Below are 41,665 nucleotides of genomic sequence, written 5' to 3' on the forward strand. Positions count from 1 at the left end.
TGACGGCGCAGCAGCAGGTGGAACAGCTCGGCAAACCGGTCAACAAGGCGATTGTCGACACCGCACAGTTTCTGAAAGAGCAGGGCAAAGTACCGGATGCCGCCAGTGACTACAGCAGCTTTGTCACCACGCGCTTTGTTGCCCCCTTAGCCAAATAACGGAGGCCTTATGCTCAGCATCACCCATCTCAACGCACGTTACGCCGGGCAACCGGCGCTGCAGGATATCAATCTGCAGCTGGCCAGCCGCGAATTACTGGTGGTGCTGGGGCCGTCCGGCTGTGGCAAAACCACGCTGCTGAACTTGATCGCCGGCTTTCTGCCGCTGGAGTCCGGCAGTATCACGCTGGATGGCAAGCCGGTACGCGGACCGGGCGCAGAGCGCGGCGTGGTCTTTCAGAACGAAGGGCTACTGCCGTGGCGTAACGTCATCGATAACGTGGCGTTTGGCCTGCAGCTGGCGGGCATGGCAAAAGCTGAACGGCACGCGATCGCCCGCCGTCTGATCCGTAAGGTCGGGCTCGAGGGCGCAGAAAAGCGTTTTATCTGGCAGCTCTCTGGGGGTCAGCGTCAGCGCGTGGGGATTGCCCGTGCGCTGGCCGCTGATCCGCAGCTGCTGCTGTTAGATGAGCCGTTCGGTGCGCTGGATGCCTTCACGCGCGAGCAGATGCAGACGCTGCTGCTGACGTTATGGCGCGATACCGGCAAGCAGATTCTGCTGATCACCCATGACATCGAAGAAGCCGTCTTTCTCGCCAGCGAACTGGTGCTGCTGTCGCCGGGTCCGGGTCGCGTAGTGGAACGCCTGAAGCTCGACTTTGGCCAGCGCTTCGCCGCAGGCGAGCCGTGCCGCAGCATCAAATCCGATCCGGCATTTATCGAACGACGTGAGTATGTCCTGAACCAGGTGTTCGCGCAGCGGGAGGCGTTTGTATGAGTGCCGTTATTGATGACAAGCGCCGGACGTCCCGCGTTCGTCGCCTGCGCTGGCCCTTTTCCCGCCAGCTGTCGCTGAGCCTGCTGAGCGTGGCCGTGCTGCTGCTGCTGTGGTGGGGCGTGACCGCGCTGGGGCTGATTGCGCCCTTGTTTCTGCCGCCGCCGCAGCAGGTGCTGCATAAGCTGCTGGTTATTGCTGGTCCGCAGGGCTTTATGGATGCCACGCTATGGCAGCACCTTGGTGCCAGCCTGACGCGCATGCTGGTGGCGCTGTTCTTTGCCGCACTGATCGGCATTCCGGTGGGCATTGCCATGGGGCTTAGCCCGGCGGTGCGCGGGCTGCTCGATCCGCTGATTGAACTCTATCGACCAGTGCCGCCGCTGGCCTATTTACCGCTGATGGTGATTTGGTTTGGCATTGGCGAAACCTCAAAGATCTTACTGATTTATCTGGCAATTTTCGCGCCGGTGACTTTATCCACCCTGGCCGGCGTGAAGAATACGCAGCAGGTGCGGATCCGTGCCGCTCAGGCGTTGGGGGCGACGCGCGGGCAGCTGCTGCGTTTTGTCATTCTGCCCGGAGCATTGCCGGAGATTCTCACCGGCCTGCGCATCGGTCTTGGTGTGGGCTGGTCCACGCTGGTGGCGGCCGAACTGATTGCCGCGACGCGCGGACTGGGCTTTATGGTGCAGTCGGCTGGGGAGTTTCTCGCCACCGATGTGGTGCTGGCGGGCATCGCGGTGATCGCCCTGATTGCCTTTAGTTTAGAACTGGGTTTACGTGCGCTACAGCGCCGACTGACGCCCTGGAATGGAGAACAGCAATGAACGAACGAGTGAATTTTACCGCGCTGGGTCCGTATATCGGGGCGCAGGTCAGCGATGTTGATCTCAGCCGTCCGCTGAGTGACGCGCAGTTTGAGCAGCTTTACCATGGTCTGTTGCGTCACCAGGTGCTGTTTCTGCGCGATCAGCGCATTACGCCGGAGCAGCAGCGCGCGCTGGCGATCCGCTTCGGCGATCTGCACATTCATCCGGTTTATCCGCATGCCGAAGGCGTGGATGAGATTATCGTGCTGGATACGCATCAGGATAACCCGCCGGACAACGATAACTGGCATACCGACGTCACCTTTATTCAGACGCCGCCGGCGATCGCCATTCTGGCCTCAAAGCTGCTGCCGGAGAGCGGCGGCGATACGCTGTGGAGCAGCGGGATTGCCGCTTACGAGGCGCTGTCAGAGCCGTTCAAACAGCTGCTGAGTGGCCTGCAGGCGGAGCACGACTTTAAGAAATCGTTCCAGGAGTATAAGTACCGTAAGACGGAAGAGGAGCATCAGCGCTGGCAGCAGGCCGTGGCGAAGCATCCGCCGGTGCAGCATCCGGTGATCCGCACCCATCCGGTGAGCGGACGCAAAGCGCTGTTTGTTAATGAAGGTTTTACCACCAGGCTGCTGGGCGTAAGCGAGAAGGAGAGCGAGGCGCTGCTGGGCTATCTGTTTGCGCACGCCACCAAACCGGAGTTTCAGGTGCGCTGGCGCTGGCAGCCGAATGATGTGGCAATCTGGGATAATCGCGTGACGCAGCATTATGCCAACGCGGATTATTATCCGGCGCGGCGCGTGATGCATCGCGCGACGGTGTTAGGGGATGTGCCGGTGTGATTTCGGAGCGTTGATTGCCCTCACCCCACCCCTCTCCCGCCAGCGGGAGAGGGGGCCGACCGTGCGTAGCAGGTAAGGCGGATTAAAGTTTGTTCCCTCTCCTGTGGGAGGAGGCTGTTCCAGCGCGGGAGTAAGGTTTATTCCCTCTCCCTATGGGAGAGGGTCAGGGTGAGGGCATCATCGCGCACCTTACCCCGCGAGCATCTGCTCCAGCTGCTCCTGCGCCTCCAGCCACGCCATTTCGACCTCTTCCAGCGCCGATTTGCTCTCCGCCTGGCGCTGCAGGGCGGCGGTTAAATCGGCCTTACGGCTCTGCTCGTAAATGGCGCTGTCGGCCAGCTGTGCTTCGGCTTCGCTGAGCTGTGTCTGCCATTTGGCCATCTGCTTCTCCAGCTTTTCGATCTCTTTGCGCAGCGGCTGCGTCTGCGCGCGCAGCTCGGCGTCGCGGCGCTTCTGATCTTTGCGGGACTGCGCGCTGTTGGCGTTGTCCTGCTTCGGCGCGGCATCCTGCTGCGTTTCCTGCTTCTGCAGGTCGCTCAGCCACTGCTGATAATCGTCCAGATCGCCCTCGAACACATCCACTTTGCGGTCGTGCACCAGGTAAAGATCGTCGGTGGTTGAACGCAGAAGGTGACGATCGTGTGACACCACCACCAGTGCGCCTTCAAAGTCGATCAGCGCTTCGGTCAGCGCCTGGCGCATATCCAAATCGAGGTGGTTGGTCGGTTCGTCGAGCAGCAGCAGATTTGGCCGCTGCCAGACGATCAGCGCCAGCACCAACCGCGCTTTCTCGCCGCCGGAGAAACGCTCGGTGGCTTCGCTGACTTTGTCGCCCTGAAAACCAAAGCCGCCCAGGTAGTCACGCAGCTGCTGCTCCAGCGTTTTCGGGGCGATGCGCGCCAGATGCTGCAGCGGCGACTCATCGGCGCGCAGATACTCAAGCTGATGCTGCGCGAAGTAACCCAGCTTGATCCCTTTCGCCAGCCCCACTTTGCCCGCCAGCGGCTCCAGCTCGCCCGCCAGCAGTTTGATCAGCGTGGATTTACCGGCACCGTTACGCCCCAGCAGGCCGATGCGTGAACCCGGCACCAGGTTGAGTTTGATGGCATCCAGAATCACCCGCTCACCGTACCCCGCCGAAACCTGCTCCATTTTCAGGATCGGGTTAGGCAGGCTTTCTGGCGCGCGGAAGCTGAAGCTGAACGGGTTATCGACGTGCGCCGGGGCAATCAGCTCCATACGCTCCAGCATCTTGATGCGGCTCTGCGCCTGTTTGGCTTTGGTGGCCTGCGCGCGGAAGCGATCGATGTACTTTTGCAGGTGGGTGACTTTTTCCTGCTGGCTCTGGTACAGCGCCTGCTGCTGCGCCAGTTTGGCTACGCGCTGACGCTCGAACGAGCTGTAGTTGCCGGTGTATTCGAACATCGTCTGCTGTTCGATATGGATGATTTTGTCCACCACCGGGTCGAGGAAGTCGCGGTCGTGCGAGATCAGGATTAGCGTGCCGGTATAACTCTTCAGCCAGCGCTCCAGCCAGATCACCGCGTCGAGATCGAGGTGGTTAGTCGGTTCATCGAGCAGCAGCAGGTCGGAACGGCATACCAGCGCCTGAGCAAGGTTGAGACGCATACGCCAGCCACCGGAGAAATCGCTCACCGGCCGCATTAATTGTTCCTGGCTGAAGCCCAATCCGTGCAGCAGACTGGCGGCGCGTGCATGTATGCTCCACGCCTGAATAGCGTCCAGCTTGCCGTGCAGCAGCGCGATGGCATTGCCATCGTCGCGCGCATTGGCTGCCGCTAATTCGGATTCGAGCTGACGATATTCGCGGTCGCCGTCGATAACATATTCCAGCGCGGCTTTACTCAGCGCCGGGGTTTCCTGATTCACCCACGCCAGCGCCCAGTTGCCGGGAAAGGTGACGTTGCCGGCATCGCTGCTGATTTCACCCTTCAGCAGTGACAGCAGCGTGGATTTACCGCAGCCGTTTTTACCCACCAGGCCGACTTTTTGCCCCGGGTTAATGGTGGCCGTTGCGTTATCCAGCAGCACATTAGTGCCGCGACGGATTTGTAATGCGGAAAAGACAATCATAAGCGCCGTATCGTCAGAATATGTTAATTTATCGGCAACATAATTCGATAATGTTTGTTGCGTCGAGCATGGTAGCGGAATTCCGCCGCGGTGACGACGCTTTGGAGGGGAACGATGTCGCAGCCGCCCAAAATATTGCTGCTTTACGCCCATCCGGAATCACAGGATTCGATTGCTAATCGGGTTTTGCTGCAGTCGGCTATGGAACTGGACCACGTCACGGTGCACGATTTATACGCCCACTATCCGGATTTCTTTATTGATATTCATTACGAGCAGCAACTGCTGCGCGACCATCAAATCGTGGTGTTTCAGCATCCACTTTATACCTATAGCTGTCCGGCACTGCTGAAAGAGTGGCTGGATCGCGTGCTGTCGCGCGGCTTTGCCAGTGGGCAGGACGGTAATGCGCTGGAAGGCAAATACTGGCGCAGCGTGGTGACCACCGGTGAGCCGGCGACGGCGTATCACCACAGCGGCCTCAATCGCTACCCGATGAGCGACATTATGCGACCGTTTGAGCTGACGGCGCAGATGTGTCGCATGCACTGGCTGACGCCGATGGTGATTTACTGGGCGCGTCGTCAGACACCCGAGGTGCTGCGCAATTTTGCGCGCGCCTATGGCGACTGGCTGGCGTCACCGCTGCCGAACGGAGGAGTGTGATGCAAGGCGAAACGTTACTCACCGCCGGCGTGATTTATCTGGTGGCGGCGGTGCTGGTGGTGCCGATTGCCGCCCGGCTCGGCATTGGTGCGGTGCTGGGCTATCTGCTGGCCGGTATCGCCATCGGCCCGTGGGGGCTGGGCTTCATCAGCGATGTGGACGAGATTCTGCACTTCTCGGAGCTTGGCGTGGTGTTTCTGATGTTTATCATCGGGCTGGAGCTGAACCCGGCCAAGCTGTGGGCGCTGCGGCGCTCTATTTTTGGCGTCGGTGCCGCGCAGGTGCTGGTTTCGGCAGCGATTCTCGGCGTGCTGCTGTGGCTGACCGACTTCAGCTGGCAGGCCGCGGTGATTGGCGGTATTGGCCTGGCGATGTCCTCGACCGCCATGGCGCTGCAGCTGATGCGCGACAAAGGCATGAACCGTAGCGAAGCGGGGCAGCTGGGCTTCTCAGTGCTGCTGTTCCAGGACCTGGCGGTGATTCCGGCGCTGGCGCTGGTGCCGCTGCTGGCCGGCAGCGACAGTGGCCACGTTGACTGGCTCAAGGTGGGCATGAAGGTGCTGGCATTCGCCGGTATGCTGGTGGGCGGCCGCTATTTGCTGCGGCCGATTTTCCGTTTCATCGCCGCGTCCGGCGTGCGGGAAGTGTTTACCGCCGCCTCGCTGCTGCTGGTGCTCGGTTCGGCGCTGTTTATGGATGCGCTGGGCCTGTCGATGGCGCTGGGGACGTTCATCGCCGGTATTCTGCTGGCAGAGAGTGAGTATCGCCACGAACTGGAAGTTGCCATTGAGCCGTTTAAAGGGCTGCTGCTCGGGCTGTTCTTTATTTCGGTGGGCATGGCGCTCAACCTCGGCGTGCTTTATACCCACATCCTCGAAATTCTGATCGGCGTGGTGCTGCTGGTGGCGGTGAAAACGCTGGTGCTCTATGTGCTGGCGCGCATTTATGGCCTGCGCAGTTCGGAGCGTCTGCAGTTTGCCGGCGTGCTGAGTCAGGGCGGTGAATTCGCCTTCGTGCTGTTTTCGGCGGCGTCGTCGGCAAAACTGTTCAGCGGCGATCAGCTGCCGCTGCTGCTGGTCACGGTGACGCTGTCGATGATGACCACGCCGCTGCTGATGCAGGGCGTGGATAAGATTCTGGCGCGCCGCTTTAACGAACCGGAAGAGGACGGCGAAAAGCCGTTTGTCGAGGACGATCAGCCTCAGGTGATTGTGGTGGGCTTTGGCCGTTTTGGTCAGGTGGTCGGGCGTTTGCTGATGGCCAACAACAAGCGCATCACCGTGCTGGAGCGCGATATCTCGGCGGTCAGCCTGATGCGCAAATATGGCTACAAGGTTTACTATGGCGATGCCACTGAGCTCGAGCTACTGCGTGCCGCCGGGGCGGAGAATGCGCAGTCGATTGTCATCACCTGTAACGATCCGGAAGATTCGATGACCATCGTGCACTTGTGCCAGCAGCACTTCCCGCAACTGGAGATCCTGGCGCGGGCGCGCGGTCGTGTCGAGGCGCATGAGCTGCTGCAGGCGGGCGTCACGCTGTTCTCGCGTGAAACCTTCTCCAGTGCGCTGGAGTTAGGCCGCAAAGCGCTGATATCACTGGGCATGCATCCGCATCAGGCGCAGCGCGCGCAGCAGCACTTCCGCCGGCTGGATATGCGCATGCTGCGTGAACTGGTGCCGAGCCACGACGACAGCGTGCAGGTTTCACGCGTGCGTGAGGCGCGACGCGAGCTGGAGGACATTTTCCAGCGTGAAATGCAGCATGAAAAACGGCAGTTTGACGGCTGGGATGATGAGTAGGGCTACACTTAACGTATCCGTTCTGATAACGGGCAGGAAAGACTATGCGTAAACGTTTTATTGCCGGTGCGGTTTGTCCGCACTGTCAGGAGAAAGACACGCTGGCGATGTGGCGTGAAAACAATGTCGATGTGGTGGAGTGCGTGAAGTGCGGCCACCAGATGCGTGAGGCGGACAAGCAGGCGCGCGATCAGGTTCGCAGCACTGAGCAAGTGATTGGCATTTTTCATCCGGAGTAGCGCGATGGCGCAGCTTTTTTTAAGCTTAGCCTTACAGCGGTATTGAATTCCGCTACAATCGGCGCCATTAACGCTGAGCAGTATGGTCCAACAGCACTGTTGGCATCCTCAGTACTGAACCTTTCTGGTTGGTTATTGCACGCGAGAATAGACCAATGAGACGGGATTCTTTGTTCTCAACGGTTAGGAGATATCATGAAAGTAGCAAAAGACCTGGTGGTGAGCCTGGCGTATCAGGTTCGTACCGAAGACGGTGTGTTGGTTGACGAGTCACCGGTGAGTGCGCCGTTGGATTATCTGCACGGTCATGGTTCCCTGATTTCTGGTCTGGAAAAAGCGCTGGAAAATCACGCGGTCGGCGACAAGTTTGACGTGCATATCCCGGCAAACGACGCGTACGGCCAGTACGATGACAACCTGGTGCAGCGTGTACCGAAAGACGTGTTCATGGGCGTTGACGAGCTGCAGGTTGGCATGCGCTTCCTGGCAGAAACCGACCAGGGCCCGGTGCCGGTCGAGATCACCGAAGTGGAAGATGAGCACGTGGTGGTTGACGGTAACCACATGCTGGCGGGTCAGAACCTGAACTTCAATGTGGAAGTGGTTGCTATCCGTGAAGCCACGGAAGAAGAGATCGCTCACGGCCACGTTCATGGCGCTGACGGCCATCATCATGACCACGACCACGACCATGGTCACGATCATGAGCACGGTCACGGCGGCTGCGGCGGCCACGGTGGTTGCGGCTGCAACCACTAAGCGTAAAAAGGCCACCTGCGGGTGGCCTTTTTATTGGGCAGCAAAGCACGCGATATTAATAGTGCGGCGGCGGGGTCTCTTCCGCTTGCGAAGCGACCATGGACGGGGCGGCGGCCTTCACTTTATCCACCAGCAGACGCACCTGCTCACGCAGTTTACTCATTTCCAGCTCGTGCTGAACCACCGTCTGATTGAGCTGCTCAATGGTATGTTCCTGGAAAGCCAGCTTGCTCTCCAGCGCCTCAAGGCGTTGATCCCATTCTGGTTGTTGCATCATCACTCCTCCTGTCACGGTGCTGCGCGTTGATCTTGTCGGGCGTGATTCTACGGTCTTTCGTGTCAGAATCACCTGATATTTCACCTTCGGTCTGGCGTATGCATTGAATTCCCGCGTTGCGCCTATATCTCTGATGAAACTTCCTGAAGCAAAAAAGGTCGGAGGTTGACCGGGTAATTACACTGTGGGAGTGTTCGCCACTGCCACGTAAAGTTATAGTGTGGGCCACTGTCCGCAATGATTCCCGAGGTTTTGAAGCTTCGGTTTTGGAGAAAGGATGAAATCACTGTTTAAAGTCACATTGTTAGCTACCACCATGGCCGTCGCGCTGAATGCACCGCTGGCAATGGCAGCAGAAACCACTGCGGCACCGGCTGACGCAGCGCAGGCTGCGCCACAGGCGCCGAAAAATGCTGCCTTCAAAAACGAAGACCAGCAGTCAGCCTATGCGCTGGGCGCCTCCCTGGGTCGCTACATGGACAACTCTCTGAAGGAGCAGGAGAAACTGGGTATCAAACTGGACAAAGACCAGCTGATTGCCGGTGTTCAGGATGCGTTTGGCGGCAAGAGCAAGCTGTCTGACGAAGAGATTGAGCAGACGCTGCAGGCGTTTGAAGGCCGCGTGAAAGGGGCCGCTCAGGCGAAGATGGAAAAAGACGCGAAAGAGAATGCCGACAAAGGCACCGCTTACGCGGACAAGTTCGCCAAAGAGAAGGGCGTGAAGAAAACCGAATCTGGCCTGCTGTATCAGGTAGAGAAAGAGGGCAGCGGTGAAACCCCGAAAGACAGCGATACCGTGGTGGTTAACTACAAAGGTACGCTGATTGACGGCACTGAGTTCGACAACTCTTACACGCGCGGCGAGCCGCTGTCGTTCCGTCTGGACGGCGTAATCCCGGGCTGGACCGAAGGTCTGAAGCACGTGAAGAAAGGCGGTAAGATCAAGCTGGTGATCCCACCGAACCTGGCTTACGGCAAAAACGGCGTACCGGGTATTCCGGCCAACTCAACGCTGGTGTTCGATGTTGAGCTGCTCGACATCAAGCCGGCGCCGAAAGCCGATGAGAAAGCGCAGGCTCCGGCCGCCGCTGACAAGAAAGCGCAGTAAGCTGACTTGCACCGCCGCCTTCGGGCGGCGGTTTTGTTTTCGCTCATCCTGAATTTGCGGCGCGATGAGTAAAGCTCTGGCTAAAAACGGCGACATTTGCCAGACTAGCGCCTGCACAATGATCATAAGATGAGTCTGCCCCAATGCTGTCGAGACAGGCTCCAGCCATTTAGGGTAATGTCTTCGATGTCTAATCCATTCAATCCCGGCGAACTGACTGACTTCGATTTACTGGAGCAGCGTCCGTTCGAACAAGCAGACTACGATATTCTTAAATCCTACGAAGCGGTGGTCGACGGTCTGGCGATGCTGATTGGCTCGCACTGCGAAATCGTGCTGCACTCTCTGGAAGATCTTAAATGCTCCGCCGTGCGTATCGCCAACGGCGAACATACCGGCCGCAAAGTGGGTTCCCCGATTACCGATCTGGCGCTGCGCATGCTGCATGATATGCACGGCGCGGAGAGCAATGTGTCCCGCGCCTACTTCACGCGGGCCAAAAGTGGCGTGCTGATGAAGTCGGTAACCATTGCGATTCGTAACCGGCAGCAGCGGGTGATTGGCCTGCTGTGCATCAATATGAACCTGGACGTACCGTTTTCGCAGATTATGTCGACTTTCATGCCGCCGGAAACGCAGCAGGTGGATTCCAACGTCAACTTTGCCAGCTCGGTAGAGGATCTGGTCACCCAGACGCTGGAGTTCACTATTGAAGAAGTGAGCGCCGATCGCAACGTGTCGAATAACGCCAAGAATCGCCAAATCGTCCTCAATCTGTACGAGAAGGGCATTTTCGATATTAAGGACGCCATTAACCAGGTGGCCGATCGCCTCAATATTTCTAAGCACACCGTGTATCTGTATATTCGCCAGTTTAAGAGTGGCGATCTGCAGGGGCAGGATCGCTAATGCGCTACACGCTGCTGGTGACCGGGCCGGCTTACGGCACACAGCACGCCAGTAGCGCGCTGCTGTTTGCCCGTGCGCTGCTGGCGCAGGGACATCAGCTGGAAAGCGTGTTCTTTTACCGCGAAGGCGTGCTGAATGCTAACCAGCTCAGCGCGCCGGCCAGCGATGAAGTGGACATGGTGCGCGCCTGGCAGCAGCTGCGCGACGACAGTGGCGCGGCACTGAATATCTGTGTGGCAGCCGCGTTGCGGCGCGGCGTGACCGATGCGCAGGAGGCAGCGCGCCTGCAGCTGGCGGGCAGCAATCTGCAGCCCGGATTTACCCTTAGCGGCCTGGGCGCACTGGCGGAAGCCGCCCTGAGCTGCGATCGCCTGGTGCAGTTCTGATGAACCGCGTGGCGTTTCTGTTTACGCAGGCTCCGCACGGCAGCAGTGCTGGCCGGGAAGGGCTGGATGCCGTGCTGGCGACCGGCGCGCTGAGTGAGGATATCGGCCTGTTCTTTATTGGCGACGGCGTGCTGCAGCTCAACCGCGATCAGCAGCCGGCGCAGATTCTGGCGCGTGACTATATTGCGACCTTTGGCGTGCTGGCGCTATACGACATCGATCGCTGCTATATCTGTCAGGCGTCACTGCTGGCACGTGGCCAGAGCCTCACGGCAGCGCGCGTGCTGGATGCGCAGCTGCTGGAACCTGCCGCGCTGCGCCAGACGCTGGCAACTTATGACCGTATCCTCCGTTTCTGAGAACTGACCATGCTCTACACCCTGCTGCACTCTCCCTGGCAATGCGATTTCGATAGCCTGCTGCTGCTGTTACAGGAGGGCGATGACGTGCTGCTGTTACAGGATGGTGTGACGGCCGCGCTGGCAGGCAGTCAGAAGCTGCAGCAGCTGCTGGCGTCGCCTGCCACGCTGTGGGTATTAGAAGAAGACGTGATGGCGCGCGGGCTGACTGCGCAAATTTCGACCAATGTGTCGCGTCTGAACTATACTGGTTTCGTTACGCTGACGACGAAGCATCCACAACAAGTGGCCTGGTGAAGGGTAAAACCTGGTTATTTCTTGACACCCTATGGGCACAGCCCTAAAATTCTGCCTCCTCGTAGTAATACGAGGCGATTTATTACGTGTTTACGAAGCAAAAGCTAAATCCAGGAGCTATTTAATGGCAACAGTTAACCAGCTGGTTCGCAAACCACGCGTTCGTCAGGTTGCTAAAAGCAACGTGCCGGCGCTGGAAGCTTGCCCGCAAAAACGTGGTGTTTGTACTCGTGTTTACACCACTACCCCGAAAAAACCAAACTCCGCACTGCGTAAAGTCTGCCGTGTGCGTTTGACTAACGGTTTTGAAGTCACCTCCTACATCGGCGGTGAAGGTCATAACCTGCAGGAGCACTCCGTGATCCTGATCCGTGGCGGTCGTGTAAAAGACCTGCCAGGTGTGCGTTACCACACCGTTCGTGGCGCGCTGGACTGCTCAGGTGTTAAAGACCGTAAGCAGGCTCGCTCCAAGTACGGCGTGAAGAAGCCAAAGGCTTAATGGTTCTCCGTTAAGTAAGGCCAAACGTTTTAACTTTAATGTCAAAATAAACTCGTAGAGTTTTGGACAATCCTGAATTAACAACGGAGTATTTCCATGCCACGTCGTCGCGTCATTGGTCAGCGTAAAATTCTGCCGGATCCTAAGTTCGGATCAGAGCTGCTGGCTAAATTTGTAAATATCCTGATGGTAGATGGTAAAAAATCTACTGCTGAATCAATCGTCTATACCGCACTTGATACCCTGGCTCAACGTGCTGGTAAAGATGGTCTGGAAGCTTTCGAAGTTGCACTCGAAAACGTACGTCCGACTGTCGAAGTTAAGTCACGTCGCGTTGGTGGTTCAACCTACCAGGTTCCAGTTGAAGTCCGTCCGGTTCGTCGTAATGCCCTGGCAATGCGTTGGATCGTAGAAGCTGCTCGTAAACGCGGTGATAAATCGATGGCTCTCCGCCTGGCGAACGAACTTTCTGACGCTGCAGAAAACAAAGGTACTGCAGTGAAGAAACGTGAAGACGTTCACCGTATGGCTGAAGCCAACAAGGCGTTCGCACACTACCGCTGGTAATCGCCACGTAGTTGTTGTTAAACCAGCGGGCGCTCATTCAGCCAACCCGCTGGGGTCGACTTACATTGAACGTCCGAGAATCAGAGGAATCAAATGGCTCGTACAACACCCATTGCGCGCTACCGTAACATCGGTATCAGCGCACACATTGACGCCGGTAAAACCACTACCACCGAGCGTATCCTGTTCTACACCGGTGTTAACCACAAAATCGGTGAAGTGCACGATGGCGCTGCAACCATGGACTGGATGGCGCAGGAGCAGGAGCGTGGTATTACCATCACCTCTGCAGCGACCACTGCGTTCTGGTCAGGTATGGCGAAGCAGTTTGAGCCGCACCGCATCAACATCATCGACACCCCGGGACACGTTGACTTCACCATCGAAGTAGAACGTTCTATGCGTGTGCTCGACGGCGCAGTAATGGTTTACTGTGCAGTAGGTGGCGTGCAGCCGCAGTCTGAAACCGTATGGCGTCAGGCAAACAAATATAAAGTTCCACGTATCGCGTTCGTTAACAAAATGGACCGTATGGGTGCGAACTTCCTGAAAGTTGTTGGTCAGATCGAATCACGTCTGGGCGCGACTCCGGTTCCACTGCAGCTGGCTATCGGCGCAGAAGAGAACTTCACCGGTGTTGTTGACCTGATCAAGATGAAAGAGATCAACTGGAACGACGCCGATCAGGGTACTACCTTCGTTTACGAAGATATCCGTGCTGAGTTGCAGGAACTGGCTGAAGAGTGGCGTGGCAAGCTGATTGAAGCAGCTGCTGAAGCTTCTGAAGAGCTGATGGAGAAATTCTTTAGCGGTGAAGAACTGTCTGAAGAAGAGATCAAATCTGCTCTGCGTAAGCGCGTACTGAACAACGAGATCATCCTCGTGACCTGTGGTTCTGCATTTAAGAACAAAGGTGTTCAGGCGATGCTGGATGCAGTGGTTGAATATCTGCCAGCACCAACTGACGTTCCGGCGATCAACGGTATCCTGGACGACGGTAAAGATACCCCGGCTGAGCGTCACGCAACTGACGACGAGCCGTTCTCTGCACTGGCGTTCAAAATTGCCAACGACCCGTTCGTAGGTAACCTGACCTTCTTCCGCGTTTACTCGGGTGTGGTTAACTCGGGCGATACCGTACTGAACTCCGTGAAATCTGCACGTGAGCGTTTCGGTCGTATCGTTCAGATGCACGCCAACAAACGTGAAGAGATCAGCGAAGTTCGCGCAGGCGACATCGCTGCAGCAATCGGTCTGAAAGACGTGATCACCGGTGATACCCTGTGTGATCCATCTAACCCGATCATTCTGGAGCGTATGGAATTCCCTGAGCCGGTAATTTCTATCGCCGTTGAGCCGAAAACCAAAGCTGACCAGGAAAAAATGGGTCTGGCTCTGGGTCGTCTGGCGAAAGAAGACCCGTCATTCCGCGTATGGACTGACGAAGAGTCTAACCAGACCATCATCGCTGGTATGGGTGAGCTGCACCTCGACATCATCGTTGACCGCATGAAGCGTGAATTCAACGTTGAAGCGAACGTCGGTAAACCTCAGGTTGCTTACCGCGAAGCGATTCGCTCTAAAGTTACCGATATCGAAGGTAAACACGCCAAGCAGTCTGGTGGTCGTGGTCAGTACGGTCATGTTGTTATCGACATGTACCCACTGGAGCCGGGTTCGAATCCGAAAGGCTACGAATTTGTCAACGATATCAAAGGTGGTGTGATTCCTGGTGAATACATCCCTGCGGTTGATAAAGGTATCCAGGAGCAGCTGAAGTCTGGTCCACTGGCCGGTTACCCGGTAGTTGACCTGGGCGTGCGTCTGCACTTCGGTTCTTACCATGACGTTGACTCCTCTGAGCTGGCGTTTAAACTGGCCGCTTCTATCGCCTTCAAAGATGGCTTTAAGAAAGCACAGCCGGTTCTGCTTGAGCCAATCATGAAGGTTGAAGTAGAAACCCCAGAAGAGAACACCGGTGACGTTATCGGTGACCTGAGCCGCCGTCGTGGTATGCTGAAAGGTCAGGAATCTAACGCGACTGGCGTTCAGATTCACGCTGAAGTTCCGCTGTCTGAAATGTTCGGATACGCGACTCAGTTGCGTTCTCTGACCAAAGGCCGTGCTTCTTACTCCATGGAGTTCCTGAAGTACGATGATGCGCCGAACAACGTCGCTCAGGCCGTTATTGAAGCTCGTAGCAAATAAGGCTACGGTTTAAAAATTGTGAACTGATGCCTTCATCACTGATGAAGGCATAACGTAAGGATTATCGCCATGGCGAAAGAGCAATTTCAACGTAACAAACTGCACGTAAACGTGGGCACCATCGGTCACGTTGACCACGGTAAAACCACCCTGACTGCAGCCATCACCACCGTTCTGGCTAAAACCTACGGCGGCCAGGCTCGTGCATTCGATCAGATCGATAACGCACCAGAAGAGAAGGCTCGTGGTATCACCATCAACACCTCTCACGTTGAATATGAAACCCCGTCCCGTCACTACGCACACGTTGACTGCCCAGGCCACGCCGACTATGTGAAAAACATGATCACCGGTGCTGCGCAGATGGACGGCGCGATCCTGGTTGTTGCTGCGACTGATGGCCCAATGCCTCAGACCCGTGAGCACATCCTGCTGGGCCGTCAGGTTGGCGTTCCTTACATCATCGTGTTCCTGAACAAGTGCGACATGGTTGATGACGAAGAGCTGCTGGAACTGGTTGAGATGGAAGTTCGCGATCTGCTGTCTCAGTACGACTTCCCAGGCGACGATACCCCAATCGTACGCGGTTCTGCGCTGAAAGCGCTGGAAGGCGACGCTGAGTGGGAAGCGAAAGTCGTTGAGCTGGCTGGTCACCTGGATACTTACATTCCAGATCCAGTACGTGCTATCGATCTGCCGTTCCTGCTGCCAATCGAAGACGTATTCTCAATCTCTGGCCGTGGTACCGTTGTTACCGGTCGTGTTGAGCGCGGCATCGTGAAAGTGGGCGACGAAGTAGAAATCGTTGGTATCAAAGCGACTGCCAAGTCTACCTGTACCGGTGTTGAAATGTTCCGCAAACTGCTGGACCAGGGTCAGGCAGGCGAGAACTGTGGTGTTCTGCTGCGCGGTATCAAGCGTGAAGAGATCCAGCGTGGTCAGGTTCTGGCTAAGCCAGGCACCATCAAGCCACACACCAAGTTCGTATCAGAAGTGTACGTACTGTCTAAAGACGAAGGCGGCCGTCATACTCCGTTCTTCAAAGGCTACCGTCCACAGTTCTACTTCCGTACTACTGATGTGACCGGCAACATCGAACTGCCAGAAGGCGTTGAGATGGTAATGCCAGGCGACAACATCAAAATGACCGTTGAGCTGATCCACCCAATCGCGATGGACCAGGGTCTGCGTTTCGCAATCCGCGAAGGCGGCCGTACCGTTGGCGCGGGCGTTGTTGCTGAAGTTCTCGCTTAATTGCGTTAATAACGGTGGTAACTCCGGTTGCCACCGCAGCATGAAAAAGAGCACTTCGGTGCTCTTTTTTTTTGCTTTGCATTGACCGGCACCACTAATCCCACACAAAAGCTACGTTGAAATAAAAACCATTCTCATTTAAACTTTGATCAGAAATTGTACTGGAGTGGGCTGTAAATGTACGTCTGTCTGTGTAATGCCGTAAGCGACCGAACCCTGCGTGAAGTTGTCCGCCGTTATCAACCCAAATCGATTCAGCAACTACGCCAGCTGGTGCCTGTCGGCAAGCAGTGCGGCAAGTGTATTCGTGTGGCGCGCGAGATTATGGATGATGAAATGAAAAACGTGCCGCTTTACAAAGAGATAGCGTAACTGCACATCCGCTTCGCCTGAATAACCCCAAAAACTGTCGCGTTTTTTTGACTTCTTTTTATCCGCATCTACGCTCTATTTATCTGCAAGCGGAGGAAGCAAAATGAAGGGCGACGGCAAAATCATTACTCACCTCAATAAATTGCTGGGAAATGAACTGGTTGCAATCAACCAGTACTTTCTACATGCGCGCATGTTCAAAAACTGGGGCCTGATACGCCTCAACGATGTCGAATACCATGAATCCATTGATGAAATGAAACATGCGGACAAGTACATCGAACGCATTTTGTTTCTCGAAGGCATTCCTAATCTGCAGGATCTCGGCCGGCTGCGCATTGGTGAAGACGTACCGGAAATGCTGCAATCGGATTTGACGCTCGAACTGGAAGGGGCGAAAGACTTACGCGAAGCGATTGCTTACGCCGATAAAGTTCATGATTACGTCAGCCGCGACATGATGATCGAGATTCTGGCGGATGAAGAGCACCATATCGACTGGCTGGAAACTGAGCTCGACCTGATTCAGAAATTGGGTCTGCAAAACTATCTGCAGGCCCAGCTGAAAGAAGAGGGCGATAAGTAGCGTTTGCCGTGCCGTTCCACCTGTTGATTGCAGCCCGCCCCGTGCGGGCTTTTTTACCGGCGCGTGCTTTTGCGGTTAAAAACGCAGCATGGGTTGCTTCCTGAACAGATTTGCGTATAATGCGCGGGCCTGCCGATATTGGTGTGGCGCGATTCGAGCAGAATCGCAGGCGATAGCGATTAGTGTATCGCCTGACAATACTCCCGATTGGGGAGTTATATGCTGAACGATTACACTCCCCCATCAATCGTAATGGGTGCGGGTAGTAATTTTTTTCGTTTATAAAATGTTTGGAGCCTTGGTCTCATGTCGAACCAAAGAATCCGTATCCGTCTTAAAGCGTTTGATCATCGCCTGATCGATCAATCAACCGCGGAAATCGTCGAGACTGCCAAGCGCACTGGTGCGCAGGTACGTGGTCCGATCCCGCTGCCGACTCGCAAAGAGCGCTTCACCGTTCTGATCTCTCCGCACGTTAACAAAGATGCGCGTGATCAGTACGAAATCCGCACTCACAAGCGTCTGGTAGACATCGTTGAGCCAACTGAAAAAACCGTTGATGCTCTGATGCGTCTGGATCTGGCTGCCGGTGTTGACGTGCAGATCAGCCTGGGTTAATCAGGTCATCGAGCGATTGAGAGGTTGATACAATGATTGGTTTAGTCGGTAAAAAAGTGGGCATGACGCGCATCTTCACTGAAGAAGGCGTTTCAATCCCAGTAACCGTAATCGAAGTTGAAGCAAACCGCGTTACCCAGGTCAAAGGTCTGGAAAACGATGGTTACCAGGCGATCCAGGTTACCACCGGTGCAAAAAAAGCAAACCGTGTTGGTAAGCCGGAAGCAGGTCATTTTGCTAAAGCTGGCGTTGAAGCTGGCCGTGGTCTGTGGGAATTCCGCACCGAAGGTGAAGAATACTCTGTTGGCCAGAGCATCAGTGTTGAAATTTTCGCTGACGTTAAAAAAGTAGACGTTACCGGTACCTCTAAAGGTAAAGGTTTCGCAGGTACCGTTAAGCGCTGGAACTTCCGTACCCAGGACGCTACACACGGTAACTCCTTGTCTCACCGCGTTCCGGGTTCTATCGGTCAGAACCAGACTCCGGGCAAAGTGTTCAAAGGCAAGAAAATGGCTGGTCAGCTGGGTAATGAGCGCGTAACCGTTCAGAGCCTGGAAGTAGTACGTGTTGACGCTGAGCGCAACCTGCTGCTGGTCAAAGGTGCTGTCCCGGGTGCAACCGGCAGCGACCTGATTGTTAAACCAGCTGTGAAGGCGTAAGGGGATAGCAATGGAATTAGTACTGAAAGACGCGCAGAGCGCGCTGACTGTTTCCGAAACTACCTTCGGTCGTGATTTCAACGAAGCGCTGGTTCACCAGGTTGTTGTTGCTTACGCTGCAGGTGCTCGTCAGGGTACTCGCGCGCAGAAAACTCGTGCTGAAGTAACTGGTTCAGGCAAAAAGCCATGGCGTCAGAAAGGCACCGGCCGTGCGCGTTCAGGTTCTATCAAGAGCCCGATCTGGCGTTCAGGTGGCGTGACCTTCGCTGCGCGTCCACAGGACCACAGTCAAAAAGTTAACAAAAAGATGTACCGCGGCGCGCTGAAAAGCATCCTGTCCGAGCTGGTACGTCAGGACCGTCTGATCGTTGTCGAGTCGTTCTCTGTTGAAGCGCCTAAAACTAAGCTGCTGGTACAGAAACTGAAAGACATGGCGCTGGAAGACGTGCTGATCATCACCGGTGAACTGGATGAGAATCTGTTCCTGGCTGCGCGTAACCTGTACAAGGTTGACGTGCGTGATGCAGCGGGTATCGACCCAGTTAGCCTGATCGCCTTCGACAAAGTCGTTATGACTGCAGAAGCAGTTAAGCAAGTTGAGGAGATGCTGGCATGATCCGTGAAGAACGTCTGCTGAAAGTACTGCGCGCGCCGCACGTATCTGAAAAAGCATCAACCGCGATGGAAAAAACCAATACCATCGTTCTCAAAGTTGCCAAAGACGCGACCAAAGCAGAGATCGTTGCTGCTGTTGAGAAACTGTTCGAAGTAGAAGTGAAAGACGTAAACACCCTGGTTGTTAAGGGTAAAGTTAAGCGTCACGGACAGCGTATCGGTCGTCGTAGCGACTGGAAAAAAGCTTACGTCACCCTGAAAGAAGGCCAGAACCTGGACTTCGTCGGCGGCGCTGAGTAAGTCGGAGGAGAAAGACAATGGCAGTTGTTAAATGTAAACCGACATCTCCGGGTCGTCGTCACGTTGTTAAAGTGGTGAACCCTGAGCTGCACAAAGGCAAGCCTTTTGCCGCGCTGGTTGAAAAAAACAGCAAATCCGGTGGTCGTAACAACAATGGTCGTATCACTACCCGTCATATCGGTGGTGGTCACAAGCAGGCTTACCGTATTGTTGACTTCAAACGCAACAAAGATGGTATCCCGGCAGTTGTTGAGCGTCTTGAGTACGATCCGAACCGTTCTGCGAACATCGCACTGGTTCTGTACAAAGATGGCGAGCGCCGTTACATCCTGGCCCCTAAAGGCCTGAAAGCTGGCGACCAGATTCAGTCTGGCGTTGATGCTGCGATCAAAGCAGGTAACACCCTGCCGATGCGTAACATCCCGGTTGGTTCAACCGTGCATAACGTAGAAATGAAACCAGGTAAAGGCGGTCAGATTGCCCGTTCTGCTGGTGCTTACGTGCAGATCGTTGCGCGTGAAGGTTCCTACGTTACCCTGCGTCTGCGTTCAGGCGAAATGCGTAAAGTCGAAGCTGACTGCCGCGCAACCTTGGGCGAAGTCGGTAACGCTGAGCACATGCTGCGCGTTCTGGGTAAAGCCGGTGCAACCCGTTGGCGTGGTGTTCGTCCTACCGTTCGCGGTACTGCGATGAACCCAGTCGATCACCCGCACGGTGGTGGTGAAGGTCGTAACTTTGGTAAGCACCCGGTAACTCCGTGGGGCGTTCAGACCAAAGGTAAGAAGACCCGTAGCAACAAGCGTACTGATAAATTTATCGTACGTCGCCGTAGCAAATAATTTTAGAGGATAAGCCATGCCACGTTCTCTCAAGAAAGGTCCTTTTATTGACCTGCACTTGCTGAAGAAGGTAGAGAAAGCGGTGGAAAGCGGTGACAAGAAGCCCCTGCGCACTTGGTCCCGTCGTTCAACGATCTTCCCTAACATGATCGGTTTGACCATCGCTGTCCATAATGGTCGTCAGCACGTTCCTGTCTTTGTTTCCGACGAAATGGTCGGCCACAAGCTGGGTGAATTTGCACCGACACGTACTTATCGCGGCCACGCTGCTGATAAGAAAGCCAAGAAGAAATAAGTAGGAGGAAGAGATGGAAACTATTGCTCAACATCGCCATGCTCGTTCTTCTGCTCAGAAGGTTCGCCTTGTTGCTGACCTGATTCGCGGTAAGAAAGTGTCGCAGGCTCTGGATATTCTGACTTACACCAACAAGAAAGCGGCTGTACTGGTTAAGAAAGTCCTGGAATCTGCCATTGCTAACGCCGAACACAACGATGGCGCTGATATCGACGATCTGAAAGTTGCGAAAATTTTCGTAGATGAAGGCCCTAGCATGAAGCGCATTATGCCGCGTGCTAAAGGTCGTGCAGATCGCATCCTGAAGCGCACCAGCCACATTACTGTGGTTGTGTCCGATCGCTGAGACTCTGGAGACTAGCAATGGGTCAGAAAGTACATCCTAATGGTATTCGCCTGGGTATTGTAAAACCATGGAACTCTACCTGGTTTGCGAACACCAAAGAATTCGCTGACAACCTGGACAGCGACTTTAAAGTACGTCAGTTCCTGAACAAAGAACTGGCAAAAGCGTCTGTATCTCGCATCGTTATCGAGCGTCCGGCTAAGAGCATCCGTGTGACCATTCACACCGCTCGCCCGGGTATCGTTATCGGTAAAAAAGGTGAAGACGTTGAAAAACTGCGCACGGTCGTAGCGAACATCGCTGGCGTTCCTGCACAGATCAATATCGCCGAAGTCCGTAAACCGGAACTGGACGCAAAACTGGTTGCTGACAGCATCACTTCACAGCTGGAGCGTCGTGTGATGTTCCGTCGTGCGATGAAGCGTGCTGTACAGAACGCAATGCGTCTGGGCGCTAAAGGTATCAAAGTTGAAGTTAGCGGCCGTCTGGGCGGTGCTGAGATCGCACGTACCGAATGGTACCGTGAAGGTCGTGTACCGCTGCACACTCTGCGTGCTGACATTGACTACAACACCTCTGAAGCGCACACCACTTATGGTGTAATCGGCGTTAAGGTATGGATCTTCAAAGGTGAGATCCTGGGTGGTATGGCTGCTGTTGAACAACCGGAACCGGCTGCTCAACCTAAAAAGCAGCAGCGTAAAGGCCGTAAGTAAGGAGAGTCGCTGATGTTACAACCAAAGCGTACGAAATTCCGTAAAGTGCACAAAGGCCGTAACCGCGGTCTGGCGCAGGGTACGGATGTTAGCTTCGGTACTTTCGGTCTGAAAGCTGTTGGCCGTGGTCGTCTGACTGCTCGTCAGATCGAAGCAGCACGTCGTGCTATGACCCGTGCAGTTAAGCGTCAAGGTAAGATTTGGATCCGTGTATTCCCGGACAAACCAATCACCGAGAAGCCGCTGGAAGTGCGTATGGGTAAAGGTAAGGGTAACGTGGAGTATTGGGTTGCCCTGATCCAGCCTGGTAAAGTCCTGTATGAAATGGACGGTGTACCGGAAGAGCTGGCCCGTGAAGCATTCAAGCTGGCAGCAGCAAAACTGCCTATCAAAACCACCTTTGTAACTAAGACGGTGATGTAATGAAAGCAACTGAGCTGCGTGAAAAAAGCGTTGAAGAGCTGAACACTGAGCTGCTTAACCTCCTGCGCGAGCAGTTTAACCTGCGCATGCAGGCAGCATCTGGCCAGCTGCAGCAGACCCATCTGCTGAAGCAAGTTCGCCGTGATGTTGCACGCGTTAAGACTTTACTGACTGAGAAGGCGGCGTAATGACCGATAAAATCCGTACTCTGCAGGGTCGTGTTGTTAGTGACAAAATGCAGAAATCTGCTGTTGTTGCTATCGAGCGTTTCGTGAAGCACCCGATCTACGGTAAATTCATTAAGCGTACGACTAAGCTGCACATCCATGACGAGAACAACGAGTGTGGTATTGGTGACGTGGTTGAAATCCGCGAAACCCGTCCACTGTCCAAGACTAAGTCCTGGACTCTGGTTCGCGTTGTAGAGAAAGCGATTCTGTAATAGAATCCGCTTCCTCTAAAAACAAAATGAACGGCTCTATGGAGCCGTTCATTTTTTCTACCCATCTGCGAGAACCGGTGTTATAATGCCGCGCCCTCAATTATGGGGCTTTTTAACGACCTGAGGTTTGGGTCCCGAAGTAGTAGTTGACATTAGCGGAGCACTAAAATGATCCAAGAACAGACTATGCTGAACGTCGCCGACAACTCCGGTGCACGTCGCGTAATGTGTATCAAGGTTCTGGGTGGCTCGCACCGTCGCTACGCAGGCGTCGGCGATATCATCAAAGTGACCATCAAGGAAGCAATTCCGCGTGGCAAGGTGAAAAAAGGTGATGTCCTGAAAGCGGTAGTGGTGCGCACCAGGAAGGGTGTTCGTCGCCCGGACGGTTCTGTCATTCGCTTCGATGGTAATGCATGCGTTATTCTGAACAATAACAGCGAGCAGCCTATCGGAACGCGTATTTTTGGGCCGGTAACTCGTGAACTTCGTACTGAAAAGTTCATGAAAATTATCTCTCTGGCACCAGAAGTACTCTAAGGAGCGAACAATGGCAGCGAAAATCCGTCGTAACGACGAAGTTATCGTGCTTACCGGTAAAGACAAAGGTAAACGCGGTAAAGTAAAGAATGTCCTGACTTCTGGTAAGGTCATCGTTGAAGGTATCAACCTGGTTAAGAAACACCAGAAGCCGGTTCCGGCTCTGAACCAACCAGGCGGCATCGTTGAAAAAGAAGCTGCTATTCAGGTTTCTAACGTTGCAATCTTCAATGCGGCAACCGGCAAGGCTGACCGTGTAGGCTTTAGATTCGAAGACGGTAAAAAAGTCCGTTTCTTCAAGTCTAACAGCGAAACTATCAAGTAATTTGGAGTAGTACGATGGCGAAACTGCATGATTACTACAAAGACGAAGTAGTCCAGAAACTCATGACAGAGTTTGGCTACAATTCTGTCATGCAAGTCCCTCGGGTCGAGAAGATCACCCTGAACATGGGTGTTGGTGAAGCGATCGCTGACAAGAAACTGCTGGATAACGCAGCAGCTGACCTGGCAGCAATCTCCGGTCAAAAACCGCTGATCACCAAAGCACGCAAATCAGTTGCAGGCTTCAAAATCCGTCAGGGCTATCCGATCGGCTGTAAAGTAACTCTGCGTGGCGAGCGCATGTGGGAGTTCTTTGAGCGTCTGATCACTATTGCTGTACCGCGTATCCGTGACTTCCGTGGTCTGTCCGCGAAGTCTTTCGACGGTCGTGGTAACTACAGCATGGGCGTTCGTGAGCAGATCATCTTCCCAGAAATCGACTACGACAAAGTCGATCGCGTTCGTGGTTTGGATATCACCATTACCACTACTGCGAAATCTGATGATGAAGGCCGTGCTCTGCTGGCTGCCTTTGACTTCCCGTTCCGCAAGTAAGGTAGGGTTACTTAATGGCTAAGCAATCTATGAAAGCACGCGAAGTTAAGCGTGTGAAATTAGCAGACAAGTTCTTCGCAAAACGCGCTGAACTGAAAGCGATCATTTCTGATGTGAACGCATCCGACGAAGACCGTTGGAACGCCGTTCTCAAGCTGCAGAGTCTGCCGCGTGATTCCAGCCCTTCACGTCAGCGTAACCGCTGCCGTCAGACAGGTCGTCCGCACGGTTTCCTGCGGAAGTTTGGGTTGAGCCGTATCAAGGTCCGTGAAGCCGCAATGCGCGGTGAAATCCCGGGTCTGAAAAAGGCTAGCTGGTAATTGTCACCATTTGAATCACGGGAGTAACACAGATGAGCATGCAAGATCCGATCGCGGATATGCTGACCCGTATCCGTAACGGTCAGGCCGCGAACAAAGTTGCGGTCTCTATGCCTTCCTCCAAGCTGAAAGTGGCAATTGCCAACGTGCTGAAGGAAGAAGGCTATATTCAAGATTTTAAAATCGAAGGCGACATCAAGCCGGAACTGGAACTGACTCTTAAGTACTTCCAGGGTAAAGCTGTTGTAGAAAGCATTCAGCGTGTTAGCCGTCCAGGTCTGCGCATCTATAAGAAAAAAGATGAGCTGCCAAAAGTTATGGCCGGTCTGGGCATTGCTGTAATTTCTACCTCTAAAGGTGTCATGACTGATCGTGCAGCGCGCCAGGCTGGTCTTGGTGGCGAAATTATCTGCTACGTAGCGTAATCGGAGGATAAAATGTCTCGTGTTGCAAAAGCACCTGTCGTTGTTCCTGCCGGCGTAGAGGTAAAACTCAACGGTCAGGAAGTTTCGATCAAAGGCAAAAACGGCGAGCTGACTCGTACTATCAACAGTGCTGTAGAAGTTAAGCATGCAGACAACGCCCTGACTTTCGCTCCACGCGAAGGTTATGCGGATGGTTGGGCACAGGCAGGTACTGCCCGTGCGCTGCTGAACGGCATGGTTATCGGTGTTACCGAAGGCTTCACCAAGAAGCTGCAACTGGTTGGTGTTGGTTATCGTGCAGCTGTTAAAGGCAACTCTGTGAGTCTGGCCCTGGGCTTCTCTCACCCGGTTGACCATGCACTGCCGGCCGGCATCACTGCTGAATGTCCAACTCAGACTGAGATCGTGCTGAAAGGCGCTGATAAACAGCTGATTGGTCAGGTTGCAGCTGATCTGCGCGCCTACCGTCGTCCTGAGCCTTACAAAGGCAAGGGTGTTCGTTACGCCGACGAAGTCGTGCGTACCAAAGAGGCTAAGAAGAAGTAAGGTAACACTATGGATAAGAAATCTGCTCGTATCCGTCGTGCGACCCGTGCACGTCGCAAGCTCAAAGAGCTGGGTGCTACTCGCCTGGTGGTACATCGTACCCCGCGTCACATTTACGCACAGGTAATCGCCCCGAACGGTTCCGAAGTTCTGGTTGCTGCTTCTACTGTAGAAAAAGCTATCGCTGAACAACTGAAGTATACCGGTAACAAAGACGCCGCTGCAGCTGTAGGTAAAGCTCTGGCTGAGCGCGCTATCGAAAAAGGCATCAAAGATGTTTCTTTCGACCGTTCCGGTTTCCAATATCATGGTCGCGTCCAGGCACTTGCAGATGCTGCTCGTGAAGCTGGCCTTCAGTTCTAAGGTAGAGGTCTAAGATGGCACACATCGAGAAACAAGCTGGCGACCTGCAGGAAAAACTGATCGCGGTAAACCGTGTCTCTAAAACTGTGAAAGGTGGTCGTATTTTCTCCTTCACCGCTCTGACTGTAGTGGGTGATGGTAACGGCCGCGTTGGTTTTGGTTACGGTAAAGCGCGTGAAGTTCCAGCAGCGATCCAGAAAGCGATGGAAAAAGCTCGTCGCAATATGGTTAATGTCGCGCTGACTCACGGCACCCTGCAGCACCCGGTTAAAGGTGCGCACACGGGTTCTCGTGTGTTCATGCAGCCGGCTTCTGAAGGTACCGGTATCATCGCCGGTGGTGCAATGCGCGCCGTTCTGGAAGTCGCTGGAGTTCATAACGTTCTGGCTAAAGCCTATGGTTCCACCAACCCGATCAACGTGGTTCGTGCAACTATCGACGGCCTGGGCAATATGAAGTCTCCGGATATGGTTGCTGCCAAGCGTGGTAAATCCGTTGAAGAAATTCTGGGGTAATCACGATGGCTAAGACAATCAAAATTACACAAACCCGTAGCTCAATCGGCCGCCTGCCTAAGCACAAAGCCACTCTGGTTGGTCTGGGTCTGCGTCGTATTGGTCACACCGTTGAGCGTGAAGACACGCCAGCTGTACGCGGTATGATCAACGCGATTTCTTACATGCTGAAAGTGGAGGAGTAAGAGATGCGTTTAAACACTCTGTCTCCGGCCGAAGGGTCTAAACACGCTTCCAAGCGTCTGGGCCGTGGTATCGGTTCTGGCCTCGGTAAAACCGGCGGTCGTGGTCACAAAGGTCAGAAGTCTCGTTCTGGCGGTGGCGTACGTCGTGGTTTCGAGGGTGGTCAGATGCCTCTGTACCGTCGTCTGCCGAAGTTCGGCTTCACCTCGCGCAAATCATTCGTGACTGCAGAAGTGCGTCTGTCTGATCTGGCGAAAGTGGAAGGCGGTATCGTCGACCTGAACACGCTGAAAGCAGCTAACATCATCGGTGTACAGATTGAGTTCGCGAAAGTGATCCTGTCTGGTGAAGTATCTGCACCTGTTACGATTCGTGGTCTGCGTGTCACCAAAGGTGCTCGTGCTGCAATCGAAGCTGCTGGCGGTAAAATCGAGGAATAAGTAGCAGATGGCAAAGCAACCGGGATTAGATTTTCAAAGTGCCAAAGGTGGCTTTGGTGAACTGAAGCGCAGACTGTTGTTTGTAATCGGTGCACTGATTGTCTTCCGTATTGGCTCTTTTATTCCAATCCCCGGTATCGATGCCACTGTACTTGCCAAACTGCTTGAGCAACAGCGTGGCACCATCATTGAAATGTTTAACATGTTCTCTGGTGGTGCTCTCAGTCGTGCCTCAATCTTCGCGCTGGGTATTATGCCGTATATTTCGGCCTCTATTATTATCCAGCTGCTGACGGTGGTTCATCCCGCGTTGGCCGAGATTAAGAAAGAGGGTGAAGCTGGTCGTCGTAAGATCAGCCAGTACACTCGCTACGGCACACTGGTTCTGGCTATATTCCAGTCGATCGGTATTGCTACCGGTCTGCCGAATATGCCTGGAATGCAGGGCCTGGTATTAAATCCAGGCTTTGCTTTCTACTTTACCGCTGTTGTAAGTCTGGTTACCGGAACCATGTTCCTGATGTGGCTGGGCGAACAGATTACTGAACGAGGTATCGGTAACGGTATTTCGATCATTATCTTCGCGGGTATTGTTGCGGGTTTACCGCCGGCCATTGGCCATACCATCGAGCAAGCGCGGCAAGGCGACCTGCACTTCCTTCTGTTGCTGTTGGTTGCAGTTCTTGTATTTGCAGTGACGTTCTTTGTTATTTTCGTTGAGCGTGGCCAGCGCCGCATTGTGGTCAACTACGCTAAACGTCAGCAAGGTCGTCGTGTATATGCTGCACAGAGCACACATTTACCGTTGAAAGTGAACATGGCGGGCGTAATCCCAGCTATCTTTGCTTCCAGCATTATCCTGTTCCCGGCGACGATAGCATCCTGGTTCGGGGGCGGTACCGGTTGGAACTGGCTGACAACAATTTCGCTGTATTTGCAGCCAGGACAGCCGCTTTATGTGCTACTCTATGCGACTGCAATCATCTTCTTCTGTTTCTTCTACACGGCGTTGGTTTTCAACCCGCGTGAAACAGCAGATAACCTGAAGAAGTCTGGTGCATTCGTACCGGGAATTCGTCCGGGAGAGCAAACGGCGAAGTACATCGATAAAGTAATGACACGTCTGACCTTAATCGGCGCACTGTATATTACTTTTATCTGCCTGATCCCGGAGTTCATGCGTGATGCCATGAAGGTTCCCTTCTACTTTGGCGGCACCTCGCTGCTGATTGTAGTGGTTGTCATCATGGACTTTATGGCTCAAGTGCAAACTCTGATGATGTCCAGTCAGTACGAGTCTGCATTGAAGAAAGCTAACCTGAAAGGCTATGGCCGTTAATTCAGTAGCTTGAGAAGTTACGGAGAGTAAAAATGAAAGTTCGTGCTTCCGTCAAGAAATTATGTCGTAACTGCAAAATCATTCGTCGCGACGGTGTCGTACGTGTGATCTGCAGCTCCGAGCCTAAGCATAAACAGCGCCAGGGCTGATTAAGTCACATATTTTTCTTGCAAAGTCGGGTTGAGCTGGCTAGATTAGCCAGCCAATCTTTTGTATGTCGATGCGTTTCCATTTGAGTATCCTGAAAACGGGCTTTTCAGCATGGTACGCATTTATTTAATTATAGGAGTGCATAGTGGCCCGTATAGCAGGCATTAACATTCCTGATCAAAAACATACCGTTATCGCATTAACTTCGATCTTCGGTATCGGCAAAACCCGTTCTAAAGCCATCTGTGCTGAAACGGGCATCGCTGAAAATGTTAAGATCAGTGAGCTGTCTGAAGAACAAATTGATCAGCTGCGTGAAGCAGTTGGTAAATTCGTTGTTGAAGGTGATCTGCGCCGTGAAATCACCCTGAGCATCAAGCGTCTGATGGACCTTGGTTGCTACCGTGGTTTACGCCATCGTCGTGGTCTGCCGGTGCGCGGTCAGCGTACTAAGACCAACGCACGTACCCGTAAGGGTCCGCGTAAACCGATCAAGAAATAATCGGGGTGAGTAAATAATGGCAAAGGCACCAGTTCGTGCACGTAAGCGTGTAAGAAAACAAGTCTCAGATGGCGTGGCTCATGTCCATGCGTCTTTTAACAACACCATCGTTACTATTACTGATCGTCAGGGTAACGCACTGGGTTGGGCAACCGCCGGTGGTTCCGGTTTCCGCGGTTCACGTAAATCTACTCCGTTTGCTGCTCAGGTCGCTGCAGAGCGCTGTGCAGAAGCCGTGAAAGATTACGGTATTAAGAACCTGGAAGTTATGGTTAAGGGTCCGGGTCCAGGCCGCGAATCTACTATTCGTGCTCTGAACGCCGCTGGTTTCCGCATCACTAATATTACTGATGTGACTCCGATCCCTCACAACGGTTGTCGTCCGCCGAAAAAACGTCGCGTTTAACGTTCCGTTTTTTAGGTTAGTTGGAGAAAGAAAATGGCAAGATATTTGGGTCCTAAGCTCAAGCTGAGCCGTCGTGAGGGCACTGACTTATTCCTTAAGTCTGGCGTTCGCGCGATTGATTCCAAGTGCAAAATTGAACAAGCCCCTGGTCAGCATGGTGCGCGTAAACCGCGTCTTTCTGATTACGGCGGCCAGTTACGTGAAAAGCAAAAAGTTCGTCGTATCTACGGCGTGCTGGAGCGTCAGTTCCGTAACTACTATAAAGAAGCAGCGCGTCTGAAAGGCAACACCGGTGAAAACCTGTTAGCTCTGCTGGAAGGTCGTCTGGATAACGTAGTTTACCGTATGGGCTTTGGTGCCACTCGTGCAGAAGCACGTCAGCTGGTTAGCCACAAATCTGTAATGGTAAACGGTCGCGTTGTTAACATCGCTTCTTATCAGGTATCTCCGAATGATGTCGTAAGCATCCGTGAGAAAGCCAAAAAGCAATCTCGCGTGAAGGCCGCTCTGGAGCTGGCTGAGCAGCGTGAAAAGCCAACCTGGCTGGAAGTTGATGCGACTAAGATGGAAGGTGTGTTCAAGCGTATTCCTGAGCGTACCGATCTGTCTGCGGACATTAACGAACACCTGATCGTCGAGCTTTACTCCAAGTAAAGCTTAGTACCAAAGAGAGGACACAATGCAGGGTTCTGTGACAGAGTTTCTAAAACCGCGCCTGGTAGATATCGAGCAAGTGAGTTCGACGCACGCCAAGGTGACCCTTGAGCCGTTAGAGCGTGGCTTTGGCCATACTCTTGGTAACGCACTGCGCCGTATTCTGCTTTCTTCCATGCCGGGTTGCGCGGTGACCGAGGTTGAGATTGATGGCGTGCTGCACGAGTACTCCACCAAAGAGGGCGTACAGGAAGATATCCTGGAAATCCTGCTCAATCTGAAAGGGCTGGCGGTAAGAGTTCAGGGTAAAGATGAAGTCATCCTCACTCTGAATAAATCTGGCATTGGCCCTGTGACTGCAGCCGACATTACCCACGACGGTGATGTCGAAATCGTCAAGCCGCAGCATGTGATCTGCCATCTGACCGATGAAAACGCATCTATTAGCATGCGTATCAAAGTTCAGCGTGGTCGTGGTTATGTGCCGGCTTCTGCCCGAATTCATTCGGAAGAAGATGAGCGCCCAATCGGCCGTCTGTTGGTTGACGCTTGCTACAGCCCTGTAGACCGTATCGCCTACAATGTTGAAGCAGCGCGTGTAGAACAGCGCACCGACCTGGACAAGCTGGTCATCGAAATGGAAACCAACGGCACAATCGATCCTGAAGAGGCGATTCGTCGTGCGGCAACCATCCTGGCAGAACAACTGGAAGCTTTCGTTGACTTACGTGATGTACGTCAGCCGGAAGTCAAAGAAGAGAAACCAGAATTCGATCCGATCCTGCTGCGCCCTGTTGACGATCTGGAATTGACTGTCCGCTCTGCTAACTGCCTCAAGGCAGAAGCTATCCACTACATCGGTGATCTGGTACAGCGTACCGAGGTTGAGCTGCTTAAAACGCCTAACCTGGGTAAAAAATCTCTTACCGAGATTAAAGACGTGCTCGCATCACGTGGTCTGTCTCTGGGCATGCGCCTGGAAAACTGGCCACCGGCAAGCATTGCTGATGAATAACCGGATCGCAGGTTAAGGTTTCACTGAGAAGGATAAGGTCATGCGCCATCGTAAGAGTGGTCGTCAACTGAACCGCAACAGCAGCCATCGTCAGGCTATGTTCCGCAACATGGCTGGTTCTCTGGTTCGTCATGAGATCATTAAGACGACTCTGCCGAAAGCCAAAGAGCTGCGTCGCGTAGTTGAGCCGCTGATTACTCTTGCCAAGACCGACAGCGTAGCTAATCGTCGTCTGGCATTCGCCCGTACTCGTGATAACGAGATCGTGGCAAAACTGTTTAACGAGCTGGGCCCGCGTTTCGCGAGCCGTGCCGGTGGTTACACTCGCATTCTGAAGTGTGGCTTCCGTGCTGGTGACAACGCTCCGATGGCATACATCGAGCTGGTTGATCGTCCAGAAGCTCAAGCAGAAGCTGCTGCAGAGTAATTTGCAGTAACGTAAAAAACCCGCTTCGGCGGGTTTTTTATTGCCTGTCATTTCTTCCCATTTCCCCTCCATTCGCTATGCTGTTGGCAGACATGCCTGCAGGAGGTTTCTATGTGGCTTATCGATCAGCTGGCTGAACAACATATCCGCGCCGCTCAGGAAAAGGGCGAGCTGAGCAATCTGCCTGGTGAAGGTGCGCCGTTCACGCTGGACGATGACAGTGGTGTGCCGGCAGAATTGCGCAGTGCCTGGCGACTGCTGAAAAACTCCGGCTATCTCCCTCCGGAACTGGAGATGCGCCGCGACGCGCTGGCACTGAGCGATTTGCTTCGCGAACTCGATCCTGATGACAGCGAGGCGCGTGAACTGGCCAAACGCCTGACGCTGCTGGAGATGAAGCTGCAGCAGGCTGGCATGAGCACCGATTTTCTGCGTGGCGAATACCGCCCGGCGATCGGTCAGCGGCTACAGCAGGAGAAATAGTATGTATCGCATTGGCCAGCTGGCAAAACTGGCGGACGTGACGCCGGACACCATCCGCTTTTATGAAAAGCAGCAGATGATGGATCATGAGGTACGCACCGAGGGCGGCTTCCGCCTGTACAGCGATAACGATCTGCAGCGCCTGCGTTTTATCCGTTACGGCCGGCAGCTTGGTTTCAGCCTGGAATCGATCCGCGACCTGCTGTCGATCCGCATCGATCCAGAGCATCACACCTGTGAAGAGTCAAAAGCGATCGTGGCGAAACGGCTGAATGAGGTGAACAGTATGATTGGCGAACTGCAAACCATGCAGCGCTCACTGCAACGGCTGGCGGAAACCTGCTGTGGTGACCGCCACAGTAGCGCCTGCTGTTCGATCCTCGAGGCACTGGAAACCGGCGAAGATCCGCATCCTGAAATTTGTTGTAGCAAGGATTGAATTCTGGCGCGCAGGGACTATAGTTGCGCCATCACTAACCGGAGGACGATATGAGTCACTATCAGCATCGAAAAGGCAAAATTAACGATAACGCCCTGGAAGCCCTGTTACACGATCCGCTGTATCGCCAGCGTGTTGAGCGTAATCAGAAGGGGAAAGGCAGCTACCGGCGTAAAGATAAACACGCGAAGGGAGCGAATCAGGAGGCCAGCGGTAAGCAACAGTGTTTACCTCTGGCCTTCTGCTTTAGTGACAAAAAAGCCGCCTGAACAGGCGGCTTTTATTCATCACACTTTATTATTTTGTTGCTTAAGCAGGTCGCGAATCTCGGTCAGCAGCACTTCTTCATTAGTCGGTTTAGGCGCTGGTTTTTCCACTTCTTTCTTTTTATACAGTTTATTCATTACTTTGATGGCAATGAAGATAGCAAACGCCACGATAATGAAATCAAATACCGTCTGAATAAAGTTACCGTATTCCATCACCACCGCTGGGATATCGCCTTCTGCTGGCTTGAGTACCCATTTAAACTGCTTAAAGTCGACGCCGCCAATCAGTAAACCGAGCGGTGGCATAATGATGTTTGCAACCAGTGACGATACGATCTTACCGAACGCAGCACCGATGATCACACCAACCGCCAGGTCCACCACGTTACCGCGCATCGCAAAATCACGAAACTCTTTGAATAAACTCATTGTTATCTCCTTGCCTTGGCCAATGGCTAAAGTCTAACAAACCTTCGTGTAATTGCCATTATAACAATGGATTAAACACCACTCTCACTTCAGCCCAATCACAACGCGTTACAGGAAGAACGGGCTCGGCTGGAACAGACGCTCAACGTCCGGCACAAACTTTTTGTCGGTGAGGAACATGATCACGTGGTCGCCTTGCTCAATACGCACATTATCATTGGCGATGATCACGTCATCACCACGCACCACCGCGCCGATAATTGTGCCCGGCGGCAGTTTAATATCTTCAATCAGGCGGCCGACCACGCGCGAAGTGGTTTCATCACCGTGGGCGATGGCCTCGATGGCTTCCGCAATACCGCGGCGCAGTGAAGAGACGCCGACAATATCGGCTTTGCGCACGTGGCCAAGCAGCGCAGAAATTGTGGCCTGCTGCGGTGAGATCGCAATGTCGATCACGCTGCCCTGCACCAGATCGACATAGGCGCGACGCTGGATCAGTACCATCACTTTTTTCGCGCCCATCTTTTTGGCCAGCATCGCTGACATGATATTGGCTTCATCGTCGTTAGTGACGGCGATAAACAGATCGACCTGATCGACATGCTCTTCTGCCAGCAGTTCCTGATCCGAGGCATCGCCATAGAACACGATGGTATCCTGCAGATGTTCAGCCAGTTCAGCCGCGCGCTGCTGATTACGTTCTATCAGCTTAACGCTGTACTGCTTCTCCAGCCGCTGCGCCAGGCCAAAGCCGATATTGCCACCGCCGACCAGCATAATGCGTTTATAGGGCTTTTCGAGCCGCTGCATCTCGCTCATCACCGCACGAATATGCTGACTGGCGGCAATAAAAAACACTTCATCGCCAGCTTCGACAATCGTCGATCCCTGCGGGCGGATCGGGCGATCCTGACGGAAAATGGCGGCTACGCGGGTATCGATATGCGGCATATGTTCACGCAGGATCGACAGCGGATTGCCCACCAGCGGTCCGCCGTAATAGGCTTTGACCACTGCCAGGCTGACTTTGCCCTCGGCAAAATTCACCACCTGCAGCGCGCCAGGGTACTGAATCAGCCGATAGATGTTGTCGATCACCAGCTGTTCGGGCGAGATCAAATGGTCGATGGGTACCGCTTCCGGCACGAACAGCTTTTCCGCATCGCGCAGATAATCGGCGGCGCGGATACGGGCAATGCGGTTTGGCGTGTTAAACAGCGAGTAAGCAATCTGACAGGCAATCATGTTGGTTTCGTCAGAGCTGGTCACCGCCACCAGCATATCCGCATCTTCGGCGCCGGCTTCACGCAACACGCGCGGGTGCGAACCATGGCCCTGCACCACGCGCAGGTCAAACTTATCCTGCAGCACGCGTAAGCGTGAGGGATCGCTATCAACCACGGTGATGTCATTGTTTTCGCCCACCAGGTTTTCAGCGAGCGTGCCGCCCACCTGGCCGGCGCCGAGGATAATAATTTTCATGGATACGTTGCTCTTGTCACTGTGCGCTGCACTATTTTTTCATCAGCTTAGCGTAGAAGAAACCGTCGCCGCCATCGATGGCAGGGAAAACCTGCCAGCCGTTAAGTTGCCCCTGTGGCAATGCCTGCGGCACCGCATCGTCATGCGTCGCGAGGAAAGCCTCGATCTGCTGCTGGTTCTCCTGCGGCAGCACTGAGCAGGTGGCATAAAGCAGCGTACCGCCCGATTTCAGGCGCGGCCAGATGGCCGCCAGAATCTCACGCTGTAGCGCGGCGAGTTCGTCAATATCGCGATCGCGGCGTAGCCATTTGATATCCGGATGGCGTCGAATAACGCCGGTGGCCGAGCAGGGCGCATCCAGCAGGATGCGGTCGAATTGCTGCTCGTCGCACCAGGCCGCTGGCGTGCGGCCATCGCCCTGACGCACGTCAGCCTGCATCCCCAGACGCTGCAGGTTTTCCGTCACGCGCGACAGGCGCTGCGCATCGATATCCACCGCCATCACGCGGGCCTGTGGCGCAATTTCGAGAATATGGGTGGTTTTGCCGCCGGGCGCAGCGCACAGGTCGAGAATGGTTTCGCCGTTTTCCGGCGCCAGCAGCAGGGCACAACGCTGAGCAGAGAGATCCTGCACCGTCACCCAGCCCTGCTCAAAGCCTGGCAGCTGACTGACCGGAGCCGGTGCTTCAAGACGCAGCGCATCCGGCGCGTCAGCACTAAACGCATTTTGATTCTGCTGGGTTAATAACGCCAGCCAGGCGTCACGGCTGTGATGCTGACGATTCACGCGCAGCCACATTGGCGGTCGCTGATTGTTTGCTTCCACAATTTGCTGCCACTGCTCTGGCCACGCGGTCTGCAGCCGTTTCAGCAGCCAGCCCGGATGCCAGTAGCGCTGCGGGCCCTGATTTACCTCCGCCAGCAGTGCATCCTGCTGACGCTGGAACTGACGCAGCACGCCGTTAAGCAAGCCTTTCAGATTTGCCCGCTTCAGTGCTTCAGCCCCGGCTACGGTTTCGGCCAGCGCGGCGTGCGGCGGAACGCGGGTATACAGCAGCTGATACAGGCCCACCATGATCAGATAGTGCAGCACGCGCTGTTTGCCGGTTAACGGCCGCGCCATCAGCTTATTAATCAACGCTTCCAGCTGCGGCAGCGTGCGCGTCACGCCAAAACACAACTCCTGCAGCAGCGCGCCATCGTTGTTTGCCAGCGTTTTTTGCGCAGCGGGCAGAATCGCGCTCAGCGATTCCCCTTTATCCACCACGCGTTCAATCAGTTGCGCGGCAAGGCTGCGCAGGTTGGTCGCTTTTTTCATATTCATTCATCAAACAAAAAGCCCGGCGGAGACCGGGCTGGAGAATCAGGCCAGAACGGTGCCGGGTGTAAACCATTCACGACGCGAATTGAGCAGATCCTGCGCCGCCATGGCTTTTTTGCCGGCAGGCTGCAATGAGAGCAGATTCAGCACGCCGTCAGCGGTCGCGATCTGGATGCCGTGTTTGTCAGCCTGCAGAATTTCTCCCGGCTGGGCGCTGCGGTGCGGTAACACGCTGGCCTGCCAGACTTTGACCGGCTGATCGTCGATAAGGAAATAACTTACCGGCCACGGATTGAAGGCGCGAATGCACCGTTCCAGCTGAACAGCAGAGAGCGACCAGTCAAGACGTGCCTCTTCTTTGCTGAGCTTTTCCGCGTAAGTTACCAGGGTCTCATCCTGCACTTCGGGCTGCGCGCTGCCGGCGGCCAGCAGACTGAGCGTGGTCAGCATCCCCTGCGGGCCCAGCTGCGCCAGCTTGTCGTACAGCGATGCGCTGGTATCGTCGGCATTAATCGGGCAGGTTATTTTGTGCAGCATATCGCCGGTATCCAGACCCACGTCCATCTGCATGATGGTCACACCGGTTTCGTTATCGCCGGCCCACAGTGAGCGCTGAATCGGTGCCGCACCGCGCCAGCGCGGCAGCAGCGAGCCGTGTACGTTGATGCAGCCAAGGCGCGGCATCGTCAGCACCGCCTGAGGCAGGATCAGACCATAAGCGACGACCACCATCACATCGGCCTGTAGCCCGGCAACCAGCTGCTGATTCTCTTCCGGCTTCAGGGACTTTGGCTGAAACACGGGGATATCATGCGCCTGAGCCAGCACTTTTACCGGGCCCGGCGTGAGTTTATTGCCACGTCCGGCAGGGCGGTCGGGCTGAGTAAAGACGCCAACCACCTGATGCTCAGAAGCAAGCAGCGCGTCGAGATGACGCGCTGCGAAGTCAGGAGTACCGGCAAAGATGATTTTTAACGGTGCAGACACAGTTCAACCTTCTGTTCGCTCTCAGGATGCGCGCGCATTCTGGCGGGCCAGTTTTTCCAGTTTCTGTTTAATACGCTGACGCTTCAGCGGCGACAGATAATCGATAAACAGTTTACCGTCGAGATGGTCGATCTCATGCTGAATGCAGATCGCCAGCAGACCATCGGTTTCCAGCTCGAAGCTGTTACCGTCGCGATCCAGCGCGCGCACTTTGACCCGCTCGGCACGCGGCACAAACGCCCGCTGTTCCGGGATCGACAGGCAACCCTCTTCGATACCGGTTTCGCCGCTTTTTTCCAGCAGCTCCGGGTTAATCAGCACCAGGCGCTCTTCGCGGCTTTCAGAAACATCAATCACGATGATGCGCTGGTGAATATCCACCTGCGTCGCCGCCAGACCAATGCCTTCTTCGGCGTACATGGTCTCAAACATATCGTCAACAATACGCTGAACGTCAGCATTCACAGCCGCAACGGGTGCAGCAATTTTGCGAAGGCGATCGTCAGGGAAATGTAATACCTGCAAAACTGACATAAATATCCAGATCTGTATGCGTTAAAGAAAAGATTACTGCCTCATATTGTAGACTTTTTGGGGCCTGATTGACAGCATTGTGCCGCATCAGAGCACGGCTGACAGGGAGCGCAGCATGGAACGCAGTGAAAGGATTATCAGGCTGACTTACGTCTGGGGTTTAAGCGGTGAGCGCGCCCGTCAGTTCATCATGGCGCTTTTGGCCGCCAGCCACGTTGACGACGCGTGGCTGCAGCAGCACGGGCTGGACGACACGCAGCGGCAGCAGTTTCTCGCCCTCTTTCCACGCCAGCTGGAAAAAACGCAGCGCTGGCTGCAACAGGCGCAACATCATCTGATTGCCTGCACCGATGCACATTATCCCGCCCGGCTGCGGGAAATCAGCCGCTATCCGGCTGCCCTTTATATAGCGGGTGACCTCTCTGCACTCGCGACACCGCAGCTGGCGGTGGTCGGCAGTCGTCACTGTTCGCCGTATGGCAGAGAGTGGGGCAGCTGGTTTACCCAGCAGCTGGCGCTAAGCGGTTTGACCATCACCAGCGGGCTGGCGCGCGGTATTGATGGCGTGGCGCATCGTGCCGCGCTGGAAGTGCAGGGCAAAACCCTGGCCGTGCTGGGCAGCGGGCTGAATCATCTCTATCCGAAAAACCATCAGCCGCTGGCACAGGAGATCATCGCCAGCGGCGGCGCGCTGGTTTCAGAACTGCCGCTGTCGATGGTGCCCTATGCGGTAAATTTTCCGCGGCGTAATCGTATTATCAGCGGCCTGAGCCATGGCGTGCTGGTGGTTGAAGCGTCACTGAAGAGTGGCTCGCTGGTAACGGCGCGCTATGCGCTGGAACAAAACCGTAACGTGTATGCGCTGCCTGGCGCACTGGGTAATCCTGGCTGTGAAGGCACGCACTGGCTGATTCAGCAGGGGGCGCTGCTGGTGGCGCATCCCAACAATATCCTTGAGGATTTGCATTCTGCCCTGCAATGGTTGCCGGCCAGCATCTCAGAAACAATATATTCACAACTCAGTGATGATGTGCCATTGCCATTTCCCAGCGTGTTGGCTAACGTAGGTGATGAGGTTACACCTGTTGACGTCGTCGCTGAACGTGCCGGCCAACCTGTGCCAGTTATCGCAGCGCAATTGCTGGAGCTGGAGTTAGCAGGATGGATCGCAGCTGTACCCGGCGGCTATGTCCGATTGAGGAGGGCATGCCATGTTCGACGTACTTATGTACTTGTTTGAGACGTATATCCACAACGAGGCTGAAATGCGCGTTGACCAGGATAAATTGACCGATGACTTAACCGATGCCGGTTTTCATCGCGAAGATATCTACAATGCGTTGAATTGGCTTGAGCGGTTAGCGGATTATCAGGATGGCCTGGTCGCGCCAGTATTGCTGGCTAACGATCCGCTCTCCATGCGAATCTACACGGAAGAAGAGAGCCAGCGTTTAGATGCCGAGTGTCGTGGTTTTATTCTGTTCCTGGAGCAAATCCAGGTGCTGAATATGGAAACGCGCGAAATGGTCATCGAACGGGTTATGGCGCTTGATACGCTGGAATTCGATCTGGAAGATCTCAAATGGGTGGTGCTGATGGTGCTGTTTAACATCCCCGGGTGTGAAAATGCCTATCAGCAGATGGAAGAACTGTTATTCGACGTCAATGAAGGTATGCTGCATTAATTTGCGATTAATGCATTCGGTAATATGAGTAAACCAGCACTATTTACCGTGCGTAAACACGATCCCTGCCCCGCCTGCGGGGCAGAATTAGTGATACGTGCCGGCAAACACGGGCCTTTTCTCGGCTGTGTTAATTATCCAACCTGCGACTATATTCGCCCGCTGAAAAGTCAGGGTGATGGCCATATTGTCAAAGTGCTGGAAGGTCATGCCTGCCCGCAGTGTGGTGCGGACAAAGTGCTGCGCCAGGGGCGATTCGGCATGTTTGTCGGCTGTAGCCACTATCCGGAGTGTGATTACACGGAAACCATCGATAAGCCGGACGAAACCGCAATTGCCTGCCCGCAGTGCGCCAGCGGCAAGCTGGTGCAGCGCCGTTCACGCTATGGCAAAACCTTCCACGCCTGCGATCGTTATCCCGACTGCCAGTTCGCGATCAACGCCACGCCGCTGGAAGGTGTCTGCCCCCATTGCCAGTTCCCGTTATTAATTGAAAAGAAAACCGCACAGGGCATGAAGCGCTTCTGCGCCAGCAAACGCTGCGGTAAGCCCATCGCCCAGGATGAAGAGTGATCATGAACCAGAGCCAGCATGCACCCGGAAGCCTCGACTTCTGCATCGAACAACTTCAGCAACAGCAAGTGATTGCTTACCCTACCGAAGCCGTATTCGGCCTTGGCTGCGATCCGGACAGCGAAAGCGCGGTGATGGCCCTGCTGGCACTGAAACAGCGCCCGGTAGAAAAGGGTCTGATTCTGATCGCCGCTGATTATACGCAGCTTGAGCCTTATATTGCCGATCGCGAACTCACCGTGCTGCAGCGCGAACGTATGTTTGCCAGCTGGCCGGGTCCGGTCACCTATGTGGTGCCTGCTTCGCCGCATACGCCGCGCTGGTTAACCGGCCGCTTTGATTCGCTGGCGATTCGCGTCAGCGATCATCCGCAGGTCCAGGCGCTGTGTCGCGGATTTGGCAAGCCGCTGGTCTCAACCAGCGCGAATTTAACCGGTCAGCCGCCGTGCCGCAGCGCCGCCGAAGTGGCAGAGCAGTTTGGCTCGCAGTTCCCGGTGTTGCAGGCGGCCACCGGCGGTCGCCTGAATCCTTCTGAAATCCGCGATGCTATTAGCGGTGAACTCATTCGTCAGGGCTGATTATGGAAAAGTTTGCCGTTTTTGGTCATCCCATCGCCCACAGCAAATCTCCGTTTATTCACGCCGCTTTTGCTGAGCAGACCGGTATTGAACATCCTTACGGACGCATCTGCGCACCGCTGGAAGGGTTCCCGCAGGCGATAGAGGCGTTTTTTGCGGCCGGTGGCAAAGGCGCCAATGTTACGCTGCCGTTTAAACAGCAGGCATGGGAATTCGCGGATGAGCTCAGCGAACGCGCGGCATTATCCGGCGCGGTAAATACCTTAAAGAAGAGAGCCGATGGTTCGATTCTGGGTGATAACACGGACGGCATCGGCCTGCTGAGCGATCTGCAACGGCTGCAGCTAATCCGGCCGGGCGATCGCATTCTGCTGGTGGGTGCGGGCGGCGCGGCGCGTGGGGTGATCCTGCCGCTGCTCTCGACGGGCTGCGCGCTGGTGGTGGTTAACCGCACGGCAGAACGCGCGCAACAGCTGGCTGAGCTTTTCCAGCACAGTGGGGCGATCCAGGCGATGAGTTTTGATCAACTGGCCGGCGATCGTTTTGATCTGATCATCAATGCCACCTCCAGCGGCGTAGCGGGCGACGTGCCGCCGCTGCCGGTTACGCTGATTGATGCGCAGGTGCGCTGTTACGACATGTTTTATCAGCAGGGGCTGACGCCATTTCTGGCGTGGTGCCAGCAGCACGGCACACAGCAGCTGGCGGATGGACTCGGCATGCTGGTGGGTCAGGCGGCGCATGCGTTTCAGCTGTGGCATGGCGTTATGCCGGAGATCGCGCCGGTCATCGATCAACTTAAACAGGCGATGCAGGCATGAATCAGGCTATCCAGTTTCCCGATCGGGAAAGCTGGGACGCAGTCAGGCAGGCGGTGCTGTTCCCGGTCTTAGTGAATGGTATGGGACTGACCTGCGCAATATCGCTGCCGGCGCTGCAGCAACGTTTTGGTGCCGGAGAGGCGATGGCGCTGTTTAGCGCGCATCGCTGGGATCTGGAGGAAGAGGCCGAGCAGCTGCTCCGGGCGGAGCAGGCCGACGATCAGGGCTGGCTGTGGCTGCCCTGAGTCAGATATTCATCTTTCCAGCCGACATAATTGTTAGCGGAGTAAAGCAGTCCGGCTATTTCCGCTTCGGTTAGTGGCCGGATCTGCTTCACCGGGCTGCCTAAATAGAGATAGCCGCTTTGCAGGCGTTTACCGGGTGGCACCAGGCTGCCGGCGCCAATCATCACCTCATCTTCGACGATCGCGCCATCCAGCAGGATCGAGCCCATACCCACCAGCACGCGGTTGCCAATGGTGCAGCCGTGCAGCATTGCTTTATGGCCCACCGTCACGTCTTCACCGATGATCAATGGAAAGCCATCGGGATTACTGCTGGATTTATGCGTAACGTGCAGCACGCTGCCATCCTGGATATTGCTGCGTTTACCAATCACCACTTTATTCACGTCACCGCGGATTGCTACCAGTGGCCAGATGCTGACATCATCAGCCAGCTCGACTTCGCCAACGACCACGCTGCTGCTATCCACCATCACACGTTCGCCGGTGTGGGGAATATGTTGCTTATAAGGGCGCAGGGCTACAGACATTCTATTTCTCCTTTTCTGATGTTTCCCGCTAGCCTGCGGCTTCCGGTGCGGGTAAACAAGCTGATTTTTGCGCGGATCGCTCGCGATCGCAGCGAAAAGAGTGAAAACTCGCCAGTCGATAAAAAAGATCGAAAAAAGGGGTTGTGCAAAAAATCCGGATCCCTATAATGCGCCACCACTGAGACGGCAAAGCGGCAACGCAGGCGGCTCAGCAGGGCATGAAGCGATTCACCCCGCCGGAGAAAAACGCTGAAAAAAGTGTTTGACTCTGAAGGAGGAAAGCGTAATATACGCCACCTCGCGACAGCAGGCCGAACGCCGCGTCGCACCGCTCTTTAACAATTTATC

At 54.7% G+C, this 41,665-nt stretch carries 63 protein-coding genes and 1 pseudogene; 56 read left to right on the plus strand and 8 right to left on the minus strand.

The features are described from left to right. From tauA to tauD, 4 genes and pseudogenes are all read left to right on the plus strand, one after another. Nucleotides 1-158 (plus strand): annotated as a pseudogene (gene tauA, locus ERD80_RS22735) (taurine ABC transporter substrate-binding protein); the annotation flags it as partial. A 10-nt stretch (nucleotides 159-168) separates the two neighbouring features. Further along, the gene (gene tauB, locus ERD80_RS01170; protein ID WP_021507447.1) at nucleotides 169-936 is read left to right on the plus strand and encodes a taurine ABC transporter ATP-binding subunit; all 768 of its coding nucleotides are present in this window, start codon (nucleotides 169-171) and stop codon (nucleotides 934-936) included. Further along, a complete protein-coding gene (gene tauC / locus ERD80_RS01175; RefSeq protein WP_021507448.1) occupies nucleotides 933-1,763 on the plus strand; it encodes a taurine ABC transporter permease TauC in 831 nt (276 codons plus the stop codon). Before tauB ends, tauC begins: the two co-directional genes overlap by 4 nt. Then, the gene (gene tauD / locus ERD80_RS01180; RefSeq protein ID WP_136545554.1) at nucleotides 1,760-2,599 is read left to right on the plus strand and encodes a taurine dioxygenase; all 840 of its coding nucleotides are present in this window, start codon (nucleotides 1,760-1,762) and stop codon (nucleotides 2,597-2,599) included. Before tauC ends, tauD begins: the two co-directional genes overlap by 4 nt. 189 nt (nucleotides 2,600-2,788) lie before the next feature. Here tauD and ERD80_RS01185 read toward each other — a convergent pair whose 3' ends face one another. Next, nucleotides 2,789-4,693 (minus strand): ABC transporter ATP-binding protein, encoded by a 1,905-nt coding sequence (locus ERD80_RS01185; protein ID WP_104189617.1) that lies wholly within the window; start codon nucleotides 4,691-4,693, stop codon nucleotides 2,789-2,791. Nucleotides 4,694-4,807: 114 nt separating this feature from the next. Here ERD80_RS01185 and kefG point away from each other — a divergent pair, with 114 nt between their 5' ends. The 4 genes from kefG (at nucleotide 4,808) to slyD (ending at nucleotide 8,159) form a co-directional block, all read left to right on the plus strand. Beyond that, nucleotides 4,808-5,359, plus strand: a complete 552-nt coding sequence (gene kefG, locus ERD80_RS01190) for a glutathione-regulated potassium-efflux system ancillary protein KefG (protein ID WP_136545555.1) — start codon at nucleotides 4,808-4,810, stop codon at nucleotides 5,357-5,359. After that, nucleotides 5,359-7,161 carry a glutathione-regulated potassium-efflux system protein KefB gene (kefB, locus tag ERD80_RS01195; RefSeq protein ID WP_021507452.1) on the plus strand — a complete coding sequence of 601 codons (1,803 nt, stop codon included), beginning with the start codon at nucleotides 5,359-5,361 and terminating at the stop codon, nucleotides 7,159-7,161. The genes kefG and kefB overlap by 1 nt, the downstream gene beginning before the upstream one ends. A gap of 44 nt (nucleotides 7,162-7,205) precedes the next feature. Further along, nucleotides 7,206-7,400: a YheV family putative zinc ribbon protein gene (locus ERD80_RS01200; protein WP_021507453.1), complete on the plus strand. Its 195-nt coding sequence runs from the start codon at nucleotides 7,206-7,208 to the stop codon at nucleotides 7,398-7,400. Nucleotides 7,401-7,595: 195 nt separating this feature from the next. After that, the gene (gene slyD, locus ERD80_RS01205) at nucleotides 7,596-8,159 is read left to right on the plus strand and encodes a peptidylprolyl isomerase (RefSeq protein WP_021507454.1); all 564 of its coding nucleotides are present in this window, start codon (nucleotides 7,596-7,598) and stop codon (nucleotides 8,157-8,159) included. A 55-nt stretch (nucleotides 8,160-8,214) separates the two neighbouring features. Here slyD and ERD80_RS01210 read toward each other — a convergent pair whose 3' ends face one another. After that, entirely contained in the window at nucleotides 8,215-8,433 is a 219-nt protein-coding gene (locus tag ERD80_RS01210; protein ID WP_010616434.1) for a SlyX family protein, read from the minus strand. Between the two features lie 280 nt (nucleotides 8,434-8,713). Between ERD80_RS01210 and fkpA the strand changes: the two genes are divergently transcribed. The 42 genes from fkpA (at nucleotide 8,714) to ERD80_RS01420 (ending at nucleotide 32,129) form a co-directional block, all read left to right on the plus strand. Beyond that, the gene (gene fkpA / locus ERD80_RS01215; RefSeq protein WP_021507456.1) at nucleotides 8,714-9,544 is read left to right on the plus strand and encodes an FKBP-type peptidyl-prolyl cis-trans isomerase; all 831 of its coding nucleotides are present in this window, start codon (nucleotides 8,714-8,716) and stop codon (nucleotides 9,542-9,544) included. A gap of 186 nt (nucleotides 9,545-9,730) precedes the next feature. Then, on the plus strand, nucleotides 9,731-10,453 hold the full coding sequence (locus tag ERD80_RS01220; protein WP_021507457.1) for a transcriptional regulator: 723 nt from the start codon (nucleotides 9,731-9,733) through the stop codon (nucleotides 10,451-10,453). Further along, nucleotides 10,453-10,839 (plus strand): sulfurtransferase complex subunit TusD, encoded by a 387-nt coding sequence (gene tusD / locus ERD80_RS01225; protein ID WP_021507458.1) that lies wholly within the window; start codon nucleotides 10,453-10,455, stop codon nucleotides 10,837-10,839. The genes ERD80_RS01220 and tusD overlap by 1 nt, the downstream gene beginning before the upstream one ends. Beyond that, nucleotides 10,839-11,198 carry a sulfurtransferase complex subunit TusC gene (gene tusC / locus ERD80_RS01230; protein WP_021507459.1) on the plus strand — a complete coding sequence of 120 codons (360 nt, stop codon included), beginning with the start codon at nucleotides 10,839-10,841 and terminating at the stop codon, nucleotides 11,196-11,198. The genes tusD and tusC overlap by 1 nt, the downstream gene beginning before the upstream one ends. 9 nt (nucleotides 11,199-11,207) lie before the next feature. Next, the gene (tusB, locus tag ERD80_RS01235; RefSeq protein ID WP_021507460.1) at nucleotides 11,208-11,495 is read left to right on the plus strand and encodes a sulfurtransferase complex subunit TusB; all 288 of its coding nucleotides are present in this window, start codon (nucleotides 11,208-11,210) and stop codon (nucleotides 11,493-11,495) included. A 124-nt stretch (nucleotides 11,496-11,619) separates the two neighbouring features. After that, nucleotides 11,620-11,994, plus strand: a complete 375-nt coding sequence (rpsL, locus tag ERD80_RS01240; RefSeq protein ID WP_010616440.1) for a 30S ribosomal protein S12 — start codon at nucleotides 11,620-11,622, stop codon at nucleotides 11,992-11,994. Between the two features lie 96 nt (nucleotides 11,995-12,090). Then, entirely contained in the window at nucleotides 12,091-12,561 is a 471-nt protein-coding gene (gene rpsG, locus ERD80_RS01245) for a 30S ribosomal protein S7 (RefSeq protein ID WP_007886246.1), read from the plus strand. A 93-nt stretch (nucleotides 12,562-12,654) separates the two neighbouring features. Further along, nucleotides 12,655-14,769, plus strand: a complete 2,115-nt coding sequence (fusA, locus tag ERD80_RS01250) for an elongation factor G (RefSeq protein ID WP_021507461.1) — start codon at nucleotides 12,655-12,657, stop codon at nucleotides 14,767-14,769. A gap of 69 nt (nucleotides 14,770-14,838) precedes the next feature. After that, entirely contained in the window at nucleotides 14,839-16,023 is a 1,185-nt protein-coding gene (gene tuf / locus ERD80_RS01255; protein WP_136545556.1) for an elongation factor Tu, read from the plus strand. Between the two features lie 177 nt (nucleotides 16,024-16,200). After that, complete coding sequence (bfd, locus tag ERD80_RS01260) at nucleotides 16,201-16,395, plus strand: bacterioferritin-associated ferredoxin (RefSeq protein WP_136545557.1); 195 nt, start codon at nucleotides 16,201-16,203, stop codon at nucleotides 16,393-16,395. A 103-nt stretch (nucleotides 16,396-16,498) separates the two neighbouring features. Beyond that, nucleotides 16,499-16,981, plus strand: a complete 483-nt coding sequence (gene bfr / locus ERD80_RS01265; RefSeq protein ID WP_021508213.1) for a bacterioferritin — start codon at nucleotides 16,499-16,501, stop codon at nucleotides 16,979-16,981. A gap of 306 nt (nucleotides 16,982-17,287) precedes the next feature. Then, a complete protein-coding gene (rpsJ, locus tag ERD80_RS01270) occupies nucleotides 17,288-17,599 on the plus strand; it encodes a 30S ribosomal protein S10 (RefSeq protein WP_006120582.1) in 312 nt (103 codons plus the stop codon). Nucleotides 17,600-17,631: 32 nt separating this feature from the next. Beyond that, the gene (gene rplC / locus ERD80_RS01275; protein ID WP_021508214.1) at nucleotides 17,632-18,258 is read left to right on the plus strand and encodes a 50S ribosomal protein L3; all 627 of its coding nucleotides are present in this window, start codon (nucleotides 17,632-17,634) and stop codon (nucleotides 18,256-18,258) included. A 10-nt stretch (nucleotides 18,259-18,268) separates the two neighbouring features. Next, a complete protein-coding gene (gene rplD / locus ERD80_RS01280) occupies nucleotides 18,269-18,874 on the plus strand; it encodes a 50S ribosomal protein L4 (protein ID WP_021508215.1) in 606 nt (201 codons plus the stop codon). Continuing rightward, entirely contained in the window at nucleotides 18,871-19,173 is a 303-nt protein-coding gene (rplW, locus tag ERD80_RS01285; RefSeq protein ID WP_010618574.1) for a 50S ribosomal protein L23, read from the plus strand. Before rplD ends, rplW begins: the two co-directional genes overlap by 4 nt. 17 nt (nucleotides 19,174-19,190) lie before the next feature. After that, nucleotides 19,191-20,012: a 50S ribosomal protein L2 gene (rplB, locus tag ERD80_RS01290; protein WP_010618573.1), complete on the plus strand. Its 822-nt coding sequence runs from the start codon at nucleotides 19,191-19,193 to the stop codon at nucleotides 20,010-20,012. Nucleotides 20,013-20,028: 16 nt separating this feature from the next. Beyond that, nucleotides 20,029-20,307, plus strand: coding sequence for a 30S ribosomal protein S19 (rpsS, locus tag ERD80_RS01295; RefSeq protein ID WP_001138115.1), 279 nt, complete (start codon nucleotides 20,029-20,031; stop codon nucleotides 20,305-20,307). A 13-nt stretch (nucleotides 20,308-20,320) separates the two neighbouring features. Next, complete coding sequence (rplV, locus tag ERD80_RS01300; RefSeq protein WP_007891659.1) at nucleotides 20,321-20,653, plus strand: 50S ribosomal protein L22; 333 nt, start codon at nucleotides 20,321-20,323, stop codon at nucleotides 20,651-20,653. Nucleotides 20,654-20,670: 17 nt separating this feature from the next. Continuing rightward, nucleotides 20,671-21,369 (plus strand): 30S ribosomal protein S3, encoded by a 699-nt coding sequence (gene rpsC / locus ERD80_RS01305; RefSeq protein ID WP_021508216.1) that lies wholly within the window; start codon nucleotides 20,671-20,673, stop codon nucleotides 21,367-21,369. Between the two features lie 12 nt (nucleotides 21,370-21,381). After that, the gene (rplP, locus tag ERD80_RS01310; RefSeq protein ID WP_002438716.1) at nucleotides 21,382-21,792 is read left to right on the plus strand and encodes a 50S ribosomal protein L16; all 411 of its coding nucleotides are present in this window, start codon (nucleotides 21,382-21,384) and stop codon (nucleotides 21,790-21,792) included. Continuing rightward, nucleotides 21,792-21,980 carry a 50S ribosomal protein L29 gene (gene rpmC, locus ERD80_RS01315; protein WP_021508217.1) on the plus strand — a complete coding sequence of 63 codons (189 nt, stop codon included), beginning with the start codon at nucleotides 21,792-21,794 and terminating at the stop codon, nucleotides 21,978-21,980. The genes rplP and rpmC overlap by 1 nt, the downstream gene beginning before the upstream one ends. Then, nucleotides 21,980-22,234, plus strand: coding sequence for a 30S ribosomal protein S17 (rpsQ, locus tag ERD80_RS01320; protein ID WP_010618568.1), 255 nt, complete (start codon nucleotides 21,980-21,982; stop codon nucleotides 22,232-22,234). The genes rpmC and rpsQ overlap by 1 nt, the downstream gene beginning before the upstream one ends. Nucleotides 22,235-22,402: 168 nt before the next feature. Then, nucleotides 22,403-22,774 carry a 50S ribosomal protein L14 gene (gene rplN, locus ERD80_RS01325; protein WP_006120590.1) on the plus strand — a complete coding sequence of 124 codons (372 nt, stop codon included), beginning with the start codon at nucleotides 22,403-22,405 and terminating at the stop codon, nucleotides 22,772-22,774. Nucleotides 22,775-22,784: 10 nt separating this feature from the next. After that, nucleotides 22,785-23,099: a 50S ribosomal protein L24 gene (gene rplX, locus ERD80_RS01330; protein ID WP_021508218.1), complete on the plus strand. Its 315-nt coding sequence runs from the start codon at nucleotides 22,785-22,787 to the stop codon at nucleotides 23,097-23,099. A gap of 14 nt (nucleotides 23,100-23,113) precedes the next feature. Next, a complete protein-coding gene (rplE, locus tag ERD80_RS01335; RefSeq protein WP_013510763.1) occupies nucleotides 23,114-23,653 on the plus strand; it encodes a 50S ribosomal protein L5 in 540 nt (179 codons plus the stop codon). A gap of 14 nt (nucleotides 23,654-23,667) precedes the next feature. Continuing rightward, nucleotides 23,668-23,973: a 30S ribosomal protein S14 gene (rpsN, locus tag ERD80_RS01340; RefSeq protein WP_010618564.1), complete on the plus strand. Its 306-nt coding sequence runs from the start codon at nucleotides 23,668-23,670 to the stop codon at nucleotides 23,971-23,973. Nucleotides 23,974-24,005: 32 nt separating this feature from the next. Next, a complete protein-coding gene (gene rpsH, locus ERD80_RS01345; protein ID WP_021508220.1) occupies nucleotides 24,006-24,398 on the plus strand; it encodes a 30S ribosomal protein S8 in 393 nt (130 codons plus the stop codon). A gap of 12 nt (nucleotides 24,399-24,410) precedes the next feature. Beyond that, complete coding sequence (gene rplF, locus ERD80_RS01350; RefSeq protein ID WP_007891676.1) at nucleotides 24,411-24,944, plus strand: 50S ribosomal protein L6; 534 nt, start codon at nucleotides 24,411-24,413, stop codon at nucleotides 24,942-24,944. A 9-nt stretch (nucleotides 24,945-24,953) separates the two neighbouring features. Then, the gene (gene rplR / locus ERD80_RS01355) at nucleotides 24,954-25,307 is read left to right on the plus strand and encodes a 50S ribosomal protein L18 (RefSeq protein WP_013510760.1); all 354 of its coding nucleotides are present in this window, start codon (nucleotides 24,954-24,956) and stop codon (nucleotides 25,305-25,307) included. 14 nt (nucleotides 25,308-25,321) lie between these two features. Continuing rightward, entirely contained in the window at nucleotides 25,322-25,822 is a 501-nt protein-coding gene (gene rpsE / locus ERD80_RS01360; protein WP_010618560.1) for a 30S ribosomal protein S5, read from the plus strand. 5 nt (nucleotides 25,823-25,827) lie between these two features. After that, complete coding sequence (gene rpmD, locus ERD80_RS01365) at nucleotides 25,828-26,007, plus strand: 50S ribosomal protein L30 (RefSeq protein ID WP_013510758.1); 180 nt, start codon at nucleotides 25,828-25,830, stop codon at nucleotides 26,005-26,007. Nucleotides 26,008-26,010: 3 nt separating this feature from the next. Next, nucleotides 26,011-26,445, plus strand: coding sequence for a 50S ribosomal protein L15 (rplO, locus tag ERD80_RS01370; protein ID WP_021508221.1), 435 nt, complete (start codon nucleotides 26,011-26,013; stop codon nucleotides 26,443-26,445). A 7-nt stretch (nucleotides 26,446-26,452) separates the two neighbouring features. After that, on the plus strand, nucleotides 26,453-27,784 hold the full coding sequence (secY, locus tag ERD80_RS01375) for a preprotein translocase subunit SecY (RefSeq protein ID WP_021508222.1): 1,332 nt from the start codon (nucleotides 26,453-26,455) through the stop codon (nucleotides 27,782-27,784). 32 nt (nucleotides 27,785-27,816) lie between these two features. Next, nucleotides 27,817-27,933 carry a 50S ribosomal protein L36 gene (gene rpmJ / locus ERD80_RS01380; RefSeq protein WP_071813610.1) on the plus strand — a complete coding sequence of 39 codons (117 nt, stop codon included), beginning with the start codon at nucleotides 27,817-27,819 and terminating at the stop codon, nucleotides 27,931-27,933. 146 nt (nucleotides 27,934-28,079) lie between these two features. Then, nucleotides 28,080-28,436: a 30S ribosomal protein S13 gene (gene rpsM / locus ERD80_RS01385; RefSeq protein WP_021508223.1), complete on the plus strand. Its 357-nt coding sequence runs from the start codon at nucleotides 28,080-28,082 to the stop codon at nucleotides 28,434-28,436. 16 nt (nucleotides 28,437-28,452) lie between these two features. Next, nucleotides 28,453-28,842, plus strand: a complete 390-nt coding sequence (gene rpsK / locus ERD80_RS01390; protein WP_004160563.1) for a 30S ribosomal protein S11 — start codon at nucleotides 28,453-28,455, stop codon at nucleotides 28,840-28,842. 33 nt (nucleotides 28,843-28,875) lie between these two features. Next, nucleotides 28,876-29,496, plus strand: coding sequence for a 30S ribosomal protein S4 (rpsD, locus tag ERD80_RS01395; RefSeq protein ID WP_010618555.1), 621 nt, complete (start codon nucleotides 28,876-28,878; stop codon nucleotides 29,494-29,496). A 25-nt stretch (nucleotides 29,497-29,521) separates the two neighbouring features. Beyond that, nucleotides 29,522-30,511, plus strand: a complete 990-nt coding sequence (rpoA, locus tag ERD80_RS01400) for a DNA-directed RNA polymerase subunit alpha (RefSeq protein ID WP_007891688.1) — start codon at nucleotides 29,522-29,524, stop codon at nucleotides 30,509-30,511. Between the two features lie 40 nt (nucleotides 30,512-30,551). Beyond that, nucleotides 30,552-30,938: a 50S ribosomal protein L17 gene (gene rplQ, locus ERD80_RS01405; RefSeq protein ID WP_003850180.1), complete on the plus strand. Its 387-nt coding sequence runs from the start codon at nucleotides 30,552-30,554 to the stop codon at nucleotides 30,936-30,938. Between the two features lie 111 nt (nucleotides 30,939-31,049). Continuing rightward, the gene (locus ERD80_RS01410) at nucleotides 31,050-31,421 is read left to right on the plus strand and encodes a DUF1992 domain-containing protein (protein ID WP_136545558.1); all 372 of its coding nucleotides are present in this window, start codon (nucleotides 31,050-31,052) and stop codon (nucleotides 31,419-31,421) included. 1 nt (nucleotide 31,422) lies between these two features. Continuing rightward, nucleotides 31,423-31,860: a Zn(2+)-responsive transcriptional regulator gene (gene zntR / locus ERD80_RS01415; protein WP_104189620.1), complete on the plus strand. Its 438-nt coding sequence runs from the start codon at nucleotides 31,423-31,425 to the stop codon at nucleotides 31,858-31,860. 50 nt (nucleotides 31,861-31,910) lie between these two features. Then, nucleotides 31,911-32,129 (plus strand): ribosome alternative rescue factor ArfA, encoded by a 219-nt coding sequence (locus tag ERD80_RS01420; protein WP_021508226.1) that lies wholly within the window; start codon nucleotides 31,911-31,913, stop codon nucleotides 32,127-32,129. 18 nt (nucleotides 32,130-32,147) lie between these two features. Here ERD80_RS01420 and mscL read toward each other — a convergent pair whose 3' ends face one another. The 5 genes from mscL to def all read right to left on the minus strand — a co-directional run bounded on the left by mscL (nucleotide 32,148) and on the right by def (nucleotide 36,885). Next, nucleotides 32,148-32,558: a large-conductance mechanosensitive channel protein MscL gene (gene mscL, locus ERD80_RS01425; protein ID WP_021508227.1), complete on the minus strand. Its 411-nt coding sequence runs from the start codon at nucleotides 32,556-32,558 to the stop codon at nucleotides 32,148-32,150. Nucleotides 32,559-32,666: 108 nt separating this feature from the next. Continuing rightward, nucleotides 32,667-34,043, minus strand: coding sequence for a Trk system potassium transporter TrkA (gene trkA, locus ERD80_RS01430; protein WP_021508228.1), 1,377 nt, complete (start codon nucleotides 34,041-34,043; stop codon nucleotides 32,667-32,669). 31 nt (nucleotides 34,044-34,074) lie between these two features. Then, the gene (gene rsmB / locus ERD80_RS01435; RefSeq protein WP_127834653.1) at nucleotides 34,075-35,361 is read right to left on the minus strand and encodes a 16S rRNA (cytosine(967)-C(5))-methyltransferase RsmB; all 1,287 of its coding nucleotides are present in this window, start codon (nucleotides 35,359-35,361) and stop codon (nucleotides 34,075-34,077) included. A gap of 45 nt (nucleotides 35,362-35,406) precedes the next feature. Next, nucleotides 35,407-36,351, minus strand: a complete 945-nt coding sequence (fmt, locus tag ERD80_RS01440) for a methionyl-tRNA formyltransferase (RefSeq protein WP_058759898.1) — start codon at nucleotides 36,349-36,351, stop codon at nucleotides 35,407-35,409. A gap of 21 nt (nucleotides 36,352-36,372) precedes the next feature. After that, nucleotides 36,373-36,885, minus strand: a complete 513-nt coding sequence (gene def, locus ERD80_RS01445) for a peptide deformylase (protein ID WP_021508231.1) — start codon at nucleotides 36,883-36,885, stop codon at nucleotides 36,373-36,375. A 115-nt stretch (nucleotides 36,886-37,000) separates the two neighbouring features. Between def and dprA the strand changes: the two genes are divergently transcribed. Genes dprA through ERD80_RS01475 form a run of 6 tightly spaced genes read left to right on the plus strand, consistent with a single transcriptional unit; the run spans nucleotide 37,001 to nucleotide 40,787 of the window. Next, entirely contained in the window at nucleotides 37,001-38,125 is a 1,125-nt protein-coding gene (dprA, locus tag ERD80_RS01450; protein WP_136545559.1) for a DNA-protecting protein DprA, read from the plus strand. Further along, complete coding sequence (gene smg, locus ERD80_RS01455; RefSeq protein ID WP_031279836.1) at nucleotides 38,097-38,570, plus strand: DUF494 family protein Smg; 474 nt, start codon at nucleotides 38,097-38,099, stop codon at nucleotides 38,568-38,570. The genes dprA and smg overlap by 29 nt, the downstream gene beginning before the upstream one ends. Nucleotides 38,571-38,594: 24 nt before the next feature. Beyond that, on the plus strand, nucleotides 38,595-39,143 hold the full coding sequence (locus ERD80_RS01460; RefSeq protein ID WP_031279837.1) for a type I DNA topoisomerase: 549 nt from the start codon (nucleotides 38,595-38,597) through the stop codon (nucleotides 39,141-39,143). A gap of 2 nt (nucleotides 39,144-39,145) precedes the next feature. Then, a complete protein-coding gene (gene tsaC, locus ERD80_RS01465) occupies nucleotides 39,146-39,721 on the plus strand; it encodes an L-threonylcarbamoyladenylate synthase type 1 TsaC (protein ID WP_058776573.1) in 576 nt (191 codons plus the stop codon). A gap of 2 nt (nucleotides 39,722-39,723) precedes the next feature. Continuing rightward, a complete protein-coding gene (gene aroE / locus ERD80_RS01470) occupies nucleotides 39,724-40,542 on the plus strand; it encodes a shikimate dehydrogenase (RefSeq protein ID WP_058776574.1) in 819 nt (272 codons plus the stop codon). After that, the gene (locus ERD80_RS01475) at nucleotides 40,539-40,787 is read left to right on the plus strand and encodes a DUF1488 domain-containing protein (protein ID WP_058759902.1); all 249 of its coding nucleotides are present in this window, start codon (nucleotides 40,539-40,541) and stop codon (nucleotides 40,785-40,787) included. Before aroE ends, ERD80_RS01475 begins: the two co-directional genes overlap by 4 nt. Here the strand turns inward: ERD80_RS01475 and ERD80_RS01480 are convergent. Next, the gene (locus ERD80_RS01480) at nucleotides 40,763-41,317 is read right to left on the minus strand and encodes a gamma carbonic anhydrase family protein (protein WP_058776575.1); all 555 of its coding nucleotides are present in this window, start codon (nucleotides 41,315-41,317) and stop codon (nucleotides 40,763-40,765) included. The genes ERD80_RS01475 and ERD80_RS01480 overlap by 25 nt on opposite strands. Between the last annotated feature and the right edge of the window lie 348 nt (nucleotides 41,318-41,665).

The organism is Pantoea sp. R102, assembly GCF_004916815.1.
Classification (GTDB): Bacteria; Pseudomonadota; Gammaproteobacteria; order Enterobacterales; family Enterobacteriaceae; genus Pantoea; species Pantoea dispersa.

What these genes read in the sequence shown, in the direction of transcription:
- rplV (WP_007891659.1), top strand. Translation starts at nt 20,321, where the DNA reads ATGGAAACTATTGCTCAACATCGCCATGCTCGTTCTTCTGCTCAGAAG.
- rpsD (WP_010618555.1), top strand. Translation starts at nt 28,876, where the DNA reads ATGGCAAGATATTTGGGTCCTAAGCTCAAGCTGAGCCGTCGTGAGGGC.
- zntR (WP_104189620.1), top strand. Translation starts at nt 31,423, where the DNA reads ATGTATCGCATTGGCCAGCTGGCAAAACTGGCGGACGTGACGCCGGAC.
- trkA (WP_021508228.1), bottom strand. Translation starts at nt 34,043, where the DNA reads ATGAAAATTATTATCCTCGGCGCCGGCCAGGTGGGCGGCACGCTCGCT.
- mscL (WP_021508227.1), bottom strand. Translation starts at nt 32,558, where the DNA reads ATGAGTTTATTCAAAGAGTTTCGTGATTTTGCGATGCGCGGTAACGTG.
- rplQ (WP_003850180.1), top strand. Translation starts at nt 30,552, where the DNA reads ATGCGCCATCGTAAGAGTGGTCGTCAACTGAACCGCAACAGCAGCCAT.
- def (WP_021508231.1), bottom strand. Translation starts at nt 36,885, where the DNA reads ATGTCAGTTTTGCAGGTATTACATTTCCCTGACGATCGCCTTCGCAAA.
- tauD (WP_136545554.1), top strand. Translation starts at nt 1,760, where the DNA reads ATGAACGAACGAGTGAATTTTACCGCGCTGGGTCCGTATATCGGGGCG.
- rplR (WP_013510760.1), top strand. Translation starts at nt 24,954, where the DNA reads ATGGATAAGAAATCTGCTCGTATCCGTCGTGCGACCCGTGCACGTCGC.
- rplP (WP_002438716.1), top strand. Translation starts at nt 21,382, where the DNA reads ATGTTACAACCAAAGCGTACGAAATTCCGTAAAGTGCACAAAGGCCGT.
- rplO (WP_021508221.1), top strand. Translation starts at nt 26,011, where the DNA reads ATGCGTTTAAACACTCTGTCTCCGGCCGAAGGGTCTAAACACGCTTCC.
- ERD80_RS01185 (WP_104189617.1), bottom strand. Translation starts at nt 4,693, where the DNA reads ATGATTGTCTTTTCCGCATTACAAATCCGTCGCGGCACTAATGTGCTG.
- ERD80_RS01480 (WP_058776575.1), bottom strand. Translation starts at nt 41,317, where the DNA reads ATGTCTGTAGCCCTGCGCCCTTATAAGCAACATATTCCCCACACCGGC.
- tusC (WP_021507459.1), top strand. Translation starts at nt 10,839, where the DNA reads ATGAACCGCGTGGCGTTTCTGTTTACGCAGGCTCCGCACGGCAGCAGT.
- tusB (WP_021507460.1), top strand. Translation starts at nt 11,208, where the DNA reads ATGCTCTACACCCTGCTGCACTCTCCCTGGCAATGCGATTTCGATAGC.
- rpsE (WP_010618560.1), top strand. Translation starts at nt 25,322, where the DNA reads ATGGCACACATCGAGAAACAAGCTGGCGACCTGCAGGAAAAACTGATC.
- ERD80_RS01475 (WP_058759902.1), top strand. Translation starts at nt 40,539, where the DNA reads ATGAATCAGGCTATCCAGTTTCCCGATCGGGAAAGCTGGGACGCAGTC.
- rpsL (WP_010616440.1), top strand. Translation starts at nt 11,620, where the DNA reads ATGGCAACAGTTAACCAGCTGGTTCGCAAACCACGCGTTCGTCAGGTT.
- tauB (WP_021507447.1), top strand. Translation starts at nt 169, where the DNA reads ATGCTCAGCATCACCCATCTCAACGCACGTTACGCCGGGCAACCGGCG.
- rplW (WP_010618574.1), top strand. Translation starts at nt 18,871, where the DNA reads ATGATCCGTGAAGAACGTCTGCTGAAAGTACTGCGCGCGCCGCACGTA.
- rplN (WP_006120590.1), top strand. Translation starts at nt 22,403, where the DNA reads ATGATCCAAGAACAGACTATGCTGAACGTCGCCGACAACTCCGGTGCA.
- rpsG (WP_007886246.1), top strand. Translation starts at nt 12,091, where the DNA reads ATGCCACGTCGTCGCGTCATTGGTCAGCGTAAAATTCTGCCGGATCCT.
- fkpA (WP_021507456.1), top strand. Translation starts at nt 8,714, where the DNA reads ATGAAATCACTGTTTAAAGTCACATTGTTAGCTACCACCATGGCCGTC.
- rplD (WP_021508215.1), top strand. Translation starts at nt 18,269, where the DNA reads ATGGAATTAGTACTGAAAGACGCGCAGAGCGCGCTGACTGTTTCCGAA.
- rplB (WP_010618573.1), top strand. Translation starts at nt 19,191, where the DNA reads ATGGCAGTTGTTAAATGTAAACCGACATCTCCGGGTCGTCGTCACGTT.
- rplC (WP_021508214.1), top strand. Translation starts at nt 17,632, where the DNA reads ATGATTGGTTTAGTCGGTAAAAAAGTGGGCATGACGCGCATCTTCACT.
- rsmB (WP_127834653.1), bottom strand. Translation starts at nt 35,361, where the DNA reads ATGAAAAAAGCGACCAACCTGCGCAGCCTTGCCGCGCAACTGATTGAA.
- kefG (WP_136545555.1), top strand. Translation starts at nt 4,808, where the DNA reads ATGTCGCAGCCGCCCAAAATATTGCTGCTTTACGCCCATCCGGAATCA.
- ERD80_RS01460 (WP_031279837.1), top strand. Translation starts at nt 38,595, where the DNA reads ATGAGTAAACCAGCACTATTTACCGTGCGTAAACACGATCCCTGCCCC.
- secY (WP_021508222.1), top strand. Translation starts at nt 26,453, where the DNA reads ATGGCAAAGCAACCGGGATTAGATTTTCAAAGTGCCAAAGGTGGCTTT.
- rplE (WP_013510763.1), top strand. Translation starts at nt 23,114, where the DNA reads ATGGCGAAACTGCATGATTACTACAAAGACGAAGTAGTCCAGAAACTC.
- tsaC (WP_058776573.1), top strand. Translation starts at nt 39,146, where the DNA reads ATGAACCAGAGCCAGCATGCACCCGGAAGCCTCGACTTCTGCATCGAA.
- dprA (WP_136545559.1), top strand. Translation starts at nt 37,001, where the DNA reads ATGGAACGCAGTGAAAGGATTATCAGGCTGACTTACGTCTGGGGTTTA.
- rpsK (WP_004160563.1), top strand. Translation starts at nt 28,453, where the DNA reads ATGGCAAAGGCACCAGTTCGTGCACGTAAGCGTGTAAGAAAACAAGTC.
- rpsC (WP_021508216.1), top strand. Translation starts at nt 20,671, where the DNA reads ATGGGTCAGAAAGTACATCCTAATGGTATTCGCCTGGGTATTGTAAAA.
- rplX (WP_021508218.1), top strand. Translation starts at nt 22,785, where the DNA reads ATGGCAGCGAAAATCCGTCGTAACGACGAAGTTATCGTGCTTACCGGT.
- rpsH (WP_021508220.1), top strand. Translation starts at nt 24,006, where the DNA reads ATGAGCATGCAAGATCCGATCGCGGATATGCTGACCCGTATCCGTAAC.
- rpsN (WP_010618564.1), top strand. Translation starts at nt 23,668, where the DNA reads ATGGCTAAGCAATCTATGAAAGCACGCGAAGTTAAGCGTGTGAAATTA.
- ERD80_RS01410 (WP_136545558.1), top strand. Translation starts at nt 31,050, where the DNA reads ATGTGGCTTATCGATCAGCTGGCTGAACAACATATCCGCGCCGCTCAG.
- rpmD (WP_013510758.1), top strand. Translation starts at nt 25,828, where the DNA reads ATGGCTAAGACAATCAAAATTACACAAACCCGTAGCTCAATCGGCCGC.
- rpsJ (WP_006120582.1), top strand. Translation starts at nt 17,288, where the DNA reads ATGTCGAACCAAAGAATCCGTATCCGTCTTAAAGCGTTTGATCATCGC.
- ERD80_RS01220 (WP_021507457.1), top strand. Translation starts at nt 9,731, where the DNA reads ATGTCTAATCCATTCAATCCCGGCGAACTGACTGACTTCGATTTACTG.
- rpmC (WP_021508217.1), top strand. Translation starts at nt 21,792, where the DNA reads ATGAAAGCAACTGAGCTGCGTGAAAAAAGCGTTGAAGAGCTGAACACT.
- bfd (WP_136545557.1), top strand. Translation starts at nt 16,201, where the DNA reads ATGTACGTCTGTCTGTGTAATGCCGTAAGCGACCGAACCCTGCGTGAA.
- rplF (WP_007891676.1), top strand. Translation starts at nt 24,411, where the DNA reads ATGTCTCGTGTTGCAAAAGCACCTGTCGTTGTTCCTGCCGGCGTAGAG.
- tuf (WP_136545556.1), top strand. Translation starts at nt 14,839, where the DNA reads ATGGCGAAAGAGCAATTTCAACGTAACAAACTGCACGTAAACGTGGGC.
- tusD (WP_021507458.1), top strand. Translation starts at nt 10,453, where the DNA reads ATGCGCTACACGCTGCTGGTGACCGGGCCGGCTTACGGCACACAGCAC.
- kefB (WP_021507452.1), top strand. Translation starts at nt 5,359, where the DNA reads ATGCAAGGCGAAACGTTACTCACCGCCGGCGTGATTTATCTGGTGGCG.
- smg (WP_031279836.1), top strand. Translation starts at nt 38,097, where the DNA reads ATGTTCGACGTACTTATGTACTTGTTTGAGACGTATATCCACAACGAG.
- rpmJ (WP_071813610.1), top strand. Translation starts at nt 27,817, where the DNA reads ATGAAAGTTCGTGCTTCCGTCAAGAAATTATGTCGTAACTGCAAAATC.
- bfr (WP_021508213.1), top strand. Translation starts at nt 16,499, where the DNA reads ATGAAGGGCGACGGCAAAATCATTACTCACCTCAATAAATTGCTGGGA.
- rpsS (WP_001138115.1), top strand. Translation starts at nt 20,029, where the DNA reads ATGCCACGTTCTCTCAAGAAAGGTCCTTTTATTGACCTGCACTTGCTG.
- ERD80_RS01420 (WP_021508226.1), top strand. Translation starts at nt 31,911, where the DNA reads ATGAGTCACTATCAGCATCGAAAAGGCAAAATTAACGATAACGCCCTG.
- tauC (WP_021507448.1), top strand. Translation starts at nt 933, where the DNA reads ATGAGTGCCGTTATTGATGACAAGCGCCGGACGTCCCGCGTTCGTCGC.
- aroE (WP_058776574.1), top strand. Translation starts at nt 39,724, where the DNA reads ATGGAAAAGTTTGCCGTTTTTGGTCATCCCATCGCCCACAGCAAATCT.
- slyD (WP_021507454.1), top strand. Translation starts at nt 7,596, where the DNA reads ATGAAAGTAGCAAAAGACCTGGTGGTGAGCCTGGCGTATCAGGTTCGT.
- ERD80_RS01200 (WP_021507453.1), top strand. Translation starts at nt 7,206, where the DNA reads ATGCGTAAACGTTTTATTGCCGGTGCGGTTTGTCCGCACTGTCAGGAG.
- rpoA (WP_007891688.1), top strand. Translation starts at nt 29,522, where the DNA reads ATGCAGGGTTCTGTGACAGAGTTTCTAAAACCGCGCCTGGTAGATATC.
- fusA (WP_021507461.1), top strand. Translation starts at nt 12,655, where the DNA reads ATGGCTCGTACAACACCCATTGCGCGCTACCGTAACATCGGTATCAGC.
- rpsQ (WP_010618568.1), top strand. Translation starts at nt 21,980, where the DNA reads ATGACCGATAAAATCCGTACTCTGCAGGGTCGTGTTGTTAGTGACAAA.
- ERD80_RS01210 (WP_010616434.1), bottom strand. Translation starts at nt 8,433, where the DNA reads ATGCAACAACCAGAATGGGATCAACGCCTTGAGGCGCTGGAGAGCAAG.